General features: G+C 63.6%; 56 protein-coding genes and 1 tRNA gene (1 of these 57 running past the window's edge). 21 read left to right on the top strand and 36 right to left on the bottom strand.

Going from position 1 to position 56,388, the window contains the following annotated elements; genetic code table 11:
- The 7 genes from aceE to DK366_RS09255 all read right to left on the bottom strand — a co-directional run.
- On the bottom strand, positions 1-2,485 hold the 5' portion of the coding sequence (gene aceE, locus DK366_RS09285; protein WP_109125256.1) for a pyruvate dehydrogenase (acetyl-transferring), homodimeric type. Its footprint begins 209 nt before the window's first position; the window shows 2,485 of its 2,694 coding nt (coding positions 1-2,485); the start codon lies at positions 2,483-2,485; the stop codon falls past the left edge of the window.
- A gap of 13 nt (positions 2,486-2,498) precedes the next feature.
- Positions 2,499-2,927, bottom strand: a complete 429-nt coding sequence (locus DK366_RS09280; RefSeq protein ID WP_109125255.1) for a cupin domain-containing protein — start codon at positions 2,925-2,927, stop codon at positions 2,499-2,501.
- 222 nt (positions 2,928-3,149) lie between these two features.
- Positions 3,150-4,361 (bottom strand): FAD-dependent oxidoreductase, encoded by a 1,212-nt coding sequence (locus DK366_RS09275; RefSeq protein WP_109125254.1) that lies wholly within the window; start codon positions 4,359-4,361, stop codon positions 3,150-3,152.
- A gap of 102 nt (positions 4,362-4,463) precedes the next feature.
- Positions 4,464-5,027: an Rrf2 family transcriptional regulator gene (locus DK366_RS09270; protein ID WP_109125253.1), complete on the bottom strand. Its 564-nt coding sequence runs from the start codon at positions 5,025-5,027 to the stop codon at positions 4,464-4,466.
- A gap of 168 nt (positions 5,028-5,195) precedes the next feature.
- Positions 5,196-6,119 (bottom strand): AraC family transcriptional regulator, encoded by a 924-nt coding sequence (locus DK366_RS09265; protein WP_109125252.1) that lies wholly within the window; start codon positions 6,117-6,119, stop codon positions 5,196-5,198.
- A 193-nt stretch (positions 6,120-6,312) separates the two neighbouring features.
- A complete protein-coding gene (locus DK366_RS09260) occupies positions 6,313-7,092 on the bottom strand; it encodes a S1/P1 nuclease (protein WP_232820984.1) in 780 nt (259 codons plus the stop codon).
- Positions 7,093-7,182: 90 nt separating this feature from the next.
- On the bottom strand, positions 7,183-7,665 hold the full coding sequence (locus DK366_RS09255; protein WP_109125250.1) for an OsmC family protein: 483 nt from the start codon (positions 7,663-7,665) through the stop codon (positions 7,183-7,185).
- Positions 7,666-7,853: 188 nt separating this feature from the next.
- Here DK366_RS09255 and gap point away from each other — a divergent pair, with 188 nt between their 5' ends.
- Positions 7,854-8,867, top strand: a complete 1,014-nt coding sequence (gene gap, locus DK366_RS09250; protein ID WP_109125249.1) for a type I glyceraldehyde-3-phosphate dehydrogenase — start codon at positions 7,854-7,856, stop codon at positions 8,865-8,867.
- A gap of 175 nt (positions 8,868-9,042) precedes the next feature.
- Entirely contained in the window at positions 9,043-9,492 is a 450-nt protein-coding gene (azu, locus tag DK366_RS09245; protein WP_109125248.1) for an azurin, read from the top strand.
- 75 nt (positions 9,493-9,567) lie between these two features.
- On the opposite strand, the gene tpx is transcribed toward azu, so the two are convergent.
- The 5 genes from tpx to hmgA form a co-directional block, all read right to left on the bottom strand.
- The gene (tpx, locus tag DK366_RS09240) at positions 9,568-10,068 is read right to left on the bottom strand and encodes a thiol peroxidase (protein WP_109125247.1); all 501 of its coding nucleotides are present in this window, start codon (positions 10,066-10,068) and stop codon (positions 9,568-9,570) included.
- Between the two features lie 74 nt (positions 10,069-10,142).
- Positions 10,143-11,537, bottom strand: a complete 1,395-nt coding sequence (gene hemN, locus DK366_RS09235; protein ID WP_109125246.1) for an oxygen-independent coproporphyrinogen III oxidase — start codon at positions 11,535-11,537, stop codon at positions 10,143-10,145.
- A gap of 103 nt (positions 11,538-11,640) precedes the next feature.
- Positions 11,641-12,627, bottom strand: a complete 987-nt coding sequence (locus DK366_RS09230) for a fumarylacetoacetate hydrolase family protein (protein ID WP_109125245.1) — start codon at positions 12,625-12,627, stop codon at positions 11,641-11,643.
- A gap of 22 nt (positions 12,628-12,649) precedes the next feature.
- The gene (locus DK366_RS09225; RefSeq protein ID WP_232820983.1) at positions 12,650-13,237 is read right to left on the bottom strand and encodes a lectin; all 588 of its coding nucleotides are present in this window, start codon (positions 13,235-13,237) and stop codon (positions 12,650-12,652) included.
- 4 nt (positions 13,238-13,241) lie between these two features.
- Positions 13,242-14,540: a homogentisate 1,2-dioxygenase gene (hmgA, locus tag DK366_RS09220; RefSeq protein ID WP_109125244.1), complete on the bottom strand. Its 1,299-nt coding sequence runs from the start codon at positions 14,538-14,540 to the stop codon at positions 13,242-13,244.
- A 138-nt stretch (positions 14,541-14,678) separates the two neighbouring features.
- Between hmgA and DK366_RS09215 the strand changes: the two genes are divergently transcribed.
- Positions 14,679-15,074: a DUF5362 domain-containing protein gene (locus tag DK366_RS09215; RefSeq protein WP_109125243.1), complete on the top strand. Its 396-nt coding sequence runs from the start codon at positions 14,679-14,681 to the stop codon at positions 15,072-15,074.
- Between the two features lie 45 nt (positions 15,075-15,119).
- On the opposite strand, the gene hppD is transcribed toward DK366_RS09215, so the two are convergent.
- The gene (gene hppD, locus DK366_RS09210; RefSeq protein ID WP_109125242.1) at positions 15,120-16,217 is read right to left on the bottom strand and encodes a 4-hydroxyphenylpyruvate dioxygenase; all 1,098 of its coding nucleotides are present in this window, start codon (positions 16,215-16,217) and stop codon (positions 15,120-15,122) included.
- Between the two features lie 119 nt (positions 16,218-16,336).
- Here hppD and DK366_RS09205 point away from each other — a divergent pair, with 119 nt between their 5' ends.
- A complete protein-coding gene (locus DK366_RS09205) occupies positions 16,337-16,795 on the top strand; it encodes a MarR family transcriptional regulator (RefSeq protein WP_232820982.1) in 459 nt (152 codons plus the stop codon).
- A gap of 151 nt (positions 16,796-16,946) precedes the next feature.
- Here DK366_RS09205 and DK366_RS09200 read toward each other — a convergent pair whose 3' ends face one another.
- The 3 genes from DK366_RS09200 to DK366_RS09190 all read right to left on the bottom strand — a co-directional run bounded on the left by DK366_RS09200 (position 16,947) and on the right by DK366_RS09190 (position 21,394).
- Positions 16,947-18,548, bottom strand: a complete 1,602-nt coding sequence (locus DK366_RS09200; RefSeq protein ID WP_109125240.1) for an oligopeptide:H+ symporter — start codon at positions 18,546-18,548, stop codon at positions 16,947-16,949.
- A gap of 240 nt (positions 18,549-18,788) precedes the next feature.
- The gene (locus DK366_RS09195; protein ID WP_109125239.1) at positions 18,789-20,297 is read right to left on the bottom strand and encodes an oligopeptide:H+ symporter; all 1,509 of its coding nucleotides are present in this window, start codon (positions 20,295-20,297) and stop codon (positions 18,789-18,791) included.
- A gap of 248 nt (positions 20,298-20,545) precedes the next feature.
- The gene (locus DK366_RS09190; protein WP_109125238.1) at positions 20,546-21,394 is read right to left on the bottom strand and encodes a tryptophan 2,3-dioxygenase family protein; all 849 of its coding nucleotides are present in this window, start codon (positions 21,392-21,394) and stop codon (positions 20,546-20,548) included.
- A 213-nt stretch (positions 21,395-21,607) separates the two neighbouring features.
- On the opposite strand from DK366_RS09190, the gene pdhA reads away from it, so the two are divergent.
- The 3 genes from pdhA (at position 21,608) to DK366_RS09175 (ending at position 25,253) form a co-directional block, all read left to right on the top strand.
- Positions 21,608-22,693, top strand: a complete 1,086-nt coding sequence (gene pdhA, locus DK366_RS09185; protein ID WP_109125237.1) for a pyruvate dehydrogenase (acetyl-transferring) E1 component subunit alpha — start codon at positions 21,608-21,610, stop codon at positions 22,691-22,693.
- 3 nt (positions 22,694-22,696) lie between these two features.
- On the top strand, positions 22,697-23,677 hold the full coding sequence (locus tag DK366_RS09180) for an alpha-ketoacid dehydrogenase subunit beta (protein WP_109125236.1): 981 nt from the start codon (positions 22,697-22,699) through the stop codon (positions 23,675-23,677).
- Positions 23,678-23,864: 187 nt separating this feature from the next.
- Positions 23,865-25,253 carry a dihydrolipoamide acetyltransferase family protein gene (locus tag DK366_RS09175; RefSeq protein ID WP_109125235.1) on the top strand — a complete coding sequence of 463 codons (1,389 nt, stop codon included), beginning with the start codon at positions 23,865-23,867 and terminating at the stop codon, positions 25,251-25,253.
- 517 nt (positions 25,254-25,770) lie between these two features.
- On the opposite strand, the gene DK366_RS09170 is transcribed toward DK366_RS09175, so the two are convergent.
- Positions 25,771-26,175 carry a globin gene (locus tag DK366_RS09170; RefSeq protein WP_109125234.1) on the bottom strand — a complete coding sequence of 135 codons (405 nt, stop codon included), beginning with the start codon at positions 26,173-26,175 and terminating at the stop codon, positions 25,771-25,773.
- A gap of 331 nt (positions 26,176-26,506) precedes the next feature.
- Here DK366_RS09170 and DK366_RS09165 point away from each other — a divergent pair, with 331 nt between their 5' ends.
- The 3 genes from DK366_RS09165 (at position 26,507) to DK366_RS09155 (ending at position 30,401) form a co-directional block, all read left to right on the top strand.
- Positions 26,507-28,210 carry a putative 2OG-Fe(II) oxygenase gene (locus tag DK366_RS09165; RefSeq protein WP_109125233.1) on the top strand — a complete coding sequence of 568 codons (1,704 nt, stop codon included), beginning with the start codon at positions 26,507-26,509 and terminating at the stop codon, positions 28,208-28,210.
- 90 nt (positions 28,211-28,300) lie between these two features.
- On the top strand, positions 28,301-28,684 hold the full coding sequence (locus tag DK366_RS09160; RefSeq protein ID WP_109125232.1) for a VOC family protein: 384 nt from the start codon (positions 28,301-28,303) through the stop codon (positions 28,682-28,684).
- 10 nt (positions 28,685-28,694) lie between these two features.
- A complete protein-coding gene (locus DK366_RS09155) occupies positions 28,695-30,401 on the top strand; it encodes a SulP family inorganic anion transporter (protein WP_109125231.1) in 1,707 nt (568 codons plus the stop codon).
- An 83-nt stretch (positions 30,402-30,484) separates the two neighbouring features.
- Here DK366_RS09155 and DK366_RS09150 read toward each other — a convergent pair whose 3' ends face one another.
- The 6 genes from DK366_RS09150 to DK366_RS09125 all read right to left on the bottom strand — a co-directional run bounded on the left by DK366_RS09150 (position 30,485) and on the right by DK366_RS09125 (position 35,361).
- Positions 30,485-31,126 (bottom strand): DUF6348 family protein, encoded by a 642-nt coding sequence (locus tag DK366_RS09150; protein WP_109125230.1) that lies wholly within the window; start codon positions 31,124-31,126, stop codon positions 30,485-30,487.
- Positions 31,127-31,151: 25 nt separating this feature from the next.
- A complete protein-coding gene (locus DK366_RS09145) occupies positions 31,152-31,478 on the bottom strand; it encodes a hypothetical protein (RefSeq protein ID WP_109125229.1) in 327 nt (108 codons plus the stop codon).
- A 34-nt stretch (positions 31,479-31,512) separates the two neighbouring features.
- The gene (locus DK366_RS09140; protein WP_109125288.1) at positions 31,513-32,877 is read right to left on the bottom strand and encodes a tryptophan--tRNA ligase; all 1,365 of its coding nucleotides are present in this window, start codon (positions 32,875-32,877) and stop codon (positions 31,513-31,515) included.
- A 65-nt stretch (positions 32,878-32,942) separates the two neighbouring features.
- Complete coding sequence (gene rocF / locus DK366_RS09135) at positions 32,943-33,857, bottom strand: arginase (RefSeq protein WP_109125228.1); 915 nt, start codon at positions 33,855-33,857, stop codon at positions 32,943-32,945.
- Positions 33,858-33,895: 38 nt separating this feature from the next.
- Positions 33,896-34,276: a rhodanese-like domain-containing protein gene (locus DK366_RS09130; RefSeq protein WP_109125227.1), complete on the bottom strand. Its 381-nt coding sequence runs from the start codon at positions 34,274-34,276 to the stop codon at positions 33,896-33,898.
- Between the two features lie 185 nt (positions 34,277-34,461).
- On the bottom strand, positions 34,462-35,361 hold the full coding sequence (locus DK366_RS09125) for a LysR family transcriptional regulator (protein WP_109125226.1): 900 nt from the start codon (positions 35,359-35,361) through the stop codon (positions 34,462-34,464).
- A 168-nt stretch (positions 35,362-35,529) separates the two neighbouring features.
- On the opposite strand from DK366_RS09125, the gene DK366_RS09120 reads away from it, so the two are divergent.
- From DK366_RS09120 to DK366_RS09110, 3 genes are read left to right on the top strand one after another with little or no spacing between them, the layout of a single operon-like run.
- The gene (locus tag DK366_RS09120; RefSeq protein WP_109125225.1) at positions 35,530-36,378 is read left to right on the top strand and encodes an alpha/beta hydrolase; all 849 of its coding nucleotides are present in this window, start codon (positions 35,530-35,532) and stop codon (positions 36,376-36,378) included.
- Positions 36,379-36,410: 32 nt separating this feature from the next.
- Positions 36,411-36,806, top strand: a complete 396-nt coding sequence (locus tag DK366_RS09115) for a DUF427 domain-containing protein (protein WP_109125224.1) — start codon at positions 36,411-36,413, stop codon at positions 36,804-36,806.
- Positions 36,807-36,836: 30 nt separating this feature from the next.
- Positions 36,837-37,583, top strand: coding sequence for a glucose 1-dehydrogenase (locus tag DK366_RS09110; RefSeq protein ID WP_109125223.1), 747 nt, complete (start codon positions 36,837-36,839; stop codon positions 37,581-37,583).
- Positions 37,584-37,618: 35 nt separating this feature from the next.
- Here DK366_RS09110 and DK366_RS09105 read toward each other — a convergent pair whose 3' ends face one another.
- The 5 genes from DK366_RS09105 to DK366_RS09085 form a co-directional block, all read right to left on the bottom strand.
- Complete coding sequence (locus DK366_RS09105) at positions 37,619-39,193, bottom strand: MFS transporter (protein ID WP_109125222.1); 1,575 nt, start codon at positions 39,191-39,193, stop codon at positions 37,619-37,621.
- 133 nt (positions 39,194-39,326) lie between these two features.
- Positions 39,327-39,402 (bottom strand) — tRNA-Thr (locus DK366_RS09100).
- 50 nt (positions 39,403-39,452) lie between these two features.
- Complete coding sequence (locus DK366_RS09095) at positions 39,453-40,199, bottom strand: SPOR domain-containing protein (protein WP_109125221.1); 747 nt, start codon at positions 40,197-40,199, stop codon at positions 39,453-39,455.
- A gap of 38 nt (positions 40,200-40,237) precedes the next feature.
- The gene (locus DK366_RS09090) at positions 40,238-40,996 is read right to left on the bottom strand and encodes a type III pantothenate kinase (RefSeq protein ID WP_109125220.1); all 759 of its coding nucleotides are present in this window, start codon (positions 40,994-40,996) and stop codon (positions 40,238-40,240) included.
- Complete coding sequence (locus DK366_RS09085) at positions 40,993-41,961, bottom strand: biotin--[acetyl-CoA-carboxylase] ligase (RefSeq protein ID WP_109125219.1); 969 nt, start codon at positions 41,959-41,961, stop codon at positions 40,993-40,995. The genes DK366_RS09090 and DK366_RS09085 overlap by 4 nt, the downstream gene beginning before the upstream one ends.
- Before the next feature lie 295 nt (positions 41,962-42,256).
- On the opposite strand from DK366_RS09085, the gene DK366_RS09080 reads away from it, so the two are divergent.
- Positions 42,257-42,520, top strand: coding sequence for a hypothetical protein (locus tag DK366_RS09080; RefSeq protein WP_232820981.1), 264 nt, complete (start codon positions 42,257-42,259; stop codon positions 42,518-42,520).
- A gap of 9 nt (positions 42,521-42,529) precedes the next feature.
- Complete coding sequence (locus DK366_RS09075) at positions 42,530-43,297, top strand: M90 family metallopeptidase (protein ID WP_109125218.1); 768 nt, start codon at positions 42,530-42,532, stop codon at positions 43,295-43,297.
- Between the two features lie 96 nt (positions 43,298-43,393).
- Here DK366_RS09075 and DK366_RS09070 read toward each other — a convergent pair whose 3' ends face one another.
- The 4 genes from DK366_RS09070 to dusA form a co-directional block, all read right to left on the bottom strand.
- A complete protein-coding gene (locus DK366_RS09070) occupies positions 43,394-44,815 on the bottom strand; it encodes an ATP-binding protein (RefSeq protein ID WP_109125286.1) in 1,422 nt (473 codons plus the stop codon).
- Positions 44,781-45,473 carry a response regulator transcription factor gene (locus tag DK366_RS09065; protein WP_109125217.1) on the bottom strand — a complete coding sequence of 231 codons (693 nt, stop codon included), beginning with the start codon at positions 45,471-45,473 and terminating at the stop codon, positions 44,781-44,783. The genes DK366_RS09070 and DK366_RS09065 overlap by 35 nt, the downstream gene beginning before the upstream one ends.
- Positions 45,473-45,793 (bottom strand): hypothetical protein, encoded by a 321-nt coding sequence (locus DK366_RS09060; RefSeq protein WP_109125216.1) that lies wholly within the window; start codon positions 45,791-45,793, stop codon positions 45,473-45,475. Before DK366_RS09060 ends, DK366_RS09065 begins: the two co-directional genes overlap by 1 nt.
- A 95-nt stretch (positions 45,794-45,888) precedes the next feature.
- The gene (dusA, locus tag DK366_RS09055) at positions 45,889-46,893 is read right to left on the bottom strand and encodes a tRNA dihydrouridine(20/20a) synthase DusA (protein ID WP_109125215.1); all 1,005 of its coding nucleotides are present in this window, start codon (positions 46,891-46,893) and stop codon (positions 45,889-45,891) included.
- A gap of 300 nt (positions 46,894-47,193) precedes the next feature.
- Here dusA and DK366_RS09050 point away from each other — a divergent pair, with 300 nt between their 5' ends.
- Positions 47,194-47,970 (top strand): ferredoxin--NADP reductase, encoded by a 777-nt coding sequence (locus DK366_RS09050; protein ID WP_109125214.1) that lies wholly within the window; start codon positions 47,194-47,196, stop codon positions 47,968-47,970.
- 99 nt (positions 47,971-48,069) lie between these two features.
- On the opposite strand, the gene DK366_RS09045 is transcribed toward DK366_RS09050, so the two are convergent.
- Positions 48,070-48,672, bottom strand: coding sequence for a short chain dehydrogenase (locus DK366_RS09045; RefSeq protein WP_109125213.1), 603 nt, complete (start codon positions 48,670-48,672; stop codon positions 48,070-48,072).
- A 117-nt stretch (positions 48,673-48,789) separates the two neighbouring features.
- Between DK366_RS09045 and DK366_RS09040 the strand changes: the two genes are divergently transcribed.
- Complete coding sequence (locus tag DK366_RS09040; RefSeq protein ID WP_109125212.1) at positions 48,790-49,677, top strand: LysR substrate-binding domain-containing protein; 888 nt, start codon at positions 48,790-48,792, stop codon at positions 49,675-49,677.
- 109 nt (positions 49,678-49,786) lie between these two features.
- Here DK366_RS09040 and DK366_RS09035 read toward each other — a convergent pair whose 3' ends face one another.
- The gene (locus DK366_RS09035; protein ID WP_232820980.1) at positions 49,787-50,440 is read right to left on the bottom strand and encodes an RIO1 family regulatory kinase/ATPase; all 654 of its coding nucleotides are present in this window, start codon (positions 50,438-50,440) and stop codon (positions 49,787-49,789) included.
- A gap of 105 nt (positions 50,441-50,545) precedes the next feature.
- On the opposite strand from DK366_RS09035, the gene DK366_RS09030 reads away from it, so the two are divergent.
- Both DK366_RS09030 and DK366_RS09025 read left to right on the top strand, forming a co-directional pair.
- On the top strand, positions 50,546-51,028 hold the full coding sequence (locus DK366_RS09030; RefSeq protein ID WP_109125284.1) for a DUF456 domain-containing protein: 483 nt from the start codon (positions 50,546-50,548) through the stop codon (positions 51,026-51,028).
- An 85-nt stretch (positions 51,029-51,113) separates the two neighbouring features.
- Positions 51,114-52,883, top strand: coding sequence for a DUF885 domain-containing protein (locus DK366_RS09025; protein ID WP_109125211.1), 1,770 nt, complete (start codon positions 51,114-51,116; stop codon positions 52,881-52,883).
- Between the two features lie 236 nt (positions 52,884-53,119).
- Here the strand turns inward: DK366_RS09025 and DK366_RS09020 are convergent, their stop codons facing one another.
- Together DK366_RS09020 and DK366_RS09015 are read right to left on the bottom strand one after the other, a co-directional pair.
- Positions 53,120-53,788, bottom strand: a complete 669-nt coding sequence (locus tag DK366_RS09020; protein ID WP_109125210.1) for a hemolysin III family protein — start codon at positions 53,786-53,788, stop codon at positions 53,120-53,122.
- A gap of 110 nt (positions 53,789-53,898) precedes the next feature.
- Complete coding sequence (locus tag DK366_RS09015) at positions 53,899-54,327, bottom strand: hypothetical protein (protein WP_109125209.1); 429 nt, start codon at positions 54,325-54,327, stop codon at positions 53,899-53,901.
- Positions 54,328-54,634: 307 nt separating this feature from the next.
- Between DK366_RS09015 and DK366_RS09010 the strand changes: the two genes are divergently transcribed.
- Entirely contained in the window at positions 54,635-55,462 is an 828-nt protein-coding gene (locus tag DK366_RS09010) for a universal stress protein (RefSeq protein WP_198651490.1), read from the top strand.
- A gap of 185 nt (positions 55,463-55,647) precedes the next feature.
- Positions 55,648-56,307, top strand: a complete 660-nt coding sequence (locus DK366_RS09005; protein WP_109125207.1) for an energy transducer TonB — start codon at positions 55,648-55,650, stop codon at positions 56,305-56,307.
- Positions 56,308-56,388: the final 81 nt, after the last annotated feature.

Here is a 56,388-nt window from a genome sequence, read left to right as displayed (position 1 = left end):
GACCTGCAGGCAAGAATGGTCGAATCTGATCTGGTAGCGCGCGCACGTAGTCTGTCGCTGCGACAATGGGCCCGTCCCTGCCCTGCAGCAATCCAGCGACATATGAAACACGTGCTGACTGATCGCGGTGCAAGCGGTTCCATCGTTCGACGTCATAGCCGTCCCGTCGCACCTCGCTGAAACTGGGCACCGACCAGACATCCGCGCGCACACCGAAATCCTTTTCAAGCAGCTGCGCCGCAGCGATGACTTCGCGAAGAATCGCTCCCGCCCCAAGCAGCTGCACCCGCTTTTCTCCTGCAATGGGCTCGCCGGCATCCTTGAAGAGGTACATGCCCTTGAGAATGCCATCGGCGCTTCCTGCCGGCATATCGGGATGAGGGTAATTTTCATTGAGGACGGTGACGTAGTAGTACACGTCCTCCTGCTCCTGCATCATCCGGCGCACGCCATCCTGCAGGATCACGGCCACTTCATACGAGAACGTCGGGTCGTACGAGACGACATTAGGGATGGCCCCGGACATGAGATGCGAATGGCCATCTTCATGCTGAAGTCCTTCGCCATTGATAGTTGTTCGTCCGGATGTGCCGCCCACAAGAAAGCCGCGTGCACGCATGTCTGCCGCAGCCCAGCAAAGGTCACCCACACGCTGAAAGCCGAACATGGCGTAATAGAAGAAGAGTGGCAACATGGCCACGTTGCTGACGCTGTAGCTTGTGCCCGCGGCAATCCATGCGGACATACCACCGGCCTCGGAAATGCCTTCCTGCAGCACCTGGCCTTGCTTGTCTTCGCGGTAATACAGAAGTTGGTCTGCATCCTGCGGACGATACTTCTGCCCGAAAGGCGCATAGATACCAATCTGCCGGAATAGTCCTTCCATACCGAATGTACGCGCCTCGTCCGCAATCACGGGCACCAGGCGCGGGCCAAGCGCTTGATCACGCAACAGCAGGTTTACACCGCGGACAAACGCCATGGTGGTGGAGACTTCACGATCTCCCGTGCCTTGCGTTATCTGTTCGAATGCCGAAAGGTCCGGTGCCTTCAGGGTCTCGTCCGCCTTGCGTCGGCGCTGAGGGAGAAAACCACCAAGCTTCTGCCGGCGCTCCTTGATGTACCGCACCTCGGGCGAGTCCTCACCTGGGTGGTAATACGGAACGTCGGCCAGCTCACTGTCGGGAATGGGAATGCGCAAGCGATCACGCAGAAGGCGTATCGCGTCATCGTCCATCTTTTTCTTGTTGTGGGTGGGGTTTTGCGCCTGCAGCGCCTCACCCATGCCATAGCCCTTCACGGTCTTGGCCAGAATCACCGTAGGTTGCCCTTCGGTATGAACAGCTGCGTGGTAGGCCGCATAGACCTTTTGCGGATCGTGGCCGCCACGATTTAAGTGCTCGAGATCCTCATCGGACATGTCAGCGACCAGTGCTGCTGTCTCCGGATACCGACCAAAGAAATGTTCGCGCGTATAGGCGCCGCCCAATGCCTTGAACGCCTGATAGTCACCGTCCACGGTTTCCATCATCAGTTGCCTAAGCCGCCCGGACGTATCGCGTTCAAGTAGCGGATCCCATCGAGCGCCCCAGATCACCTTGATCGCGTTCCAGCCTGCGCCAACAAAGGCACCCTCAGCCTCCTGGATGATTTTGCCGTTGCCCCGCACCGGGCCATCCAACCGCTGGAGATTGCAGTTGACGACGAAAATGAGGTTGTCCAGGTTTTCGCGACCAGCGAGTGAAATCGCACCCAGAGATTCTGGCTCGTCCAGCTCGCCGTCACCCAGGAAGCACCAGACCTTCCTGTCGCTGGGGGCAATCAGCCCGCGGTGCTCCAGGTACTTCCAGAAATGCGCCTGGTAGATGGCTTGAATAGGCCCAAGCCCCATCGACACGGTGGCCACCTGCCAGTAATCAGGCATCAACCAGGGGTGTGGATACGAGGAGAGCCCTTTCCCGGCTCCGGCCACTTCCATGCGGAACAGGTCAAGCTGTTCGGCACTGATTCGCCCCTCAAGGAAGGACCTGGCATAGATGCCTGGGCTTGAGTGTCCCTGAGTAAAAATCAGGTCGCCAGGATGTCCTTGGCTCGGCGCACGAAAGAAGTGGTTGAAGCCCACGTCGTACAGGGTGGCGGACGAAGCAAAGCTGGAGATATGGCCGCCCAGATCACCGGGCTTCCTGTTGGCTCGCACGACCATGGCCATGGCGTTCCATCGAATGATGGACCGTATGCGCCACTCCATCGCGGCATCACCAGGACTAGGCACTTCACTGCCCGCAGGAATGGTGTTCACATAGTCGCTGGCCGTTTGCAACGGCAGCAACGTGCCCACGCGACGTGCTGAATTGATCATTCGATCCAGCAGATAACGAGCCCGATCAGGCCCATCGTGATGGATCACCGCACCTAACGATTCAACCCATTCACTGGTCTCGGAAGGATCGATATCACTGGGGCTGGGCGCACTTTCTTTTTCCATGGCCTATACCGACTCAAGGTGTGTCGTAGGTCACCAGATCCTTCTGGTTCGCATCGACCACAAAAATGGCCAGCAAGCTTGCTGGCTCGGTCTTGCTCGCGTTCTCGCTGACTACGTGGTGCGCGCCAGGGCTTTCGCTCCAGCTCTCACCGGCGTGATAAACCCGTGAGCTGCCGTCCGCTAGCTGGCTACGTATCTCGCCACTGAGTACGTAACCCACCACGAATGCGTCTCCGTGCCGGTGCGGTTTGGACGTTCCGCCAGGCGTGTAGGTCACCAGTACACCAACAAGCTTTTTCCCAGGGGCGTTAGGAAGCGCGTGCGCGAACGCGGGCTGCACGGTTTCCTGGCTTGCATGCCCCGTGGTCGCCGGAACGGTATCGGCAAGGCAAGCGAGGGAGATGGCAAATAGGGCAGCCAGCAAACAAAGCTGTTTCTTCATGGGACACTCCGTAGCAAGTCGACATGGCCCCGAGGCGACAGCCAACGCCAGCACAGGGCGTCGAAACGCGCTCCACATGGAGCGCGCATCTGGGTCGCCATCAAGGCAACACAAACATAGGGAACCGGCCGCTGAATTCATTGAACATTCGGCGGCCGCCTTGATGGAAATTCACTCAGCCTGCGCTACGCGCGCCCGCGATCCGTCGGAGCCATAACTTCCTCAGGCCACCACGATACGAGCGGGATCCGCAGCAGCCAGGGCCTCTTCGCGGTCGTCGCTCGGCGGATAGATCCACTCGGTGTTGATCTTCTGCTTCAGCGCCTTGGCCTCAGCGCCAACCAATTTCACTTCGCGATCCCACCCCTCGGTATAGACGGCGCCCCAGGGGCCAAGATCCAGGCAGGTCACGTATTTGGGCTGGCTATACGGCAGCATCGGGAGGCCCAGCAGTTCGGCGGCAACGTTATGACCCGCAGAGCGGCCCATGTTCATCGCGTGCTGGCATGACATCATCGTCACATTACCCGCATCGTCGGTGGCAGCCATCGCCACGTCGCCAGTGGCGTACACCGTTTGTGAACCCTGCACGCGCATCTCCGGCGTGACATGCAGGCGACCGAAACGATCGCGATCAGCCGCAATGTGATCCGTGAGGCCGTTGGCGCGCACGCCAGCCGTCCAGATGACGGTTTCGCTTGGTATGCGCTCGCCAGCGGATGTCACAACGCCCTGCGCATCAATGGAAGCCACTGAGGTGCCCAGGCGCATGGAAACCCCCATCTCACGGAAGGCCTGTTCAATCACGGGGCGCGGCCCTGCACCGAGGTCCGGCCCGATGGCATCGGCCTGTTCGATGACGATTACATTGACGGCAGCATGTGCACCAAGGATGGAGCGCATGCGCGCCGGCATTTCGGCTGCCGTCTCGATACCCGTAAATCCACCGCCCACCACGATCAGCGTATTGCGCGCGAGGGTAGTAGGACGACTGGCGAGTGCCAGCATGTGCGCCTCGAGTTTCACCGCATCGGCGAGCTGGTCGACGTTGAAGGCGTGCTCGCGCAAACCGGGCACGGAAGGCATATGCAGCTTGCTTCCGGTGGCCAATACGAGCCGGTCAAACGCCATGGTGGCGGACGCACCGCTTTCATCGATGTAATCCACGGCCTGATCGACGTCCCGGATGCGCTGAACATAGCCGGTGATGAAACGAACGCCCACGAGTTTGAACAGCTTGTCCAGCGACGGAGCGACACCCGAAAGGTCGTGCTCGTAAAGACGCGGACGAACATGCAAGCGAGGCTCCGGTGCGAGCACCATCACCTCCAGCGCATCGCCTGCGCTACCTGCCAGGCTCGAAGCCCGGGCTGCCGCAAGGGCGCTCCACATGCCGGCAAAACCAGCTCCGATGATCAAAATGCGCTTTTTCATGACGTGACTACTCTTCAATGCAGAACCGATTTTGGGGCGCAAGGGGCCGCATAGGCGTACTTGCGTAAGCCCTATCGTGTTTGGGGTTGGGGGGATTCGGATTTACGTCTTGTGTCGGCGGCGCTTTGCCGACCCTTCCTGTGTATCTGACGCCCGCGTGTCCGTGCGCGCCGCCCAACGATCGTTGAGCCACGACCTGATGTCCTGCGTAAAACCTTCGGGCGCCTTCTTGCCCGCCACTGCCGCCAGTTCAGCCAGCGTGGTTCGCGCCAGTTCGCGGCGCATGGCTTGTTCCGCACGAAGCATGACTGCATGCACGCTGCAGACGCCGTCGGTCGACCACGACGGTGGCTTGCCACCGAATACGGCGCATCGACCGCGAATTTCCTGACACTCGAACAAAGGCTTCGGGCCCTCAATGGCATCGACAACGTCGAGCACTGAAATCCGTTGAGCCGGGCGGGCCAGTCGGTATCCGCCACGCACGCCCTCGCCAGCCTCGACAATTCCCGCCTTCTCCAATCGCGGAAACAGCTTCGCAACGAAAGAAGGAGAAATTCCCTGCAGGTCCGCAAGGTCGCGACTACTCGCCCGCTCGTCCGGACTACCGGTTAGCCAGAGCAGGCAATGCAAGCCGTATTCAACGCCATTTCCGAGGTGTGCCATAAACACGGACTTTATTTGTCCGCGTTGTGGATGACAAGTGCCACCGTCTTAAATTGCGGCACTTATACCCATGGCGAGAAATACAAGTAATTGATATACTTACAATTTAGGACCGAATGGCCTGATTGGCGCGTTTGGGGAAACGGTATGTAGCTTGCGCGCGCATCGTTACGGCGATCCGAGCTGATGCCTATCGATATTCCGGCGCCACGTGCCAGGGGTGACTCCCATCCGTGCGGCAAACGCGCGCGTAAAGTGGCTCTGATCGGCGAAACCCGCCTCCAAGGCAATGTCCGACAGCGGATGACTCGTTTGCCGCATTAGCGCCACGGCGTGCTCGATCCTGCGCTCGATGAGCCACTGATGCGGAGACATGCCCGTGCTGCGCTTGAACGCATTGATGAAAGCGCATGCGGATAGTCCGCAAGCTGTAGCGACGGTAGCCAAAGCAATGCCATCGACCAGGTGCTCCCGTATCATTTCCTTTGCCACTCGCTCCTGCCAGGGGGCGAGTCCTTTGTCATGGGCCGGGCATCGAGCGCGAACGCCCGTGTAGTTCTGGACCAGGTGACTACGCAGTGCCAGGAGGGCATGGTCGACAAACAATTGATTGCCGAGCGGCGTTGCATGCAAAGCCGGCAACAATGCACGCCCCAGCGACTCGATGATCGGATCATCGACAAGTTGGCCATGACGACAAATGAGCGTGGCGGGCTTCATACCTAGCTCGCGCGCAACCTCATCAATGGCAGCCTGCGGCATATAGAAAAACAACGGATGGAAGGGCTCGGCAATGTATGCAATAGGGTCACGAGTCAAATCGAAAAAGCTGGACTGACCCGCAAGGATCGGCTGGACAGGCACAGATTTTCCATCCAACCACAGCTCGTGCCTGTTGAGAGCCTGCAGCTGCAGGCCAATGAGAAAGGCCTCCTCTCGTGCAATCGGTGCCGTAAAGCCGTAGTCCGATGCATCGTGCCGCAGTTCCGTTACTGCGAGACGGTATTGATCAGTGGTGTGCGACACCAGTGTCGGAGGGTCGCTCAGCTGGAACGAGCTAGCGAGTCGATTGCCATACGCTTCGCGCACCATGATCGCCTCCCCCGCGCACCGACCTGACTGCCTCTGGGCGCGGCTGATTCCGATATTCGGACATCGCGCGTGACGATGCTATACATCTTTGTGTTGACCAGCTTATTGCCATGACAGGTTTTGGCGATGTCGCTCCCCCCCCCCACCGTTCGCGGGGGGGGGGCGATGCCCTCCGGCCCGCCACGCCATCCGGTCATCCGTTGGCCAGCGTGAGGTTCAACACCTCGGCAAGGCGACGACCCGCTTCGCGCAGGCGCAGTTCGGCGACCGGCAGTTCCTTGTCCACATACGCCTGATCGAGCTTGTGGCCGTCGGGGTAGATGTCGCGCGAGATCGTGCACGACTCTTCCGCCCACTGCGCGTAGGCGTTGTCGAACGGCGGGATCGGCTTGGGCAGCGTGACGGTGCCTTCGGCCTCCAGCTTGTCGGCGTAGGCCTTGTAGTCCAGGCCGCGCGTCTTCAGCAGGCCCGAATCCCACACGCTGTGCAGGTTGGTGCCCTTGTCCTGGAACTGCACCTGGTAGGCGTTGCCGCCCTTGTCGTCGCGCGAGCCGCCATGCAGCGGCTGGTGTTCGTCGCCGATGAAATGCACCACGAATTTCAGCGCCTCAAGGCGCGCGGCATCCGGCTGGCTCTTGTCGCCGAGGATCTTCACGTAGTGGTCGATGCCTTCCACCACGCACTGGCCGTCCTTGCAGTCGCGCGGGGGCGTGTAGCTGCAGTCGCCCGAGGTGAAGTCGACGTAGTGCAGCGCGCGCGTCTGCTTCCACAGCGCATCCTTGGTGGGATCGTTGCGGATCTCGTCCGGCCAGCTGGCGATGTCGGCCAGCGACTTGGTGTTTTCCGGCGCCAGCAGGCGTTCCACGGCCGCCTCGGCAGCCGGGCTCAGGTGGCGCTGGGCAAGGTCGGCCACCACGCTGTGGCCAAGCTGGCCCCACGCATGGACGGCGGGAGCCAGGGCGAAACAGAGCATTGCAGCAACAACAGCAGTTCGGCGCGGGAATGGCATGGTTCGTCGATGTCTGTCAGGGAAACGTCGAAGTCTGCCACAGCCCCGTGACAGCTACGCGCCAGCTGGGCCCTTGCCGGAGGCGTGCAGTGCGTTGCCCTCCCCGTCATGCACGGTCACATCCACCTTGATGCCCTGGCGCACGCTCTGGGTAACGATGCAGAAATCCTCGAACTGGGCCAGCACGCGATCCAGGTGCGCCATGGCTTCCCCCTTCTCCGACAGCTGCAGGTCCACGCCCACATGGCTGATGCGCAGGCGACCCTGTTCGTTGCGTTCCATCGCCAGCCGCGCCGTGGCCCGCATTTTTTCCGGGGCATTCTTGTACTTGCGCAGGGCAAACAGCAGGCTCGCGGCCTGGCAGTTGGCGATGGCGGCGGCGAGCATCCGCGACGGGTTGGGCCCCGCGTCATGGCCGAGCGGCGAGGTTTCGTCCGTGATGAGGTCGGGAATGCCGGTTTCGTCGAACCGGATCCGGAACTCGAAATCCGATACCTGCTCCAGGGTGATCCCGAAGGAGTGTTCTGCCTCGCTCATGCCTGTCTCCTGGCCCGGGCCAACGCCCGAAATAAATGCCGATTCAAGCGCTTCCGGGCGCCGCTGAACAGCCCCTTCCGGGTGTTGCGGTGCATGGGTGAGCCTCCGGGCGGCTTCAGGCTAAAATGACGGTTTTACGGCGGACCCACAGCCGCCACTCTCGCCATCCCATCGGAGGACGCTGTCCCATGGCAATCAAGGTCGCCATCAACGGTTACGGTCGCATTGGCCGCAACATTCTGCGCGCGCTGTACGAAGCCGGTCGCACCAACGAGATCCAGATCGTTGCGATCAACGACCTCGGCAATGCCGAGACCAATGCGCACCTGACCCAGTACGACACCGCGCACGGCAAGTTCCCGGGCACCGTGTCCGTGGACGGCGGCGACCTGATCGTCAACGGCGACCGCATCAAGGTCTGCGCCGAGCGCGACCCCTCCAAGCTGCCGTGGGGCGCCATGGGTGTCGACGTGGTGCTGGAGTGCACGGGCCTGTTCACCTCCAAGGCCAAGGCCAGCGCGCACATCGCCGCCGGCGCCAAGAAGGTGATCATCTCCGCCCCGGGCGACAAGGACGTGGACGGCACCTTCGTCATCGGCGTGAACGACGACAAGCTCACCTCCAAGCTGGAAGTGATCTCGAACGCGTCCTGCACCACCAACTGCCTTGCTCCGCTGGCCAAGGTGCTGCATGAGAAGATCGGCATCCAGCGCGGCCTGATGACGACCATCCACGCCTACACCAACGACCAGGTGCTGACGGACGTCTATCACTCCGACCTGCGCCGCGCCCGTTCGGCCACGCACTCGCAGATCCCGACCAAGACCGGCGCCGCCGCCGCGGTGGGCCTGGTGCTGCCGGAACTCAACGGCAAGCTGGACGGTTTCGCCATGCGCGTGCCGACCATCAACGTGTCGGTGGTTGACCTGGTGTTCGACGCCGCGCGTCCGACCACCAAGGAAGAAATCGACCAGATCATCAGCGAAGCCTCCAAGGGCAAGCTGAAGGGCATCCTGGACGTGAACACGCAGCCGCTGGTGTCCATCGACTTCAACCACAACCCGGCTTCGTCCACCTATGACGCCACGCAGACGCGCGTCATGGACGGCACGCTGGTGAAGGTGCTGTCGTGGTACGACAACGAGTGGGGCTTCTCCAACCGCATGCTCGACATGACGGTCGCGCTGATGGCCGCCAAGTAAGCGACATCGCTGAAAGGGAACACGCAAAAGCCGGGCATTGCCCGGCTTTTGTTTTTTGGCGTGCCACCGCGACATGCCGTCGCACGAGTCACGTGGTTTATGGCGAACTGATCCAGATCAAGGCCGCAGGAATGAACAGGCGCAATCGTTCGCGCCTACTTCCTGGAGACACCCGATGCTTCGCCAAACCCTCGCCCTCGCCCTGCTCTGCCTGTGCACCACGCCGCTCTGGGCAGCCGACTGTTCGACCACCATCGAAGCCAGCGACGCCATGCAGTTCAACCAGAAGACCATCACGGTGGCCAAGACCTGCAAGCAGTTCACCATGACGCTGAAGCACGTCGGCAAACTGCCCAAGGCTTCGATGGGACACAACTGGGTGCTGGGCACCGCGGCCGACGAGCAGGCCATCATCACTGACGGCATGAAGGCCGGCGCCGAGCAGAACTACATCAAACCCGGCGACCCGCGCGTGATCGCACACACCAAATTGATCGGTGGTGGCGAGTCGGACAGCGTCACCGTTCCCGTGTCCAAGCTCAAGGCTGGGGAAACCTACGCTTACTTCTGCACTTTCCCGGGGCACGCCGCGTTGATGGAGGGCACGCTGACGCTGGAGAAGTAACGCATCGGTTGCGCCAATATTCAAAGAAAAAAGGCCGGAGAAGCTCCGGCCTTTTTCATTCGTCCAAAGGGTCGATCAGCGCAGCGCAGCAAGTGCGGCGTCGTAGTTCGGCTCGTGGGCGATCTCGCCCACCATTTCGCTGTGCACCACCTTGTTCTGGCCATCCAGCACCACCACGGCGCGTGCGGCCAGGCCGGAGAGCGGACCGGAGGCAATCGACACGCCATAGTTCTTCAGGAAGTCGTAGCCTCGCATGGTGGAAAGCATCACCACGTTGTCCAGACCTTCGGCACCGCAGAAGCGCGCCTGCGCAAACGGCAGGTCGGCCGAGATGCACAGCACCACGGCGTTGTCGAGCTGGCTTGCGTCCTGGTTGAAGTGACGCACCGACATGGCGCACGTCGGCGTATCGACGCTGGGGAAAATATTCAGCACCTTGCGCTTGCCTTCGAAGTTGGCAAGCGTGACGTCGGCCAGGTCCTTGCCGACCAGCGAGAACGCAGGCGCCGCCTGACCGGTGGCCGGGAATTGACCATCGACCTGCACCGGATTGCCTTTCAGCGTGACTTGGGACATGGGACACCTCGTTGGATGGGGCCCTTAAGTAGAACACGCCAGCCGTCGCAGCACGACTGCCCTCGCCCCGGCCGTCAAATGGTGCGCGAATACCGCGGCGCACCGGTGCTCTTGCGGAGATAGGCGTCGAAGCACATGGCGATATTGCGCAACAACGGCCGGCCACGGGGCGTCACGTTGATCGCCGCACCCCGCAGTTCGACAAGGCCATCATCGACCAGCCACGCAAGGCGCTCCATGTCATCGGCAAAGTGGTCGGCGAATACCAGGTCATGCCTTGCGCCAAAGCGTCGCGTGTCGAGCGTCCCGTGACACATCAGCTCGCCGATCAACTCGCGTCGAACAATGTCGTCCGTGCTCAGCTCCATGCCTTTCATCACGGGAAGACGCCCCGCGTCCAGCGCCGCGTAATAACCCACCAGATCGCGCGCATTCTGGTTGTAGGTGTTGGCGATACGGCCAATGGCGCTGACACCCAGCCCGACGATGTCGCAGTCGCCGTGCGTGGAATAACCCTGGAAGTTGCGCTGCAATGTTCCCGCTTGCTGTGCCTGTACGAGTTCATCGCTCGCTCGTGCGAAGTGATCCATGCCGACGTAGACATAACCCGCCGTGGTCAACTTTTCCCAGGCGAGACCGAGCAAGGCAAGGCGGCTCGCGGCATCGGGAAGGTGGGCTTCGTCGATCTGCTGTTGCGCCTTGAAAAGGTGCGGCAGGTGCGCGTAGCCATAGATCGCCACGCGATCGGGGCCGAGTGCGATGACCTGGTCGAGTGTCCGGGCGAATCCCGCGGCGTGTTGGTGCGGCAAGCCGTAGATCAGGTCAACGCTTGCCGAGGTGAAACCATGCCCGCGCGCTGCACGCAACACGTCGCGCGTCTGTTCCACGCTTTGTACACGATTGACTGCCTCCTGCACTGCGGCGTCAAAATCCTGGATACCGACGGACAAGCGGTTGAAACCGAGACGCCCCAGCTCGCTCATGTACGCAGCGTCGATGCCGCGCGGATCGATCTCGATGCCCCACTCCCTGCCCGCGGCGCGATCCATGTCGAAATGGCGTGCCAGCATCGCGAACAGGCGTTGCATGTGATCGATGTCGAGAAAGCTCGGCGTACCGCCGCCCAGGTGCAATTGATGCACGGGACGCCCGCGAGCGAACAACGGGCCCAGCAGCGCGAGTTCCTTCTCAAGGTAATCGAGGTATTCCGTCGCCTTGCGCGCGTCGCGTGTAATGACGCGATGGCAACCGCAGTAGAAGCACGGGCTGAAACAGAACGGCACGTGCACGTAGAGCGACAGCGGCGCGGCGCCTGCGTTCGACGCATCCACGGCGCGTCGTAGCGCAGCTTCGTCGAAACCCGCATGGAACTGCGGCGCGGTGGGATAGCTCGTGTAGCGTGGGCCGGCTACGTCATAGCGGGCAACAAGCTTGGGATCGAACTCGGGAGCAGTCGTAGGCTGGCGCATGGGCGCGAGTATCGCGGCCAGCGCACGCGTCGCGCCTGATGGAGATCACCCGGGCGCGACGATTTGACGCCCGCCGCCAGCCAGCTGGCGACGGGGTTCCTGCTCAGCGCTTGAGCGGCGCGATGGTCTGCTCGATGGCGCCGAAAATGGACTCGCCAGCGGCATCCGTCACGTCGATGCGCAGGCTGTTGCCGAAGCTGAGGAATGGCGTGCTGGGCTTGCCGTCACGCAGCGTTTCCACCGTGCGCTGTTCGGCCAGGCACGACGCGCCCTTGCCGGTATCTTCGTTGGCGATGGTGCCGGAGCCCACGATGGTGCCAGCCGTCAGCGGGCGCGTCTTGGCCGCGTGCGCCACCAGCTGGGCGAAGTTGAACTGCATGTCCACGCCGCATTCGGCTTCGCCGAACCACTCGCCGTTGAGCCAGGTGCGCATGGGCAGGTGCAGCTTCTCGTTCTTCCATGCATCGCCCAGTTCATCCGGCGTCACGAACACCGGCGACAGCGCGGAGCGCGGCTTGGACTGCAGGAAGCCGAAACCCTTGGCCAGTTCGTTGGGAATCAGGCCACGCAACGACACATCGTTGACGAGGCCGACAAGCTGGATATGAGCGGCGGCCTGTTCCGCCGACACGGCCATCGGCACGTCCTCGGTGATCACGACCACTTCGGCTTCCAGATCGATGCCGTAATCCTCGCTCGGCACCACCACCGGATCGCGGGGACCAAGGAAACCGGCGCTGGTCGCCTGGTACATCAGCGGGTCCACGTAGAACGATTCGGGCACCTCGGCACCACGCGCGCGACGCACGCGTTCCACGTGCGGCAGGTAGGCGCTGCCGTCGACGAATTCGTAGGCACGCGGCAGCGGCGCAGCCAGCGCTTGCATGTCGAGTGCAAACGCCTCTTTCGCGTTGCCGGCGTTCAAGTCTTCGTACAGCGCATTGAGGCGCGGGGCCGTGCTCGACCAGTCATCCAGCGCTGCCTGCAGCGTCGCCGCGATGCCGGTGGCCTTGACCGCCTGCGTCAGCGCGCGGTTGACGACGATGAGGGTGCCGTCCCGGCCGCCTTCCTTCAGTGAACCCAATTTCATGCTATCGCTCCAAAGGCAGCACTCAGCTGCAACCTTCCACGTAATCGATTTGTGGCATGACGCCTACGCGCCACGCCGTGACCTTGCCGTCGGCGCCGATATCGAAGATCAGCACGCCGCCATCCGAACCTTCCAGCCGCAGCGTGCTCGCGCCCGCTTCGTATTTGGCCGGCGATTCCAGCACTTTGTCGCCATACAGCGCCAGCACCTGTGCCTTGTCCATGCCGACCTTGCCACCACCCGGCGCCGTTTCCTTGTCATTTCGCACGTCGTAACGCACGAAGTGGCCGTGCTCGAGCATGAACGCCAGCTCGGGCGGCGTACGCGCCCACTTGGGTGCATACATGGCGCAGTCCGAACCCGGCGCGGCACCACCCACCAGGTCTCCGCCCCACGCCTTGCGAAACGCCGCCTCGTCCATGCCGAAACGCATGTCGCCGAAACCTTGGTAACTCGCCTGGCTCAGGGCGCCGGTGTTGTTTGCCACTGCACTCGTTGCAGCCGGCACGGGCGCCGTCCTTGCCGGCGCAGGCACCGATGCTTCGTCATGCGACTGACACGCCACGAGCATCAGGCACAGCGACAAGCCGCCAAGTCGACGCAACACCATGACATCAGCCTCCCGGGAAATGCTTGTGGATGCCCTGCCAGCACTGGAAGTAATTGCCCTGCAGTTCCGGCAACGCCAAGGCCTGCTTCGTCGGATGGATCACCCGACGCGTCTCGAACATGAAGGCCATGGTGCCGGTGATGACATCCGGCTGCGACAGGTCGCGCGTGGATGCCTTCTCGTACGTGGCCGCATCGGGGCCGTGGCCGCTCATGGAATTGTGCAGCGATGCGCCGCCCGGCGCGAAGCCTTCGGCCTTGGCGTCGTACACACCCGTGATGAGTCCCATGAACTCGCTGGCGATATTGCGATGGAACCACGGCGGACGGAACGTGTGCTGCGCCACCAGCCAGCGCGGCGGGAAGATCACGAAATCCATGTTGCTCACGCCTTCGGAATCGCTCGGCGAGTGCAGCACGAGGAAAATGCTCGGGTCCGGATGGTCGAAGCTGATCGAGCCGATGGTGTTGAACTTGCGCAGGTCATATTTGTACGGCGCGTAGTTGCCGTGCCAACCCACCACGTCCAGCGGCGAGTGGTCGATGGCGGCGCGCCACAGGTTGCCCTGGAATTTCGCGATCAGTTCGAACTTGCCTTCCACGTCTTCGTACGCCGCGACCGGCGTGAGGAAGTCGCGCGGATTGGCCAGGCCGTTGCTGCCGATGGGGCCCAGGTCGGGCAGGCGCAGCATGGCACCGAAGTTTTCCGCGATGTAACCGCGCGCCACGTCGTCCAGCAACTCCACGCGAAAGCGTACGCCACGCGGAATCACCGCGATTTCCAGCGGCTCCAGCTCGATGTTGCCCATCTCGGTGGCCAGCTTCAGGCGGCCTTCCTGCGGCACGATCAGCATCTCGCCGTCGGCGTTGTAGAAGAACCGGCCCTGCATCGAGCGATTGGCGGCGTACACGTGAATACCCACGCCCGTCTGGTCGGCCGGGCCGCCATTGCCCGCCACGGTGAACAAGCCGTCGATGAAGTCGGTGGGCGCGGTCGGCAGCGCAAACGGGCTCCAGCGCAGCTGGTTCGGGCTGGCCGGCACGTCGTTGAAACGGTTGTGGAAGCGGCCATCCGGCATCGCCTCGAACGGGTGATGCATGGCCGCCGGGCGAATGCGGTACAGCCAGCTGCGGCGGTTGCTGTGGCGCGGCGCGGTAAACGCCGTGCCGGAAATCTGCTCGGCGTATAGGCCGTGGGGCGCGCTCTGCGGCGAGTTCTGCCCTTCAGGCAGCGCGCCAGGCAGCGCCTCGGTGGCGAATTCGTTGGCGAAACCGGACTGGTACTGCTGCTTGCTGGCTGACATGGAAACTCCGCAATCTGCCCAGGGGCGGGCCACGATGGCACCCGCTCGATACTATGACGCTTGCCGTACGACCGCTGGCCGCCTCACACGATGGACGAGGCGTTGTTCTCTCTTGAAACGACATCACAAGGAAACCGCATGTCCGACTCGTTCTCCTCGCTGGGCCAGGCCACCGCGAATCACTCCATCCAGGATCTCAGCCAACCGCTTGCGTCGGGCAAGGGATGGATGAAGTTCGTCGGCATCGTGTTCATCATCCAGGGTGCCCTCACCGCCATCACCATCGTCGGCATCCTCATCGCCTGGCTGCCGATCTGGATCGGCGTGCTGGTGATGCAGTCGGCCGGTGCCATCGAACGAGCCCAACTGAGCGGCGATGCCGTCGCCCTGAAGGAAGCGCTCGCCAAGCTGCGCACTTACTTCGTGATCCAGGGCGTGCTGATTCTGGTCGGCATCGTCCTGTGGGTACTCGCCATCGTGTTCTACGGCGCGGTATTCGCGGCCTATATGCACAACGGCGGTTCCTGGCACTGACTCCCACACCATGGCCGCCCATCAAGGGCGGCCATGTCGTTGCGATTACAGGAAGCCGCGCTTCATCTGGTCGCGTTCGATGGATTCGAACAGCGCCTGGAAGTTGCCTTCGCCGAAACCCTCGTTGCCCTTGCGCTGGATGATCTCGAAGAAGATCGGGCCGATGTTGTTCTGCGTGAAGATCTGCAGCAGCTTGCGCTGCTTGGTCTCCGGGTCGGCGTCGATCAGGATCTTGTTCTTGGCCAGGCGCGGCACGTCTTCGCCATGGTCGGGAATGCGCATGTCGATCACGTCGAAATACGTGTCCGGCGTGTCGAGGAACTCCACGCCTTTCTCGCGCATCGCTTCCACGGTGTCGTAGATGTTGTCGGTGAAGCAGGCGATGTGCTGGATGCCTTCGCCGTGGTACGCGTCGAGGTATTCGTTGATCTGCGACTTCGGATCGCTCGATTCGTTGAGCGGAATGCGCACGATGCCGTCCGGCGCGGTCATCGCCTTGGACACCAGGCCCGTCTTGGCGCCCTTGATGTCGAAGTAGCGGATCTCGCGGAAGTTGAACAGGCGCTCGTAGTAGTCCGACCACTTCTGCATGTTGCCGAAGTAGAGGTTGTGCGTGAGGTGGTCGATGAAGGTGAGACCGAAACCCTTCGGATGCTGATCCACACCGGCAATGGCTTCGTAGTCGCCCGCGTAGATGCTGCCCTTGTCGCCGTAGCTGTCGACCAGGTAGAGCACGCAGTCGCCGATACCCTTCACGGCCGGTGCCTTCACCGCCTTGGTGGCTTCGGCCTTGTCGCTCACCGCCTCGCCGCCGTTGCCGAGCACGACCTTGCGCACTTCATCGGCCGGCTTCTGGAAGCGGATGGCGAAACCCGCCGCGCACGGACCGTGGGCCTCAGCGAATTCGGCGGCGTAGGAATCGGGATCTTCGTTCACCAGCAGGTTCACGTCGCCCTGGCGATAGACCGTGATGGCACGCGACTTGTGCTTGAGCACGGCGGTGAAACCCATGTTCTTGAACAGGGTATGCAGCTCGTGGCCGCGGCCCGCCGGGGCGGCGAATTCGACGAATTCGAATCCGTTGATGCCCATGGGGTTTTCGAAGGTGGTGACCTGCATGCCAAGATTGGGCTGCGCGCTCATGGGGCTCTCCTGTGGATCGGTGCTCGACGGCCTACGCCCGGGGTACCTAGCGTGCGACCATCCTCATAATCCTCGCGTTATAGTTACATATGAAACCATTTGCAAGGAGCGCCGCAGCAGTGGCTGAAGAACACCATCCCGACCATGCCCCGCTGGAGCTGGAAAACTTCCTGCCCTACCGCCTTTCGATCCTGTCGAACGCGGTCAGCCAGGCCATTGCCGACGATTATCAACGCCGGTTTGACCTGAGCATGACGGAATGGCGCGTGATGGCCGTGCTGGCCCGCTTTGACGGCCTGTCGGCCCGTGAAGTGGCCGAGCGCACCCTGATGGACAAGGTGGCCGTGAGCCGCGCCCTGGCCAAGCTGGTGGAAACCGGCTGGGTGACCCGCGCCACCCACGACGGCGACAAGCGCCGCTCCGTGCTGGGCCTGAGCGAGGCCGGCTGGGCCATCCACGAGGTGGTGGCGCCCATGGCACGCGAGCATGAGCGCAATCTGCTGTCGAAGCTGGACGACGAGGAACGCACCTGGCTGGTGCGGATCCTGGACAAGCTGCAGGCGATTGAGCCGAAGTAAGTAGTACTCGACACCCTTCCTATCCGTCATTCCCGCGAAAGCGGGAATCCAGTGCCTTAGCTCTTTCGCGAGTCGAAAGTCGCTGGATTCCCGCTTTCGCGGGAATGACGATGTAGGTAAGCGCGCGTTTCAGTGCGCGCCCATACCACGCTCACTTCACCCCGTGCATCAGCCGGTTGATCAGCGGCGCGATGACGAACAGCAGCACGCCCGCACCGGCCAGCAGCCAGAAGCTGAAGGTGAAGCCGCTGAGTGCGGAAGCCACCGTCATGCCGGTTTCACCGCTGACATGGCCGGCGAAAATGCCCGACAGGTTGTTGCCGATGCCGGTAGAGAGAAACCAGCCCCCCATCGCGAAACCAACCAGGCGTACCGGTGCCAGCTTGGTCACCATCGAGAGACCAATCGGCGAAAGGCACAACTCGCCCAGCGTCTGCAGCACGTACACCATGACCAGTGGCCAGAACGGGATCAGGTGTCGGCTGTCCACAAGCTCGGACAGTGCGTACATCAACACCACAAAGGCCAGCGCGTTGCCGATAAGCCCCAACCCGAACTTGCGCGGGATGGACGGCTCCATGCGGCGCTTGTCGAGCCACCCCCATGCCAGCGACACGAACGGCGCCAGCAGTACCAGTGAAAGCGGCGCCACCGACTGGAACCAGCCCACCGGGAACACCCAGCCGCCGAACATCTCGCGGTCCACGATGTTCTGCGCCAGGAAGTTGAACGAGCTGCCGGCCTGTTCGTAGAACATCCAGAACAGCACGTTGAACACGAAGATGATCAGCATGGCGAACACGCGGTCACGCTGCACCTTGCCCTCGCGAAAACCCTCGACCAGCAGCAGCGCGGACAGGCCGACGAACAGCACGCCCAGCACCCAGGCGCGCACAGTCGCGGCAGGCAGCGTCTTTTCATAGTTGATGGCGCCATCGATCACCGTCGGCTTGATCGCGCCCATGTCCAGCAGCGCCCTGGCAACCAGTTCGGAAAAACCGCCGCCCAGCATGAAAAACACCAGCGGAATGGCGAGCACGCAACCGAGGAACACATAGACCACCCGCAGCCGTCCCGCCTGCTCCGGCGCCGGCCTGCCCACGGGGCCGAGCTGCCGACGGCCGATCCAGAACCACACCAGGCTCACCAGCATGCCGACGCCCGAGGCAAGGAACACCGCCTTGTAGTTCTGCTGCATCGGCATGTCGGTAAAGTGGCTTGCCAACCAGCCGGTGACCAGCGGCGACACCAGCGCACCGGCGTTGATGCCCATGTAGAACAGCGTGAAACCACGGTCGCGGCGTGCGTCGCCCACGCTGTAGAGCCGCCCCACCATCGATGAAATGTTCGGCTTGAACAGGCCGTTGCCCACGATGACGGTCGACAGGCCCAGCAGGAAGATCCTTTCATCGGGCAGCATGATCATGAAGAGGCCCGCCGCCATCACCACGGCGCCCACCAGGATCGAACGCTGGTAGCCGATGATGCGGTCCGCCACGTAGCCGCCGAACACCGCCGCGGCATACACCAGCGCCAGATACGCGCCGTACGTGCGGCTGGCGAAGCCCTGCCCCGCCGGATCGCCGTGGAAGAACTCCGCCACGATGTAGAGCGCGAGCGCCCAGCGCATGCCGTAGAACGCGAAGCGCTCCCAGAACTCCGTCATGAAAAGCATCCACAGCGGGCGTGGATGCCCCAATGTCTGGGGGTAGTCGGGCACCGTGGGTGCGGTGGCTTTCTCGGTCGTGCTCATGTCGTGCTCGTCATCCGTCGAAATTTCTTGCGAAGTCGACTTCTAACCGGCGTGCGCCGTGCCCGTCAAATGCGCCGCAGCATCATGATGCCTCACTCTCTCACTCGTCATTCCCGCGAAGGCGGGAATCCAGTGCCTTTTAGCTCTTCCGTGAGGTGATAAAAGTCGCTGGATTCCCGCCTTCGCGGGAATGACGGTGAGGGTACCCAAGCATCGAGGCAAGCGTTGCGCAGCGAGGCCTTACTTCACCCCATGCATCAACCGGTTGATCAACGGCGAGATCAACAGCAACAACACGCCCGCGCCCGCCAGCAGATAGAAACTGAAGGTGAACCCCGAAAGCGCCGAAGCCGCCGTCATGCCGCTTTCGCCACTGATCTGCCCCGCGAGCAGCCCGGAAAGGTTGCCGCCCACCGCCAGCGACAGGAACCACCCACCCATCGCGACGCCCACCAGGCGCGGCGGCGCCAGCTTGGTCACCATCGACAGGCCAATCGGCGACAGGCACAGCTCGCCCACCGTCTGCAGCACGTAACACGCCGTCAGCGGCCAGAACGGGATCAGCCCACGGCTATCCACCGAATGGCTCAGCGCATACATCAGCGCAGTGAAGCCCAGGCCATTGAACAGCAGGCCCAGGCCGAACTTGCGCGGAATCGACGGCTCGCTGTTCCGGCGCGCAAGGAAGGACCACACCTGCGTCACCAGCGGCGCCAGCACGATGATCGCCAGCGGGCTCACCGACTGGAACCAGCCCACGGGGAACATCCAGCCGCCGAACATCTCGCGGTCCACCATGTTTGCCGCAAGGAAATTGAACGACGTGCCCAGCTGGAAATAGAACATCCAGAACAGGATGTTGAACGCGAAGATGATCAGCATCGCAATCACGCGATGCAATTGCACGCGATCGTGGCGCATGGCCTCGATGATGAGCATCGCCGCCACACCGACAAACAGCAGGCCCAGCAGCCACTGCAAGCCACTGGCGCCGATGAAGGCCAGCAGCAGGTACACCAGCGGCACGGCGACGATCACACCCAGCAGCACCCACACCACGCGCATGCGGCTGGCCGCTTCCGGCGCCGGACGTCCCACGCCATGCAGGCCACGACGGCCAAACCAGAACCAGAACAGGCTCAGCACCATGCCCACGCCTGCCGCGCCGAACACGATGCGGTAGTTCTCCTGCGTCGGCGTGTCGGTGAAATAGCTGGCGAGCCAGCCGGTGAGCAGCGGCGCGAGCAACGCACCGCCGTTGATGCCCATGTAGAACAGGATGAAACCACGGTCGCGGCGATCATCCTTCGGGCCGTAAAGCTGCCCCACCATCGAGGAAATGTTCGGCTTGAACAGGCCGTTGCCCACCACGACCATCGCCAGGCCAAGCAGGAACAATTCCTTGCTCGGCAACATCACCACGAACAGGCCGGCCGCCATCACCAGTGCGCCGATCAAAATCGAGCGCTGATAACCGATGACCTTGTCGGCCACGTAGCCGCCGAAAATGCTGGTCGCGTAGATCAGCGCGGTATAGGCGCCATAGATCTTGCTGGCCCACGCCTCGCCCGACGGATCGCCGTGGAAGAAGTGCGCCACGATGTACAACGCCAGCGCCCAGCTCACGCTGTAGAACGCAAAGCGCTCCCAGAATTCGGTCATGAACAGCATCCACAGCGGACGCGGGTGGCCGAGCATCTGCGGAAAGTCGGGCACCGGCGTGGGTGCGGTGTCGGTGGTGGTGCTCATGCATGCCCCCTGGGTTTGATGTCGTGGCGCTACGCGCCTTCTGGTTATTCGTAAGACGTCGCCTTCACGACATCAGCAACGCAATTTGTTCCTCACCGTCATTCCCGCGAAAGCGGGAATCCAGTGACTTTGCTCTTAGTTCGTGCGCTAAAAGCTTCAAAGTCACTGGATTCCCGCTTTCGCGGGAATGACGGTGAGGGGTAGGCACTTTGAGGAAAGTTTGGAGCCTCCCTTCGCCTGTAGCCCCCTCACACCCCCAGCTCCGTCCTCACATCCAGCAACTCCGGAAAAAACTCCAGCTCCAGCGCCTTCTTCAGGAACGCCACGCCCGAGGAACCACCGGTGCCTCGACGGTGTCCGATGATCCGCTCCACCGTTTTCATATGGCGGAAACGCCAAAGCTGGAAACTTTCCTCCATGTCCACCAGCTGTTCGCACATGTGGTACTCGGGCCAGAACATCGAACGGTTTTCGTAAATGCGCTTGAGCACCGGCAGCAGATCATCGTGACGGCGATACGGCTGGGACCAGTCGCGCTGCGTCAGTTCGGCAGGCACGGCGTGCCCGCGGCGCGCCAGGTAGCACAGGAATTCGTCGTAGAGGCTGGGCGCTTCCAGCACCTCGCGCAGCGTGGCCTGCGCCGCAGGATCGTACGCAAACACCTGCAGCATCTGCGCGTTCTTGTTCCCCAGCAGGAACTCGATCTGCCGGTACTGCAGCGACTGGAACCCCGACGAGGCGCCCAGCACGCCACGGAATTCCAGGTATTCGGACGGCGTAAGCGTTTCCAGCACCGCCCATTGCTCGAACAGCTGGCGCTGCACCTGCTTCACGCGCGCCAGGATCTTCAGGCATGGATCGATCTCATCGCGGCGCAGGTGCGCCAGCGCGGCCTTCAGCTCGTGGATGATCAGCTTCATCCACAGCTCCGCCACCTGGTGCTGGGTGATGAACAGCATTTCATCGTGATGCGGCGGGTTGCTCAGCGGCTGCTGGGCGGTGAGCAACTGGTCCAGGCGCAGGTAGCCGCCATAGGTCAGCCGCCCGTTCAGGTCGAGTTCGATGCCGGCCTCAAGGTCGCGCTGGTTCTCGGTCATGTCCGTCCGGGAAGCGGAAAAACCCGCATGTTACCCGGTGTGAAGGCCATCCCCGTACGAAGGCGCATGCTGCGCTGTGCCTTGCGGCGCAACATGGCCCCCTGTAACAATTTCTGTCTTGCTCAGGGCTTTACGTCCGCCGCTGGCCCCACTGGATGGGCCGCCGACGCCCCGGCACCCCCTATCCCTTAGTACTCACTCCAGGAGCGAGTCGTGTCTATCGCCGCCAAGTTTGAAATCGAATACCTCCAGTATCTCGATGCTGAAGGTAAGCAGGTTCGTGATGACCTGCCCGAATTCGCCAAGGATCTCAACCACATGGTTGAGCTCTACAAGCTGATGCTGTCGACCCGCGTGTTCGACGCCAAGTCGGTCGCCCTGCAGCGCACCGGCAAGCTCGGCACCTACGCCAGCTGCCTCGGGCACGAAGCCGCGCATGTCGGCATCGGCAGCGCCATGAAGCCCGAGGACGTGCTCGCTCCGAGCTACCGCGAATACGGTGCGCAGCTGTACCGCGGCGTGCAGCCGCGCGAGGTGTACATGTACTGGGGCGGCGACGAGCGCGGCAACGACTACCAGAAGGAACCGGCGCGCCACGACTTCGCCTGGTCGGTGCCGATCGCCACGCAGTGCCTGCACGCTGCCGGCTCGGCGCTGGCGTTCAAGATCCGCAACGAGAAGCGCGTGGCCGTGTGCACCATCGGTGACGGTGGTTCGTCCAAGGGCGACTTCTACGGCGCCATCAACATCACCGGCGCGCAGAACCTGCCGATGGTGGCGGTGATCGTGAACAACCAGTGGGCCATCTCGGTGCCGCGCAAGATCCAGTCCGGTGCGCCGACGCTGGCGCAGAAGGGCATCGCCGCGGGCCTGTTCTCCATCCAGGTGGACGGCAACGACATCATCGCCGTGCGCAAGGCGATGGAAGACGCGCTGGAGCGCGCGCGCAACGGCCAGGGTGGTTCGGTGATCGAAGCGGTGACCTATCGCCTCTCCGACCACACCACCGCCGACGATGCGCGTCGCTACCGCGGCGAGCAGGAAGTGAAGGACGCCTGGGCGAAGGAGCCGATGAAGCGCCTGCGCAACTGGCTGGTGGCCAAGGGCGTGTGGGACGACGCCAAGGAAGAGGCCTGGAAGGCCGAGTGCGACGACTGGATGGACAACGAGGTGAACGCATACCTCGAGACCAAGACGCAGCCCGTCACGGCGATGTTCGACTACACCTTCGCCGAAGTCCCCGCCGATCTCGCCAAGCAGCGCGATCTCGCCATCCAGCTCGACAAGAAGGCGCACTAAGTCATGGCACAGATCACCCTTATCGAAGCCGTCACCCAGGCTCTCGCGTATGAAATGGCCCACGACGACAGCGTCGTGGTGCTGGGCGAAGACGTGGGCGTCAACGGCGGCGTGTTCCGCGCCACCCAGGGCCTGCAGGAAAAGTTCGGCGAGCTGCGCGTGCTGGACACCCCGCTCGACGAAACCACCATTGCCGGCGTCACCGTGGGCCTCGCCGCCCAGGGCATGAAGCCGGTGGCCGAAGCGCAGTTCGAAGGCTTCATCTACCCGATGATGGAGCAGATCGCCTGCCACGCCGCCCGCATGCGCAACCGCACGCGCGGCCGCATCACCGTGCCGGCCGTGTGGCGCGCACCGTGGGGCGGCGGCATTCGCGCGCCGGAGCATCACTCGGAAGCGAACGAACACCTGTTCACCAACATCCCGGGCCTGCGCGTGGTGATGCCGTCGTCGCCGGCGCGCGCCTACGGCCTGCTGCTCGCCGCCATCCGCGATCCGGATCCGGTGATGTTCTTCGAGCCCAAGCGCATCTACCGCCAGTACAAGGAAGAAGTGCCCGATGACGGCGAAGCACTGCCGCTGGACGTGTGCTTCGTGCTGCGCGACGGCACCGACGTCACCCTCGTCTCGTGGGGCGCGCAGGTGAAGGAAGCGCTGGAAGCGGCTGACGCACTGGCCGAAGAAGGTATCAGCGCCGAAGTCATCGACGTGGCCACGCTGACCCCGCTGGACTTCGACACCATCGCCGAATCGGTGCAGAAGACCGGCCGTTGCGTGATCGTGCACGAAGCTCCCAAGACGGCTGGCTTCGGCGCCGAAATCGCCGCGCGCCTGGCCGAGGAATGCATGTACGACCTGCTGGCGCCGGTGGAACGCGTCAGTGGCTACGACACGCACATCCCGCTGTTCCGCCTGGAAATGAAGTACATGCCGAGTGCAGAACGCGTGGTGGAAGCTGCCAAGCGCGCGCTGGCTGCGTCGTAAACGAATCGTTGAACGAAGCGTCATTCCGGCGTAGGCCGGAATCCAGTGAAGGATGCGTGCGAAGCACACAAAACCTTCGCGACAATCCAGCGACAACGCCACTGGATCCCGGCCCTTGCCCCCTTTTGTGGGGTGCGGCCGGGATGACGCACAATGAAATTCTCCGCCTGACCACGGAATAAAACTCATGGCCGACATCAAGACTTTCTACCTGCCCGACCTCGGCGAAGGCCTGCCCGACGCCACCATCGTCGAGTGGCACGTGAAGGAAGGCGACACCATCAAGCTCGACGCACCGCTGTGCTCGATGGAAACGGCCAAGGCCGTCGTCGACGTGCCTTCCCCGTACACCGGCAAGGTGACCAAGCTGCACGGCGCCGCCGGCGACATCATCGAGACCGGCGCCGCACTGGCCGAGTTCGAGCCGGACCCGAACGCCAAGCAGCGTGCCGAGGCCGAATCCACCGGCCACCACCACGGCCCGAAAAAGGGCACCGGCAGCGCCGCTGCCGAGCCGAAGAAGGTCGTTGCCTCCGATGAAGGCGGCGAGATCGACGAAGGCAACGGCAAGAGCGATCGCGAAGACGAAGGCACCGTGGTCGGCGCCATGGTCTCCGGCAGCCACGTGCACGTGGAACAGGCTTCCAGCGTCGGCGGCGTAAAGGCCGTGCCGGCCGTGCGCGCACTGGCCAAGAAGCTCAAGGTCGACCTGACCCGCGTGAAGCCGACCGGCGCCGATGGCGTGGTCACCATGGCCGACGTGAAGAACGCCGCTGCCAACGGCAGTGCACAGCTTGGTGCTGCGCCCGCCCGTGCCGTACACGAAGATGCTGGTCGCCACCTTGCTCCGCGCCTGCCCGAGCCCGAGCCGGCCCGTACGGCCACCTCGCTCGCCGGCAAGCCGGTACGCACGGCACCGCCGAGCCAGCAGCAGGCCAGCGGCCAGCCGGAACAGCTCAAGGGCGTTCGCCGCAACATGGCGCGCGTGATGGCCGAAGCCCACGCCAATGTGGTTCCGACCACGCTGGTGGACGACGCCGACCTGCACGCCTGGATCGGCAAGCAGGACATCACGGCCCGCCTGATCCGCGCCATCGTCACCGCGTGCAAGGCCGTGCCGGCCCTCAACGCCTGGTTCGACGGCAAGAACCTCACCCGCACGCTGCATCCGCACGTGGACATTGGCATTGCTGTCGACACGGAAGAAGGCCTGTTCGTGCCGGCGCTGCGCAACGCCGACGTGCTCGACGGTGCCGGCATCCGCGCCGCCATCAAGCGCCTGCGTTCGTCGGTGGAAGACCGCACGATTCCGGCCTCGGAACTGTCGGGCTACACCATCAGCCTGTCCAACTTCGGCATGTTCGCCGGTCGCTATGCCACGCCGGTCGTGGTGCCGCCGTGCGTCGCCATCATCGGTGCCGGCAAGCTGAGCCACGACGTGGTGGCCGTGATGGGTGGCATCGAAGTGCACCGCCGCATGCCGATCTCGCTGACCTTCGATCACCGCGCCGCGACGGGTGGTGAAGCGGCTCGCTTCCTCAAGGCTCTGCTGGACGATTTGTCCGCGCCGAACTGAGTGCTGACGTGTTGAATGAAAAGCCCCGGTTATACCGGGGTTTTTTTTTGCCTCATCGGGAACTCGCGCTACATCACGCACAAGACCGCTACGCCCTCTCACGTCCCTGCGAAGGCAGGAGGCGCTTTTCAGCGGTCGAAAGGCCGGTCATCCAGTGGGTTGGCTATCGCTCCATTGAGGCGAGAGCTGCATAAAACACAAAAGCCTTTGCAGCCCCTCACCGTCATCCCTCCAAAGGCAGGAGGCGCTTCTCAACGGTCGAAGGGCGGTCATCCAATGACTTTGCTCTCGCTCCATTGAGGCGAGAGCTGCATGAAACACAAAAGCCTTTGCAGCCCCTCACCGTCATCCCTGCGAAAGCAGGGATCCAGTGACTGTGCTCTCGCTTTAAAGCGCAAAATCCAAAGTCGCTGGATCCCTGCCTTCGCAGGGATGACGGTGAGGGTGGATAAAGGTTGAAGTTGCGTGACGACTTTGCCGAGTCACACCGCCGATAGTCTCAGCGCACAAGGCAACTTCAATACCGCTCCACGAAATGCCTCATCGTATACGCCAGCGCCTTGCGCCAACGCTGTTCGAGTGCAAGGTCATATTCGGGATCATGCTCGCGTATCGCCACCATCAGTGCCTCTGTCCAATACGGATACAGGGACGGCGGCACCGGTGCGTGTCCGCCGCGACTGTGCGCACATGCCATCTGCTCCATCGTGCGTTTGGTCAGCGTGCTGCCACCCGCATGCGCGATGGCGGCCGTGATGCCGCGGCGCAGCGCGATGTACTGCTTGCTGAAATCCGTGTCCTTGAACAACGCGGGAACATCCGCGTGGCTGGCCATGAAGATCTCGTAGAACCGGGCAATGAATTTCCCATGCTGCAGGCAGCGGCCATAGCTGGTCTGCAAATCGTCGAAGGTGTCGCTCATGCGCGTTCCACGTGCCTTGATCCACGCGAAAACTAGCACCCGTGGCCTGCGGATCGATTGAGGCACAAGGTCGCCATGCGGCGATCCAGAACATGATGTGCAGTGCCCGTTCGTGCAGTAACGACGCACGTCCATGTCTTCGCGAAGACCATGTTGTTTCGATCGGCAAGCGAAAACGAATCTTCTTGCGCCAATCTTTTACGACCGATGCGACGTACGACTCAGAACATCACAGATACATCGTTCGACAGATGTACGTAAGCATGCACCTTCTTCACGCTGCGTGATCACGACAACTTGCTATGTGTAGCTGTCGCCCGTCGCAACCTGGATGAATTTGCTCATGGAAGAACAACGCCCAGGTCGGGGCATTCTCAACTCGCCGCTCCATGCCACATCGGGACACTCGATACCGGCAAGCAACGTTTCCGGCGTGCTCGCCCAAGCGGAAACGCTTCTTCAGCAGAGAAGGTGGCAAGAAGCCGAACAGCTTCTAAGGGAGTCGCTTGCGAAAGGCGCGCCGGCGCCGACTTTCCTGGGTTTGCTCGTTCGAACACTGCAGGCGCAGGGAAAGTCAAAGGAAGCGCGCGACACCATCGATGCCCACACCATTGCCATGCCCGGCGCTTCGCCGGCGCTTCTGCTCATGCGTGCGCAGATGCTCCTGGAAATGGGCGAACTCAAGGACGCCATCGGCGCATTCGAACAAGCCATTGCTGCTGCACCCGATCAGGGCGCCGGATACCTGGGACTTGCGGTGGCGCAAGGACAGGACGGTCAGAACCAGGCGGCCAATCGTTCCGCTGCAATCGCCATCAGCAAAGGCGTGGACAACGTGGGGAGTCGTTCCGTCCTGGCACATTCGTTCTACGAACTGCACCGCTACGACGAAGCGGAGTCCGAATATCGCCGCGCGCTGAAACACAATCCGGGGAACGTGCGCACTCACACGTCGCTGGCCGAATTGGTCTGGCTGCGTACGCGCGACGCCGCTGCAGCGCTGGTCGATATCGATCACGCGATCACTCAATGCCGCGATGCACGCAGCCTGGAGCTGCAACTGGTGCGCGTGCGCGTGTTGTCCGCGGCAGGTTTTCATCAGCGCGCCATGGAGCAACTGGAAACGCTGCTGGCTGCAAACCCGAATCATCTGTCGCTGCGGATTCTCGCCATCAAGACGTCCATGTCGGTGGACGCTTCCAAAGCTGTTCAGCACGCCGCTTATGCGATGCGCATGGCGCCCGGGCATACAGGCATTCTGGGACTCTACGGCGACGCCATGCTTGCTTCCGGCAACCCGAGCGCCGCGGCCGAGATCGCCCAGCGACTGTTGACCGGGAATCCCCACGACAACCACGCCATTGCGCTGCAGACGGCGGCATGGCGTCAGCTCGACGACGCGCGCCATTTGCCCTTCCACGACTACGCGTCACTCGTGCAAACCAGCCTGCTCGATGTTCCTGACGGCTGGAGCAGCCTGCAGCACTACCTGGATGAGCTGACCAACGAGCTCCACGGTGCACATGGGTTGCTCGCGGAACCGTTGGACCAAAGCGTTCGCGGCGGCACCCAGGTTGAACTTCGCGCCGACGAAACCCACGGCCGTGCCGTCCGCGCCTTTCCCCAGGCCATCCACGGGCCCATACAACGCTACATGCGCAACCTTGCTGCAGGCCTTACGCCCTGGCATCGCCGCGTCACGGAACGCTATCGATTGAATGGCTGGTGGTCGGTTCGCCTGCCATCGGAGGGGCATCATGTCAGTCACTATCACGGCAAAGGCTGGGTATCGTCCGCGTGCTACGTGCAGGTGCCGCAAGCGATGAACAAGAACGGCGGGGAGGGATGGCTGAAGTTCGGCGAGCCCGGGGTGAAGACCCAACCTGCCATGGGCGCCGATTACTTCGTGCGCCCGCAACCCGGGATGCTCGTGTTGTTTCCGTCGTGGATGTGGCACGGCACCGCACCCTTCACCACTGAAACGGGCGAGCATCGCCTCAGCATGGCCTTCGACGTGGTGCCAATGGCTGGCTAACAGGCCGTAAACACGCAAATCATCCGGATTGACGAGGTGTCCACCAGGCAGCCGTTATACGACAGCCCAGGGCCTCTTCCGGAGTCAATCATGCATCACAGCCGGCTGTGCACCGTCGTCATCGACTGCAAGACCGACAACCTCGCCGATGCGGCCATGTTCTGGAGCCATGCGCTGGGCAAGTCCATCGTCACGGTGGATCAGGACGGCGACGGCAAATACGCCGAGCTCGCCACCGAGGACGACGAGCCCATCATCCTGTTGCAGCGCGTTGAGCATGAGAGCCGCGTGCACCTGGATATCGAGACCGACAACCTGGAAGCCGAAGCGGAGCGTCTGGAAAAACTGGGCGCCACGCGCGTGGCTTTCGTGCGCGAACGCTGGTGGGTGATGCGGGCACCGAGCGGACACCACTTCTGCGTGGTGCGCCCGCAGCGCGAGCGTTTCGGTCCCCACCTCAATCGTTGGGAATGACGCATTGGCCATGCGTCACTTCCTGCGTCGTCATGCACCCGGGCTGGACCAATTGCTGGGCTACCGTCGCGAGTGGTTGAACGCCGACGTGCAGGCCGGTTTGTCGGTGGCCGCCGTCGCACTGCCCATCAGCATTGCGTACGCGCAACTGGCGGGTTTCAGCCCCATCATTGGCTTGTACAGCACCGTACTGCCAATGATCGTGTACGCGTTGTTCGGCTCGTCGCGGCAATTGATCGTGGGCCCGGATGCCGCCACCTGCGCCATGCTGGGCGCCACGCTGATGCCGCTGGCGACGCCGGGCAGCGAAACCTACCAGGCCTACGCCATGTCGCTCACGCTGATCACGGGCGTGCTGTGCGTGATCGCCGGCCGTTTTCGTTTCGGCTTTCTCGCCGACTTTCTCTCGCGTCCCATTTTGATCGGGCTGCTCAACGGCGTGGCCATCACCATTCTTGTCGGGCAGTCAGGCAAGGTGCTGGGCATCGGCCTGCAAGGCAGCGACACCATCAGTCAGGTGCTTTCACTGGTCAAACAGCTGCCGCGCACGCACTGGCCCACGGCCTTGTTGTCAGCAGGCACCTTCGTGCTGTTCTTCGCCATCAAGGCCGCGTGGCCGCGTGGACCGGCGGCGCTGCTCGCGCTGGCCGTTGCCGTCATCGCCACATGGCTGCTGAAACTGACGGCACAGGGCGTGGCCGTAGTCGGCGCCCTGCCCTCCGGCCTGCCACCGCTGGTGGCCCCGGCGCTGCCGCACGAATTGTTCGGCACGCTGTTTCCTGCCGCGGGCGCACTGGTGCTGGTGACCTTCAGCAGCGGCATGCTAACGGCGCGCAGCTTTGCGTCGAAGAACGGCTATCGCGTCGACGGCAACCAGGAGTTTTTCGCGCTGGGTCTCTCGCACCTTGCCAGCGCCGCGTGCCAGGGCTTTGCGGTGAGCGGTTCCAGCTCGCGCACGGCAGTGAATGATGCGATGGGCGGCAAGAGCCCGCTGGTGTCGATCATCGGCGCGCTGGCGATACTGCTGGTGATGACGCTGTTCAACACTGTGCTTGCCATGCTGCCCATCGCGGCACTCAGCGCCATCCTTGTCGCGGCGGCCATCAGCCTGATCGACCTTGGCGGTCTGCGCGAATTGCGGCACTTCAGTCGCAGCGAACACCTGATCGCACTGGCCACGGTGGTGGGCGTGGTGTTGTTCGGCGTGATGTCCGGCATCCTGCTCGCGGTGTCGATGGCACTGCTGTATTTCCTTTCGCAAGTGGCGCGCCCTGCGGAGCAACAGTTCGGACGCATCGAGGGACAGGAAGGTTTCTATGAGCTCGCGCACTATCCGGAAGCACGCGCCATTCCGGGATTGCTGATCTACCGGTTCGAGTCGCCGCTGACGTTCTTCAACGCGGATTATTTCCGCCGACGCGTCGAAGAACTGGCCCTTTCGACGCATCCGCATTGGGTCGTCATCGACGCGATCTCGATGACGAAGAACGACATCACCGGCTTTCACGTGATCGATGAACTGCGTCAGTCGCTGGACAAGCAAGGCATCCAGTTGGTGATTGCCGGGCGCACGGCACAGTTGATCAAGCGCATGACGCGTGCGGGCCTGCCGCCAGAACGCACGGGTATCCTGTATTTCCCGTCACGACAGGCGGCAGTGGCTGCGTATCGGCAGCGCTATGTCGAAACGCCCACGCAGGGTGATCTGCCGTTGTAGGAGCACGTTTCATGCGGGATGCATGCGGCTTCGCAGGTTTGTCGCCCACAGGGTGGGCTCCCACAAGGAACCACGCGCGATGCTTAGTAGTCGCGAATATCCAGCGCAACAAAGCCGCGCACGCTGTAGCCCTGTTCGCTCGCCGGCCACGGCAGCGAGGACAGCACGCGGTCACCGGCAGGCCACGGCGCGTTGTCGAGCAATGCCTCGGCGGTGACCGAGCCATCGTCGCCACGACGGTAGAACAGGCGCACCCAGTGCAACTCGGGTGTCAGCGATTCGTTCTGCAACGCCGTACGCAGCGACGGCACCAGTTCGGATGGCCGTTCGACATCGTCGCGGCTGGACAACCACGGTCCCACGAACACGTCCCAGGTGCGTACGCCGATGTCCCAGCCATGCAGCTCCATGCGGCGGTCATCGGTGACGTACCAACACGCCGCCAGCAGCACGTGGAATACGCCGTGCTCGAAGGCCTTCAGCGCGTCCAGGCAACCGGCCTGGCCACCGCCAACACCGGCAAAGCTTTCCTCGATGTGGCGTTCCTCGCTGATCACCACATCGACGTCCAGGCGCCCCGGTTCACCCGCCGCGCCCTCGAACCAGCTGGCGCGCACGGCGGGGAAATCGCCATCAGTCATCAGCCACTCTTCATCCGGTTCCAGTTCGACGTCGTGACGCTCGAACAGGCGAAGGAGGTAACGCTGGAGTTCCGTGTCTTGCATGGTCGTTCCCGATTCAGGGCTTGTATCAATGAGCGTGCGGACGCCATACCAGCTGGCGCACGATCAGCGCCAGCACCAGCACCACGACGCACGCGCCATAGCCATAGAGCGCAGGCAACACCTGCTGCCAGATCGCACCGCTGGCGTGCCCGTACTGTCCCGCGGCTGGCACCGTGGCGGTGTCGAATGCCGTGTTGGCGCACTCCACCGCGGCAAAGGCCGCCAGCAATAGGGCCGCAACATCGAACCAGCGGCGCAGGCGTGTGTGCGCCAGGTTCTTTGGATACGACCAGTACGCCCAACCCAGTATCAACAACCAGGGTGCAAGCATCAGGATGGCCAGATAACGCATGCGTCAGTTCACTCCATGAAATACGTAAGCCGCCTTATTCCTGCGCGGCAAGCTGATCCAGCGCGCCACGCAGGCGCAGCAGCGCCTCGTCGCGTGCCTGTTCGCTCTCGAAGTCCGGCGTGGCACCCCCGGCCTCCCCGTCGAGCTCCAGCCCCAACGATTGCGGTTGTACCTGCACCACCGCCGCAACACTGCCGAGTTCCTTGATGCGCTTCTGCATCACGCCGGCCGCCTTGGGGTCGGCAAACGAACGCGACAACAGCAACTCTTCGCCTTCCGAGGAGAACAGGCGGAAACGGAAGCTGCCATCGGCATCTCGGAAGCTGGCAAAGCGCGCCGCCTTGCCACCCTTGGCTGCTGCCTTGGGCGCGTTCGCCTGCGGTGCCACCGACACGCCGCTGCGCAGGCCAATCGCGTCACGCAGCTCGGCCACCTTGGGCGCGGCGATGGCACGGGCCTTCTTGGCACCTTCCTGCAGGATCTCTTCGATCACGGCCGGACGCGCGATCAGCGCGTCATAGCTTTCGCGCATCGGAGCCACTTCCACTTCCAGGCGTTCGAACAGCACCTGCTTGGCTTCGCCCCAACCCAGGCCATCGATGAGTGCCTGGCGGAACGCGGTGGACTCGTTCTCGCTGGCGAACGCGCGGAAAATGGTGAACAGCGATGAGCTGTCCGGGTCCTTCGCCTCGCCCGGCAAGCGCGAGTCGGTGACGATGCGCATGATCGATTCGCGCAGATGCTTCTGGCCGCCGGAGAACAGCGGAATGGTGTGGTCGTAGCTCTTGGACATCTTGCGGCCATCGAGGCCCGGCAGCGTGGCCACCTGTTCCTCTATCACCACTTCCGGCAGCGCGAAGAATTCACGACCGTAGATGTGGTTGAAACGCTGCGCGATGTCGCGTGCCATTTCGATGTGCTGGATCTGATCGCGACCCACCGGCACCTTGTTCGCATTGAACGCGAGAATATCGGCCGCCATCAGCACCGGATACATGTACAGGCCAGCCGGGATGCCGGCATCGGCGTCCTCGCCCGCATCCGTGTTCTTGTCCACGGATGCCTTGTACGCATGCGCGCGATTGAGCAGGCCCTTGGCGGTGACGCAGGTGAGGAACCAGGTGAGCTCCGGAATTTCGGGAATGTCCGACTGGCGATAGAACGTGACCTTCTGCGGATCGAGTCCCGCGGCCAGCCACGTGGCGGCAATTTCCAGACGCGAACGCTCGATGCGCGCCGGATCGTCGCTCTTGATCAGCGCGTGGTAGTCGGCCATGAAGTAGAACGCGTCCACGTCATCGCGCTTGCTTGCAGCAACAGCGGGGCGGATCGCGCCAACGTAGTTGCCAAGGTGCGGCGTGCCGGTGGTGGTGATGCCGGTGAGTACGCGGGTCTTCATGGTCTCTCGTGTCTTCTTGTCGTTATGGTTGTTGATTCGATCGAGCGTGCTGCGATTGGCCGTGTTCAACGGATCAGCGTCGACTTGCCGAACAGCGACTCGACCAGATCCACTGCAAGGCGTGCCGTCTGGTTTTTCTTGTCGAAGGCCGGGTTGAGTTCCACGATGTCCAGCGAGCCGATGCGGCCCGTGTCCGCAATCATCTCCATGCACAGCTGCGCTTCGCGGTAGTTCGGGCCGCCGCGCACCGTGGTGCCCACGCCCGGCGCGATGGTCGGGTCGAGGAAATCCACGTCGAAACTGATGTGCAGGTGCGTGTTTTCATCCACGCCGGCAAGCGCTTCTTCCATCGTGCGCTTCATGCCCACTTCGTCGATGTGGCGCATGTCGAAAATGCTCACCTGCGATTCGCGCACGAGGCGCTTCTCGCCTTCGTCGACGGAGCGGATGCCGATCTGGCGAAACACGGCCGCCGTGGTCGCCGGCACATGGCCGCCCATCTCCACCAGCTCCTTCGGACCGTTGCCGCACAGGCACGCCACCGGCATGCCGTGGATGTTGCCCGACGGCGTGGCTTCGGCCGTGTTGAAATCGGCGTGCGCATCCAGCCACAGCACGCGCAGCGTCTTGCCGGTTTCGCGGCAATGACGCGCCACGGCGCTGATGGAACCGATGGCCAGGCAGTGATCGCCACCCAGCATGATCGGCAGGCGACCGTCGGCAAGCTCGGCGTAGATCGCTTCGTGCACGGCCTGGTTCCACGCCACCACTTCAGGCAGATGGCGATAGCCGTTCACCGGCGGCTGCCACGGGTTCAGCGGACCCTGCAGATTGCCGCGATCCACCACATCCAGCCCGCGCCGGGTGAGCCTTGCGAGAAGGTTGGCGACGCGCAATGCCTCCGGACCCATCGAAGCGCCACGGTGTCCCGCACCGATGTCGGTGGGAACGCCGACCAGGGAAAGTGCCTTGTTGACCATGAAAACCTGCAATGTGAAGAACTGGAAATACGACTTGCCTAGTGTGCCAGAGGCAGATGACGCTGCCGCCATTCGTTCAGGCTGCCATCCAGCAATCGCACGTGGGTGTAGCCCAGCGATGTAAGCGTTTCCTGCGCCCGGGCAGCCCGTTTGCCGGAGACGCAATACACCACGATGTCGCTGTCCCGCGGCACGCCCAGCACACCGGCGCGGCTGGCCAGCTGATCCACCGGAATATTGAGCGCGCCGGCGATATGGCCGTCGCGGTATTCCTCGGTGCGGCGCACATCAAGCAGCAAGGGCGCGCGCCCTGCCTGTTGGCGCTCCAGCAACTGGGCAGCATCGACAGGCGCTTCCGCTGCATGGGCGACAGACAGGCCCACCAGCATCAGCCATGCGGCCAAAAGGCCCTTGAACATGCAGGGAATCCTCTTTCGGCGCGGCAGGCGTCCTGAAACACTGCCAACACCTTGAATCGTATGAATTATTTAGCAGGCCGCCGATCAGCCGCCGTCCATCTCGGCTTTCGGGCAAACCCTCGCTCCGAATGGGTGTGCCTTGACTTGCGCATTCTACTCCGCGAGTACGCGTGGCCCACGGAGCGTCAGCGGCTCGCGCCCTGCATCTTCGACACCATCTCGTCGAGATGGCCAAGAAAGCTTTGCAGCAGGGGCGACGCGTTGGCACGGCTGTAGCCAACCACGAGATCGATCATCGGCACCTCGCCAGCCAGGGGGCGGCTCGTGACCGACCAGGGCATGAGGTTTTTCACGTAATCGGGAATCAACGTGACGCCCCGCGTGGAGGCGACCAGCGACATCACCATGGCAGGATTGTCCACCGTCTGCGCCGGCTCGATGGTGATGCCCGACTGCGCGAGATACGCATCGATGGTGGCGCGCAGCACCTTCGCCTTGCTGGCCATCGCGATGAACGGCCTGCCCACGAGATCCTCCGGGTTGATGGCCTCTTTCACCGCCAGCGGGTGATCGCTGGGCATCAGCACGACGAGTGGCTCGCGCGCCACGCGCCGGTAGAGAAGATCGACATCCGGCTCGGCACGCATGAAGGCGATATCCAGGCGCCCTCGTGCAACGGCTTCTGCCAGATCGGGCGAGTAATCGCTGGAGACGGTGACATCGATGTTCGGCAAGTCCGCATGCAGCACGCGCATGGATTCGGGCAGCCAGGTCATTTCCTGCCCGGTGAGAAAACCCATCGCAAAACGCGGTTTGGACGGCAGCGCCGCACGGCGCGCGGCTTCCACGGCGGCATCGACCTGATGGAGTGCCAGCCGGGCATGGTCGAGGAACGCCTTGCCGGCATCGGTGAGCTCAACGCCTCGCGCACTTCGGCTGAACAGCGAGGCGCCCACCTGATCCTCCAGGTCCTTGATCTGGCGACTGAGCGATGGCTGCGAGGTATACAGCCGCCGCTCGGCGGCCTCGGTCAGGCTGCCCGTCTCGGCAACGGCCACGAAATAGCGAAGGTGACGAAGCTCCATGGGGATCTCCAGAAAGCCATGCCTCACAGGCATGGGGAGGAGCTTACAAAGTCTTTTTCACGGGCGCCACGGAAGCCTAGATTTGCCGGCAACGCTTCAGCAAGCCAGGCCCTGGCAATGCTTCAAAGGACTGGCAACGCCTATCCCCTTCCCTTCGAGGCTCTGATCATGACCACCCACACCCACCAGACCGCCCCCACCCAATTCGTCGAAGCCAATGGCATCCGCTTCGCCTACCGCCGCTTTGGCCACCCCAATGGCGTGCCCTTGCTGTTCAACATGCACTTCACCGGCACCATGGACCACTGGGACCCCGCCATCACGGACGGCATCGCCCGCGACCGGGAAGTGATCCTGTTCGACAACGCCGGCATCGCCGGCAGCTCGGGCCAGGTGCCCACCACCGTGGAAGGCATGGCTGCCAACGCCGCAGCCTTCGTCGAGGCGCTGGGGCTCACGCAGGTAGACGTGCTGGGCTTTTCGTTGGGCGGCTTCGTCGCCCAGGCACTCAGCCAGGCCGAGCCCCAACTGGTCCGCAAGCTCGTCCTGGTCGGCACCGGGCCGCGCAGCGGCGAAGGCATGGGCGGCCTGACGCCCGAGGCGCAGCAGATCTTCAGCGCCACCTATGACGAACCGGACCATCTCTGGCTGAAGGTGCTCTTCACCGACAGCCCGGCCAGCCAGGCCGCCGGCCACGCCTATCTGCAGCGCTTTCGCTCTCGCACCTTAGACCGCGATCCCGAGGCCAACGAAAACGTGGCACCGGCTCAGCTGGAAGCCCTGGCGAAGTGGGGTGCACCCCGCGAACAACCGTACGACTACCTCAAGACGATCACGCAGCCGACGCTGGTGCTCAATGGCAGCAACGACGTGATCATCTACACGATCAATTCGTACCTGCTCCAGCAACATCTGCCGAACGCGCAACTCATCCTGTATCCGGATGGCAACCACGGCGCGCAGTACCAGTATCCCGAGCGCTTCGTGAAGCACGTTGACACCTTTCTGTCCGAGTGATTCCGCTCACCCCACCTGACGGACGAAAAACCATGAACCCGAAACAAAGCACCGCCGTTCGGACGGCCAAACGGCCGGGACCGGATCACCCGATCACCATCGAAGCAAGCTCTCGCCGCGTCGTGGTGAAGAGCAACGGCAAGGTCATCGCGGATTCGCGACGCGCACTGGTATTGAAGGAAGCGCACTACCCCGCCGTGCATTACATCCCGCGCGAGGATGTGGACCAGTCATTGCTCGCACGCAGCGAACACACCACGTATTGCCCGTACAAGGGCGAGTGCAACTACTACAGCATCCCTTCCGGCGGCGAACGCGCCATCAACGCCGTGTGGACCTATGAAGCGCCTTACGACGCAGTGGCGACGATCCGGAATCACCTCGCGTTCTATCCGGATCGCGTCGACAGCATTGAAGTGCTCGATTGAATCCAACCTTACTTTCCAGGACACGCCATCATGTCAACACTCACGGGTAAAACCGCACTCGTCACCGGCGCCTCTCGCGGCATTGGTCGCGCCGCCGCCCTTGCCTTGGCCAAGGCAGGCGCACAGGTCCTCGTCCACTACGGCAACGCGCAGAAGGAGGCCGATGCCGTGGTGAAGGAAATCACCGATGCCGGTGGTCGCGCGCAGACGATTGCTGCCGATCTCGGCAAGCCGAACGGTCCGCACGACCTCGCCAGACAGGTGCGTGACATCGTCGGCGGCCGCTTGGACATACTGGTCGCCAACGCCGGCATTTCCCGCTCCGGGCCAATCGAAGAGATGACCATCGAGGACTTCGATCAGCTTTTCGCGGTGAACGTGCGCGCACCGTATTTCCTGGTGCAGCAGTTGCTGCCCAACCTGTGCGAAGGAAGCAGCATCATCTTCACTTCGTCGCTTGCTGCCCGTGCCTCGGTCGGCTCGCTCGCCGCCTACGCCGCCACCAAAGGCGCCATCGACACGCTGGTCACCCATTTTGCGGCCGCACTGGGCGAGCGCGGCATTCGCGTCAACGCCGTGGCGCCGGGCGTGGTGGAAACGGACATGTCCAGCTTCGCCAAGTCGGAAGCTGGGCGCGATTACACCTTGGGCATGCAGGCGCTGAAGCGCATCGCACAGCCCGACGACATTGCCGGGCCGATCGTCTTTCTCGCTTCGGACGATGCACGCTGGATCACCGGCGACACGGTGAGCGTGGATGGTGGTTCCAAGCTGTAATCATGGGGCGCCCGCTTCCCGAAGCGGGTGCCCCGTCATGTCGTTTTTCCCCGGATGAAGACCTGCGCGCACACCGCGCTCAACAGCGCCAGCAGGGCCGAGATCAGCATTACCCACCGAAAGCCGGCAACGAAGGACGCCTTGATTGCGTGACTCATCGCTTCAACAGCCGCTTGCGCGTAGCCAGCGGGAAGCACGATGCCCGCAAGCTTCTGGCGTTGCGCCACCACCGCAGACACCAACTCCTGCGGCGCCTGCACGCCAGCCAGTTCTCGCGCCAGAGTGGCGTTGAAAACCATCGTCAAGACGAAACCGAAGAGAGCCACCGCCAGCAGGGCGGCAGCACGCGACACCGCGTTGTTGATACCCGATGCCGTGCCCGCCAGCGTGGCGTCCACGCTGTTCATCACCGTCGTCGTCAACGGCGCCACCGTGATGCTCATGCCGAAGCCGAGGACACAGATGGCCGGCAAGAAAGCCGCCCAGTAACTGCCACCGATGGAAGGCAGCGCAAACATCGCGAATCCAGCTGCGGCGATCACGGGCCCCACCACCAACGGCAGACGAGGCCCGAACCGATCCACCAGGCTTCCCGCCCAGCGCGACAGGAGAAACATGATGGCGATGAACGGCAACAACGCGGCACCCGCGCCCGTGGCGCCGTAACCCTGCACCTGGATCAGGTTCAGCGGCAGAAAGAACAGGCTGCCGCCCAGCGATGCGTAGAGCAACAACGTCAGCAGATTGGCGCCGGTGAAATCCCGCTCGCGAAACAGCCCCAGCGGCAGCATGGGCGATGCGACGCGTTGTTCCACTCGCACGAAGAACACCAGCGCAAGTACGCCCACCAGCAGGGCAAGCCATACCGGCATCGCACCCCAGCCACGCGATGGCGCTTCGATGAAGGCAAACACCAATCCAGCCAGGCCGATGGTCACCAGCGTGGCGCCGAGCATGTCGATGGAACCCGCCTCCGCACCGCCCCGGCTTTCGGGCACCTTCAAAGCACCTATCGCCAATACCGCAACGCCAACGGGTGCATTGACCAGAAAGGCCCACGCCCACGAATAGTGATCGACGAGAAACCCGCCAATGACCGGCCCGATTGCCGCCGTAATGCCACTGAACGCCGACCACGTACCGATGGCGGCACCTCGTTCCGACTGCGGAAACGTGGCACTGATCAACGCCAGGCTGCCCGGCACCAGCAATGCCGCGCCAATGCCCTGAATGGCGCGAGCCGCAATCAACGGCGCCACCGCCGTGGACATAGCGCAACCGATTGATGCCGCCGTGAACATGACCGTGCCGATCAGGAAAACACGCTTGCGCCCGAAGCGATCTCCCAGCACGCCACCCACCAGCAACAGCGACGCCAGGAACAGCGCGTAAGACTCCATCACCCATTGCGCATCGGAAGTGGTCGCGCCGAGTTCGCGCTGGATGGCAGGAAGCGCCACGTTCACCACCGTGCCGTCGATGAACGCGAGGCTCGATCCCAGTATCGCCACCACCAGCGTCCAATGGCGCGCTGGCGATGAACAAGGCTCTGCCGGCGCTCCCTTCAGGATGACGCCGTCTTCGCAAGGAGGCTTTCCAATCTGACTCATGCTAGCCACCGGAATCACGACCCGACGCAGCTTACTCCGCTGCCATCGAGCCGCGCGCTTCGAATGCGTGCCGTTGCGGCCGATCCCATAAAAAGGCCCGCGCGGAATGATCCACGCAGGCCTTTCGTTTCACTGGTGCCGGCAGCAGGAGTCGAACCCGCGACCTACTGATTACAAATCAGTTGCTCTACCAACTGAGCTATACCGGCGAAGGACGGCAAGTCTAGCAGGCCCGTGTGGCCCGACGCCAAAAAACCGGTCAGAAGCAGCCGGTGCTGTGGGAACCGACGCCGCGCACGCGGTTGCGCCAGTCGGCGTGGCCGTTGTCGGCGATGACCACATCCAGCCAATACTCCGGCACGCTCTCGGTGCGCTCGCTCATCTGTGCGGGAAAGCCCGCTGCAGCCACCTGCTCCCGACGGCGACGGGCGTTGGCCGGGTCTTTGAACAAGCCCAGCGAGATGGTGTTGGACTGGTCGCCCGAGCTGACGATGAAGTATTCGCCCACGTTGGCAGCGGCCAGGCGCCGACCCAGTTCCAGCGCCTTGTCGCGGGTTCCGCCACCGGGCAGGTAAACCCACCAGCCGGTGGTCTGGGTGGTCTGTTCCTGGCGCGATCGCATGCGCGCCGCCTGGTTGGTGAGCGCGGCGCGTGCGTTGCGCATGTCGGTCTGCGTGGCAAACGGGCCCAAGGCCATGCAGGTGTAGGTGTTGGGGCGCGACGGCAGCGCGGGCTGGGCGGGCGCGGGTGCCGGTGCAACAGCCGCGGGGGTGGAAGCGGGGCTCGGTGGCGTGACATCACCCTGCCCGGCGACCGAGGACACCGCAGACGATGCAGGCGCCGGTGCGCTGGACGGCGTGGCTGGGCGCTCGCTCAACAGGTGCAGTTCGGGCACGCCCGCGTCGGTGGCGCTGCGCCCGTGCACGTCGTCCTGGCCAAGCAGCAGCCACGCGCCCACCGCAATGTTGAGCGCAATCAGCAGGACAAAGAGCAGGCGCAGGAACATCGTCGATCCGTCAGGCAACGTGCAGGGGAGCGAGCATTCTAGGGAGATCGCGCGACAGGTGTATGTGCGTCCGACCACACGGCCAGACCGCGCAGCACGCCGTCCTCGCTGAGCCGCGAATGGATGTCGACCAGCGGCGCCAGCGATTCCGCATCGCCGCCGCCGAAAATGAGTTGCGGCGAGCCACCCAGGGGGGCGGACATGTGCGCGACAAAACGCTCGACCAGCGCCGCAGCGGCCTGCCAGCATCCGGAGGCGACGGCATCGGGTGTGTTGTCGGCGACTTCCAGCACGCGGCCCGGACGATCAACCACTACCCGCGACGTGGCGCCAAGTAGGGATTGCTGCATCCGCTGCGGCCCCGGGGCGATCAGGCCACCCAGGTGCTGGCCGTCCGCATCGCGCGCGTCGAGCGTCAGCGCGGTCCCCACGCTGGCAAGAATGCAGGGCGCCAGACCTTCCGCACGCGCCGCCACCATGCCGAGAAAACGATCCACACCCAGCCGGCCGGGTTCGGGGTAAGCGTTACGCACACCGCAGGCCTCCGCCGGCGTGCGCAGCCAGGTGGGCTCGCGCTCGAAGCAGGTGAACACCACCGCGGAGATTTGCATTTCGCGACCGCCGTCCACCCCCGACGCACCGAACACGTGATCGGGACGTGGCACCAGTCGCCAGGCTTCGTGCAGCGCGAGCACGACGTCGTCGTTCCACGCCACCGCACCCTGCCCCACCCAGCGCGAACCTTCGCGCAGGGCCCATTTCAGGCGTGTATTTCCGAGGTCGAGCAGCAGTCTCATGTGCGTCGCACCGTGACGTCGGCGCTGTCGATGCGATGCACGCCGTCGGCTGTCTGCAACAGCAGCGCACCGCGCGCATCCACACCCGCGCCCGTACCTTCGGTCACGTGGGCAGCACCCTGTACGCGCAGCGGCTTGCCACTCAGCAAGTCATGGCGTGCGTATTCATCGACGAAGGCGCTGAAGCCTTCCCGTTCGAATTGATCCAGCCCTTCAGCCAGCGCGGCAACGAGTGCGGCGGCCACGCGATTGCGATCCGGCGCGTGCCCCGCGAGCGTGGCCAGATCGTTCACCGGCTGGCCCGCCTGCTGGTGCAGCGCTTCGGTAAGCCGCACGTTCAACCCCACTCCGATGATGGCCGAACAAGGCCCTTGGTATTCCCCGCCAAGCTCCACCAGGATGCCGGCGAGCTTGCCGCCGTCGCTCAACACGTCGTTGGGCCACTTCAGGCCCGCGCCGCGGATGCCCAACGCATCGAGTGTGCGCATCACGATCACGCCAACCGCGAGCGACAAGCCGGAGAGTGCCGCGAACCCCGCTTCGAAACGCTTCAGGCACGACAGATAGATATTCAGGCCCGGTGGCGACAACCACTGCCGTCCGCGCCGTCCGCGCCCGGCGGTCTGCGTTTCCGCCAGCACCATGCTCAGGTCAGCCAGATCGGCCTGGCGGCGCTGGATCTCGCTGGACGTCGAGTCGATTTCCCAGTGCAGCTCCAGCGCGCCGACCCGCTCGCGCGCGCCAGCCGGCAGCGCATGGCGAATGGCTTCCACATCGAGCAGCTGGACCGGCCAGGGAAGGCAGTAACCGGCCGTACCGCGGGATTCCACCGGCACGCCACGCGCGCGAAGCGCTTCGATCTGCTTCCAGATCGCGGCACGCGTAACGCCGGCGCGTTCGGCCAGCTGGGAACCGGACACCATGCCGCCATCCGACAGCGCCACCAGGAGTTCCTGCGCCTGCATTACGCCAGGCCCCACACCGACAAACCGCGTACGCGGCAGTCGCTGGCATAAGAAGGCGAAGTCGGGAGGCGAGGCATCGGGCGATTCTAGCCTGCCGTCACGGCGCGCCGGAGGTTGCCCTTGCCTCGTCGCCCCATGACTTCTGGGACTCGCGAGCCTTGCGCGAGGGTTGCGCAGGCACTGGTATCGCCTTCTTTTTTCTGCCAGCATCCGGACCTTGGTTTGCGGATCAAGGGGTTGAGCCGCCATGGGCGTCAGGAAGTTCTTGATTGGATGTGTTTTATGCGTCGGCAGCGTGGGTGCTGCATCGGCCATGGACGCGGACGGCCAGGATCTGAACTCCATGCAGCGCACGGTGGACAGCAGCTCGGCAAGCCATGAAGGTGCCGGCGGCAGCGGTGGCGACGCCCTCGGGCTGTCCCGCGAAGCCAATACGTCTCCCGGCCCCGCCTCGTCGTCGTCCAGCGACAACTGCCCGCCCACGCCCCCGGCCCGATCGCCGCGCGCCCGCCAGAACCGCATCGGCTGGCAGTCGTTGTTGCCGGGCTCCATCCAGTAACCACCGCTTGTGTCGGCTGACTGGTGGCGGCGCCTCCGCGCCTACGTAAGCCCTCCCCCGCTCGCTGACAAACCCTGGCGCCTTGCGCTGGCCGCCAGTCCCATTGCCCAACGCCTGGATACCGCCCGCCAGCATGAGCTCCGTCGCCTGGTGGGTGTATTCCTCGCCCGCAAACGCCTGCACGCCCTGGCCGGTGCCGAGCTGACCGAGGGCACCTGCGCCGCCATTGCCATCCAGGCCTGCCTGCCCGTGCTCCGCCCGGGTCCGGGCGCATTGCGCGGTTGGCGCGACATCCTGATTTATCCGGGCGAGTTCAAGGTGAAACGCAGTCATCACGACGATCGCAACGGCGTGGTGACCGAAAGCGACGACGTGCTTATCGGCGAGGCCTGGGAACACGGCCCGCTCGTACTGTCGCTTGCCGACGTGCAGCTCGACCTGGCTCAACCGTGGGACGGCTACAACGTGGTCGTGCACGAAATCGCGCACAAGCTCGACATGCTCGACGGGCCGCCGGATGGCGTGCCGCCGCTCCCACCATCCATTTCGCGCCGCCAATGGATCGTGGCATTCCAGCGCGCGTTCGACCTGCTGTCCAATGACGTCGCCCGCGGGCGGGATACGCTGATCGATCCGTACGCTGCCGAAAGCCCGGACGAGTTCTTTGCCGTGGTGAGCGAGCTGCATTGGTCGCAGCCGGGCGTGCTGCAGCGTGCGGATGCGACGGTGGCTCGATTGCTTGAGGCGTATTACGGGGTTTCGCCGGCGCCGGGGTGAGTGTGATTTTTTGTTTGGATGGCCACACGATGGTTGTCGCCAGGTTGGCCCCTCACCCCGACCCTCTCCCCGAAGGGGAGAGGGAGGAAGCGCGCATCAACCGGGCGGGAACTTCACGCTGAAGCGCGCGCCGTTGAATTCCGGTGATCGATCGACCCCCAGCTCGCCGCCGTAAGCGCGAATGATGTCCTGCACGATCGACAACCCGATGCCGTGCCCCTGCACGCGCTCGTCGCCACGCACGCCACGCTGCAGCACGCTTTCGATCTTGTCGTCGTCGATGCCGGGGCCGTCGTCTTCCACGCTCAGCCACAAGCCGGGGCGCTGACGTCCTGCCACCGGACGCATCTTCACCACCAGCAGCACGCGATGGCGCGCCCACTTGAAGGCGTTTTCCAGCAAGTTGCCCATCAGTTCGAGCAGGTCGCCCTGTTCACCGTAGAACGCGGCGTTGTCGTCGATATCAAATTCGCACAGCACGTTCTTCGCGGCGTACACCTTCTCCAGGCTTTGCACCAGGTCTTCCGCGTGGCTGGCGATGGGAATGGCCGTGGTGGCGAAGGTCTGTCGACCGGACGTGGCCGCGCGCGCAAGCTGGTAAGCCACCAGCTCGTCCATCTTGCGCACCTGCTCCAGCACCTGATCGCGCAAGCCGGATTCGCCGCTGACGCTTTCAAGACTCGAACGTATCACCGCCAGCGGCGTCTTCAGGCTGTGCGCCAGATCCGCCAGCGTGTTGCGCGTGCGTACGCGCTGTTCGCGCTCGCTGTCGATGAAGGCGTTGATGCGTTCGGTCAGGCCCGTGAGTTCCTGGGGATATTGATCGCCAAGGTGTTCGCGGTCGCCGCGCTCCACGCGCGACATCTCATTGGCCACCTTGCGCAACGGCGTAAGACTCCAGCGCAGCAGCAGCAGCTGCAGCAGGATCAGCATCACACCGAGTGAGGCGAGCCAGAAGATCAGGCTTCGTCGGAAGACGGCGTTGGGACCTTCGTACTGGTCCTCGGTCTGCGCCACCATGAAGGTGAGCGGCACGGATTTCTTTTCGGCGTTGTCCAGCGCCACGCCGCGAATGTAGTAATACAGCCGCCCCATGCGCGTATCGACCGGACCGATGAATTGGGATTGGCCCGGTTCCAACGGATGCAGGAAACCGAAATCGCGACCGATGGCCGAAGGCGATTCCCACTTGAAGTTGTTGTCACCCACGACGACGGCATAAAGCCCCGAGCCCGGTCGCGAGAACATCGAATCGGGCAGCGTATCGGGCATCAATACCTTGCCCGACCGGCTCACTTCCGTGCCGGCCAGGTAGGCCATGAAGAAATTTTCCAGACGATCGTGCAGGCCCTGCAGGGCGCGATCGTTGTTGGTGCGCGTGAGCGTAAGGCCGACTACGCCAAGAAACGCAGCCAGCACGAAACCTGTCGCCAGCGCCGCGCGCGCCGCCAGTGAGAACGGGCGGCGCGGCGGGGGCGTTGCATTATTCGTCGTCGCTTTCGCTGCGAGGGATGGCAAAGCGGTATCCGCGTCCACGTACCGTCTCGATGGGCTTGAGGTTGCCTTCCGGGTCCAGCTTCCTGCGCAGGCGACCGATGAAGACCTCCAGCACGTTGGAATCGCGATCGAAATCCTGCTGGTAGATGTGTTCGGTGAGATCGGCCTTGGAGACCAGCTCACCCGCATGCAGCATCAGGTATTCGAGCACCTTGTATTCGTAGCTGGTCAGGTCGACCGCCTTGCCTTCCACCGTCACCGTCTGCGCGGTGGTGTCCAGCTTGATCGGGCCGCAGGCCAGCACCGGCTTGGACCAGCCACTGGCGCGACGCACCAGCGCGTTGATGCGAGCCAGCAGTTCTTCGACATGGAACGGCTTGACGAGGTAATCGTCGGCGCCGTGCTTGAGGCCTTCCACCTTGTCCTGCCAGCCTCCACGGGCGGTGAGGATAAGGATGGGATAGCGCTGGCCGGCCTCGCGCAGCGACTTGATCAGGTCCATGCCCGACATCTTGGGCAAGCCGAGGTCGATGATGGCCAGGTCGAAGGGCACTTCGCGCCCCATGTACAAGCCTTCTTCACCGTCCTGGGCTGCATCGACGGCAAAACCATCGCGCTTCAGGCGGGCGGCGAGGGTCTCGCGCAGCGGAGCCTCGTCCTCAACCAAAAGAATGCGCATCAGTGTTTCTCCTTGTTGCTTCCACCGTCACTGGACGGGTTCTTGGTCGAATCGCCAGAGGCCGGCCCCTTGGCCGCCTCCGTCGTCACGGTCACCACGCGCACGTGCCCGGTAGGCGTGAGCACCTTTACGCGATGTTCGAACGAGCTGCGGCCCCGCCGTACCGTCTGGGCCGACAACACCTTGCCACCGGTCTCGTGCTGCACCTGATTCACAGCCTGCTCCAGCGACATGGCTGGCTCGTTCGACTGCGCAGCCCAGGCACTCGAGCCTGCCGACAACGCCAGTAGCCATATCAGTGGACGCAGGATTGTTTTCATTTTGTTAAACAAGCCCGGATTACCTGCGGGGACACGGTCCATCGTGTTCAGACTATGGAATCGCGGCTGAATAGTGACCGGACGAACCTGAACGGTCACGCGGCAACGCGGGGTTGTGCGATGGCTTGCTCGATCAGACGCCAGTCGGCGTCCGGCAAATGGGCGCCTTCGCTCAGCCGGCGGCGGAAGCCGCGGGCGCCCGGCTCGCCCTGGTACAGCCCCAGCAGGTGGCGACTGATGTGCTTGAGCGACGTGCCCCGAGCCAGTTCGGCCTCGATATACGGGCGCATGCGGAGCAGCACGTCGTCGCGAGCCGGCATCGGCTCACCGTAAAGCGCGGCCTCGACCTGGGCGAGGATGTAGGGGTCGTGGTAGGCCGCCCGGCCGAGCATGACGCCGTCCACCCGTTCCAGATGCGCCTGCACCTGTTCCACCGTGGTGATGCCGCCATTGATGACGACCACCAGTTCGGGGAACTCGCGCTTGAGGCGATACACGCGCTCGTAGTCGAGCGGCGGAATTTCGCGGTTTTCCTTGGGGCTCAGGCCCTGCAGCCACGCCTTGCGGGCGTGTACCACCAGCACTTCCACGCCCGCGTCGATCATGGTTTCGGTGAAGTGCTGCAGATCGGCGTAGTCGTCCTGGTCGTCAACGCCGATGCGGCATTTCACCGTCACGGGCACGTCCACCGCGTCGCGCATGGCCTTCACGCAATCACCCACCAGCGCCGGCTCGCGCATCAGGCAGGCACCGAAGCGGCCGGACTGCACGCGATCGGAAGGGCAACCCACGTTGAGGTTGATTTCGTCGTAGCCCGCATCGGCGCCGTAGCGGGCCGCGATGGCGAGCTCCTCCGGCTCGCTGCCGCCCAGCTGCAGCGCCACCGGATGCTCCTGCTGGCTGTGTTCGAGCAGGCGCAGCTGCTTGCCGCGCACCAGCGCGGCGCTGGTCACCATTTCGGTGTAAAGCCGGGCATGCGGGGACAACAGACGGTGGAAGTACCGGCAGTGGCGGTCCGTCCAGTCCATCATGGGCGCAACGGTGAGACGCCAGTCGTCCTTCTGGAGCAGCTGGCCCGGGGAGGAAATCGGGGATGACATGCGCCCATTGTACTGCGTTGCCTTCAGCGGACTGCGGAGGCAGCGGCTACAGCCTCCTGGCCGCCCCGAGAGGCGGCCGAGGCCCTGGCCGATTCCCCTTTGCGGCATGATGCCGCGCCCGCCCGTGCCGGAGCGCCTGACCAGGCGGATCCCCGTGGCATAATGGCCGCTTCGCTGCACCCCCAGGGCAGCACTCGTCAGGCGCAGCGGATTCCGCCCTCCCCACACGAGTCCGGCGCAGGCCACCGGCCAGCGCTCTGCCCGCAGCTTCCCCAGCACTCTTCAGGACGGTAACCGGCAATGGTGGCATTGGCGACGGAGCACGTGATCGACGTGCACCACTGGAACGACAGTCTCTTCAGCTTCCGCACGACGCGCGATCCGGGCTTCCGCTTCGAGAGCGGACAGTTCGTGATGATCGGCCTGGAAGTGGATGGCCGCCCGTTGATGCGCGCGTATTCCATCGCCAGCGCCAATTACGAGGAGCATCTGGAGTTCTTCAGCATCAAGGTGCAGAACGGCCCGCTCACCTCGCGTCTGCAGCATCTGAAGCCGGGTGATCCGCTCATCGTAAGCCGCAAGCCCACGGGCACGCTGGTGCTGAACGACCTGAAGCCCGGCAGGCATCTTTACCTGCTCGGTACGGGTACGGGCCTGGCGCCCTTCATGAGCCTGGTGCGCGACCCGGAAACCTACGAGCGCTACGAGAAGATCGTGATCGCGCACGGCGTGCGCAACGTCAACGACCTTGCGTACAAGGACTACCTGGAAACCGAGCTGCCGCAGCACGAATACCTGGGCGAGCTGGTGCGCGAGAAGCTGATCTACTACCCGACGGTGACGCGCGAGACGTTCCGCCATCAGGGCCGCATCACCGACAACATCGTCGACGGCGCCATGAGCCAGGCGATTGGCCTGCCGCCGCTCGATCCGGCCGTTGACCGCGTGATGCTGTGCGGCAGCCCATCGATGCTGGACGACACCTGCGCCCTGCTCGATGCGCGCGGTTTCCAGGTATCGCCGCGCACGCGCGAACCGGGTGACTACGTGATCGAGCGGGCGTTCGTCGAGAAGTAAAAAGCTTCGCTGCTTTTGTGGGAGCGCACCCTGTGCGCGACTGAGGCAATGCCAGTCGCGCACAGGGTGCGCTCCCACATTCATTTCAGCCGTCCGTCGTTATTCCCAGATCTTGTACACGCGCCCGGTCAGCACACCTTCCACGCTACGCCGATACACTTGGCCCACGCGCTCGCCGGGCACGGCCGGAAAGCCGGGGAAATACGGGCCAAAGGCTTCCAACGCTTCAGTCAACAACGTGGCGCTCACTGCATTGATGCGCAGACCGCGCGGCAATTCCGTGCATGCCGAACGCACGAAGCCTTCGATCGCGGCGTTCACCGTGGTGGCATTCGTACCCAGCCTGATGGGTTCCTCCGCCGTGATGCCACTGGTGAGCGTGAACGAGCCGCCGTCGCGCAGATACGGAATGCCCGCGATCACCGCATTCACCTGGCCCATCAACTTGTCCTGAAGACCGGACATGAATTGCGTGGACGTGGTGTCCACCAGTGGGCCGAAATGCACGTGACCCGCCGTGGTCACCACGGCATCCAGCTCGCCCGCGTCCCGGTACATGCGCTCGATGCTGGCCATGTCGGTCAGGTCGACACGCAGGTCGCCCGAGTTGCGCGCGGCGCGAATGAGTTCGTGGTGGGGAGCCAGCGCCCCGGCGACCGCCTGGCCGACGGTGCCGCTGGCGCCGATAAGCAGAATGCGCATGGACATACCTCGATACGTGCGCCCCGTGATGGGTCGCCAAGGGTCCAGTTTCCGCCGGATGCATCGCGGAATAAACGTGCCATCATTCGACCCATTCAACACCATGGGTTTTCAATCATGGACACATTGGCGAGCATGGCGATGTTCGTGCGCGTGGTGGATGCCGGCAGCTTTGCCGCCGCAGCCGAGGCCAGTGGCGTGTCGCCCACCATGGCGGGCAAGCACATCCGTGCGATCGAGCAACGCCTGGGTGCACGCCTGCTTCATCGGACCACGCGCCGGCAACAACTCACCGAAGTGGGTCGCCTGTACTACGAACGCTGCAAACTCGTGCTCGCCGATGTGGAACTCGCCGAGCGCAGCGCGCACGAACTGCAAGCAACGCCGCGCGGACGCCTGCGCATCACCGCACCCATGAGTTTCGGCAGCCGTCGCCTTACACCTGCACTCACCGATTACTTGCAGCGCTACCCGGACGTCAGCGTCGAACTCTCGCTCGACAATCGCGTGTACGACCTGGTCGGTGAAGGCTATGAACTGGGCATCCGCATCGGCGCCGTCGACGACCCGCAACTGGTGGCGAGGACCTTGCAGCCGTATCGCATGCTGCTCGCGGCATCGCCACAGTATCTGGCAAGGCACGGCACACCTGCGCGGCCGGAAGAACTGGCGAAGCATGTCTGTCTGGGCTTGACCAACTGGCGCCGTCGGGATCAGTGGCGACTGCTCGGCCCGCAGGGCGAAACATGCGATGTGCCGGTGCAGGGCCGGCTATCCGTGGATCATGGCGATGCACTGCGCGTGGCCGCGCTGCACGGCGCCGGCATCGTGCTTCAGCCCGAGGTACTGCTGTCGGATGACCTGGCCGAAGGAAGGCTGATGCCGGTGTTGCCAGAATGGGCGCCCCCTTCGACGCCGATGCATTTGCTCTATGCGCAGGATCGAAGGCCCACCGCAAAACTGCGGAGCATGATCGACTTTCTGCTGGAGCGCTTCGGCGTCTAGTGCACTACCTGTAGGAGCGCACTTGTGCGCGACGGCAGCGCTGACATGCACGAAGACACCAGAGGCTGCGGTCGCGCACAAAGTGCGCTCCTACAGAAAAGCGGCATCTTTACTGCCGCACGCGTCCCTTTCCCTCGTTGTCCCAATAACCGAACACGCGCCGAGCAATGAGCTTGTAAAGGCGCTTGCCGGTGGCACGCCACAACCGTGCATGGGGCGCTGGCGTGTCGAGAATGGCGCGTTGCCGGGCCGTCAACGCTTGCGGGCAATACGTGCGCTTGTGCTTGAGCAGGTGACGCACGTCCTCACGCGCAAGCACGCGAAACAGCGCGTTGCGGCGCGTTTGCGTCCATGCGACCTGGAAGTCGACCACGGCAGGGCGACCGTCCGTTCGCACCAGCCAGTTGGGTTCCTTGGCAAGGTCGTTGTGCACGATGCCGCGGCGATGCAGGCGCGCCAGCAGGCGCAGCGCCTCCCGGTAATAGGCGGGGTCGCGCGGTTGCGCCTGTTGCATGGGCGCGCCGCAGATGTAACCACGCAGCAACTCGCGGCCGTCCCAGCTCAGCAGCGTGGGAACACCATCGATACCATCGAGTGCCGCCAATGCGCGCGCTTCGCGTGCGGCCGCGTTGCGCGCCAAGGCGCGAGCCCACCAGCGAGCGGCATCGACATCGCGACGGATCACCCGCACGCCGTCGCGCTCGGTCGTTTCGATACGACCCAGTTCATCGGCCTTGAGGAGCATGTCGCGCGAACTTTCCATGGAAGCGCCTGCCGTCGTGACTGCCGCCTTATTGTCGCCCAAGCCTTCGCTGCACGCTGCAACGGCCTCCCGATATGCTGGCTGCCGCACACGGAGAAAACCATGCTGGAAATCGCACTGTACGTGCTTGCCGCGTTACTGATGATCGGCGGCCTTGCCGGCAACATCCTGCCCGCGCTGCCGGGCATTCCGATGATCTTCGGCGGCATCTGGCTGGCCGCGGCGGTGGACCAGTACCGGCACCTGGGCCTGTGGTGGCTGGTCGTCATCGGCTTTCTCGGCGCCATTGGCGTGCTGCTGGATTTTGTCGCCGCCTCGCTAGGCGCCAAACGGGTCGGGGCCAGCCGGCGGGCCATCTGGGGCGCGGGCGTCGGTACGGTGGTGGGCATGTTCTTCGGCCTGGCCGGACTCATCGCCGGCCCGTTCCTTGGCGCGCTGCTGGGCGAGCTGGCGTCGGGAAAGAGCGTGCTGCGCTCGGCGCATGTGGGCGTTGCCACGTGGCTCGGCCTGCTGTTCGGTACCTTCGTGAAGCTGGTGCTCTCGTTCGTGATGATCGGCCTGTTTGGCTTTGCCATGCTGGTCGGCTGACCGCTTCCGGGGCGACCTTCGGCACATGGCGCGCTCCGCGCGTTGCCTTATAGGCTCGGGGTACCTCACCTTCAGGGATGTGCCCATGTCCAAACGTCTTGCCCTTGCGCTGGCGGTGTCGCTGGCTGCCATCGGCTCCGCCCAGGCGGAAGCCGCCAAGTCGCCCGCCTGGATCGAACGCAGCAACACTGATGCCAAGGTGCTGCTGGACGTGATGGCGAAGTTCAACCCCGAGTTCGCCTCGCAGATCGGCGTACCCGGTTTCGACGACAAGGTGGTCGACTTGAAGCCGGACGTGGACGCGCGTTCGCGCGCCGCACTGGTCGACGCCAAGACGAAGCTCGAGAAGATGCTGGCCGACGAGAAGGACCCGAACGTCCGCCAGGATCTGCAGATCATGATCAAGGCGGCGGACCAGCAGATCGAAGGCATCGATCTCACGCACAAGTACATGCTGCCGTACCAGGATGTCGGCCAGCTGATCTTCCAGGGTGAGTTCGCCCTGCTGAAGGACGATGTGGACGCCAAGCGTCGCCCGTCAGCCGCCAAGCGCCTGGAATGCTACGTGGGCAAGGCACCGGGCTGTACGCCGCTGGTGGATCTGGCCAAGGCGCAGACCAATGCGCGCATCGGTGAAAAGGATCTGATCGGTCCGTACAAGAACGAAGTCGAGCAGAAGCTCAGCAATTCGCAGCGTTATGCGCAGGGCATTCGCCAGCTGTTCGCCAAGTACAAGCTGGACGACGCCGAGAGCAAGGCCGCGCTGGATGCGATGGACAGCCAGCTCAAGGAGTACGACGCGTGGGTGCGCTCCACCATCGTGCCGCGCGCCCGTGCGGACTTCCGCCTGCCCGAGCCGCTGTACGCCTATAACCTCAAGCAGGTCGGCATCGACATCCCGCCGGAGCAGCTGATCAAGGAAGCGCAGTTCGAATTCACCGAGCTGCGTTCGATGATGCAGATGATGGCGCCGGTGGTGGCGAAGGCCGAGAACATCCAGGCCACCGATTACCGCGATGTGCTCAAGGCGCTGAAGAAGGAACAGCTGGGCAAGGACGACGTGGTGCCGTATTACCACCAGGTGATCGGCCAGATCGAAGACACCATCCGTCGCGAGCACATCATCACCCTGCCCCAGCGCAAGATGCAGATGCGCCTGGCATCGGAAGCCGAGACCGCTGCCGTGCCGGCACCGCACATGGACCCGCCGCCCTTCATCAACAACCACGGCGAGCAAGGCACTTTCGTGCTGACCATGGGGAACCCCAGCGGCAGCAAGTCCGATTCCTATGACGACTTCACCTACAAGGCTGCCGCCTGGACGTTGACCTCGCACGAAGGCCGCCCCGGCCACGAGCTGCAGTTCGCGGCGATGGTGGAACGCGGCGTGTCGCTGGCCCGCAGCCTGTTCGCCTTCAACAGCGTGAACGTGGAAGGCTGGGCACTGTACGCCGAGTCGGAAATGCTGCCGTACGAGCCGCCGGCTGGCCAGTTCGTGGCCCTGCAGGCTCGTCTGCAGCGTGCTGCCCGCGCCTACCTTGATCCAATGCTCAACCTCGGCCTGATCACCAAGGAACGCGCGCACGACGTGCTGCGTTACGACGTGGGCCTGTCCGAAGCCATGACGCAGCAGGAACTGGACCGCTACACGTTCAACAGCCCCGGTCAGGCCACTGCGTATTTCTACGGATACATGCGCCTGCAGCAGACGCGCCTGAACACCGAACTCGCGCTGGGCAAGGACTTCAATCGCCAGGCCTTCAACGACTTCGTGATCGGCCAGGGCCTGCTGCCGCCGGAACAGCTGGCGGAAGCGGTGCGCACGCAGTTCATTCCGTCGCAGCAGAAGAAGTAAGCCGTCCATCGCATGAAGCAAAAAGGCCGCGCATCAAGCGCGGCCTTTTTGTTTGCAAACGCATCAGATCGTCCGAGCATCCACCGCGGCGAAACCTTCCTACCCGTCATTCTCGCGAAGGCGGGAATCCAGTGCCTTTGTCTCGACGAAGCGAAGAAGCCAAGACACTGAATTCCCGCCTTCGCGACAATGACGAGCAGGGAAACCGCGACGCAATGTAGCGACGCGCGCGACGCTCAACCCCGCGCGTCGGGCAGCACGTAAAGCAGCACGGCCAGGTAATGCAGCACGCTGCCGGCCAGCACGAAGAAGTGCCACACCGAGTGGTGATACGGCAGCTTGCGCGCCATGTAGAACGGCACGCCCAGCGTATAGGCCACGCCACCGGCCAGCAGCAACACCATGCCGCCGGTCTGCAGATGCTGGAGCAGCGGCTTGAATGCGATCACGCCCACCCAGCCCATGCCCACGTACATCAGCACCGCCAGCTTGCGGTACTTCTTCAGAAGGCCAAGCTCCAGCGCGATGCCCATGACGGCCAGCGCCCACACCGTGCCGAACAGGCTCCAGCCCCAGGTACCCGGCAACGCAATCAGCGTGAACGGCGTGTACGTGCCGGCGATGAGCAGGAAGATGGCGATGTGGTCCAGCGTGCGCAGCACGCCACGCGCGGCATCGCCACGAATGGAGTGGTACAGCGTGGAGGCGGTGTAGCAAAGGATCAGCGTGGTGCCGAACACGGCACTCGCCACGATGGCGCGAGCGTCGCCGTACAGCGATGCATAAGCCACCAGCGTGGCGAGACCGGCGATGCTCAGCAGGATGCCGATACCGTGGATGATGCTGCTGGCGAGCTCGTCGCCGAAGGCGTAACGGGGAAGAGCCGTGCCGGGGATGGCAGACATGGGGCATTCCTCAAACGGAACGTACTGGAGCGTACGGCCCCGTCACCTTAGCCTGCCTGAGCCTGATTGCAAGGCCGGGCAGCGTATGAAACGCCGCCCGGCCCGCGCCGTCATTCGATGATGAAGGCCCCAAAGGCCACGCCCAGGTCCCAACCCTTGCCCGTGCCACTGAGCGCCAGCGACACATTGCCCTTGGTCATCACCCGTGCGCCGGCCGAGGATGACGCGCCGGCGTGCACGCCCGCATCGGCGTAATGGCCCTTGATCTCGCTGATGCTGCCGATGCCGGAGAACTTGCCCACGCCATCGGTGATCTGGCTTTTGCCGAACGTCAGGCCGCCGCCCTTGACGCGGATGTGCACCGACATGCTCTGTCCATTGCTGCAATGAACGGTGCCGCTGCCCGTGGCCGTCTGATAGAAGATCGACCAGCCCGAGAGATTGAAATTCATCTTGCACTCGAGATCGCCCGCATGCGCCGGCACCGATGCCATGCACCCGGCAAAGGCCAGCATCGCTGCGCCCATCCACTTCGACATACTCATGTTTCGTCTCCCTTGAATGCCCCAAACGCCGTGCGCGGCAAGCGCGCAATTCTGGCAACCGATGGGCCGCTGTGGCGTGAATACATCTTTCACCCGGGATGTACGCCAAAACAAGCCGAAAAAGAAAAAAATTCGACACCCGGATGTCCCCTCTCTCTCCCCCGACGTCCGGCCTTACCGCCCCGCCATCCTGTGCGGGGCTTTTTTTTGGGCGTGTGTGCGAACACGCGACAACGTGCGCTACACGCCCATCGATGGCAGGCTCTATGCTGGAGACGCACCGGGAATCGGGAGAGCCACCATGTCAGCGATCGACGTGCTGTTGCATCTGGACCATCTGGACCTTGGCGTTGCCGCGCCCCGCGCCGCCATCGCCCTTGCACATCGGCTGGGCGCGCGACTCGATGCGCTCTATGTCGCCGACCTGCCCGCAACGGCCTTCAGCCTTCCCGAAGCCGTTCCCGTGCAATTGGAGGAGACCCAGCGGCGCGTGGCCGAAGCACAAGCCCATGACGCCGCGTGGCAGCAGGCGCTCGCCGCCCGTTCCATCACGGGCCGCTGGCGCGTGACCCAAGGGGATACGGTGCAAGCCGTGAGCCAGGCGGTGTCCGGTTATGACATGCTGATCATGGAGCGCAGCCAGAAGCGCAGCGATGCGCCGGTGGGCTTTGGTTCGGTGTCGCGCTGCGTGTTTGCCAGCGGCCGGCCTGTGCTGGTGGTGCCCGATACCTCACCCGTCCCGTCCATCGGCGCCAAAGTGCTGGTGGCCTGGAATGGCAGCCGGGAATCGGCGCTCGCGCTCGCCGCCGCCGTTCCTCTGTTGCAGAAGGCCGATGACGTGTACGTGCTCGACGGCAGCGTGATGAACGAGGACATGTTGCCCGTGCTGCCTCCACCCGGACTTGCCGACTGGCTGCAACGCCGCGGCATCAACGCCCGCGTCGACACACTGGATACCGGTCCCAGCCACGCCGCCGGACCGGCCGTGCTCGACGCCGCCCATGCCATGCAGGCCGATTTGATCGTGATGGGGGCATGGAGCCGTTCGCGGCTCGCGCAGATGGTGCTGGGCGGCACCACGCGCCACCTGTTCATGCACGGCGACGTGCCGATGCTGGTGGCGCACTAAGACCGATCCAAATATCCCACCGGAATGACGGCGGGAAAGCTTTCAGAGAATAGCCTTCCATACGGCTACTTGCGCAAGTCTTTTTTCCAGGCATAGGCTGGAATCGCACCGGCACGAATCCCTCCGCTTTCCCCGGCGGCGTGCGCGGGCAATACAACTCACATCGATACGTCAGGAGGTCGCCTATGTCGTCCGCAAGCCTGGCTGTACCCCGTCACGCCCATCCCGACGGCGCCCGCATCGCGGCGCTGAGCGCCGCGATGGCCCTGAACCTTGCCGCCCTGCTCGTCGTCATGCGCCCGATGGCTCCGGAATTCGCACAACAGGTGAAGCGCATCGCGGAAACGCCGATCAGCTGGATCACGCCCACCAAGGAGCCGCCACCACCGCCGCCCATCGAGTTGAAGAAGCCTGAGTTACCCAAATCCATTCCGCACACTCAGGCCGTGCCACAACCGCAACCGGTGTCGCCACCGATCACCATGACGGACGAAGGCAGCGCGCCTGCCGTACCAACACCGCCCACCGTGGCGCCCCCTGCATCGCTACCTTCCACCGGCGAACTCGTGGAAGCCACCCTCGCCTATCGCGCCACACCACTGAAATACCCGCCGCAAGCCTTGCGTTCGCGCATGCAGGGCAAGGTCGTGCTCAAGGTGCTGGTGGATGAAAACGGCGTGCCACAGAACGTGGCCATCGAAGAGAGCAGCGGCTACACGATGCTCGACAAGAGCGCCATGGAGCAGGTGTTGAAAGGCTGGCGCTTCGAGCCGGCCAAGGTGGATGGGCACGCCGTGCGTGCCTGGGCTCGCGTGCCGGTGACGTTCAACTTGAACGAGCTGTAGCCGCGATCACGTTGCCGCATGCACATAAAGGAAGGCCCGGCCTGCATCCAGTGGCAGGTCGGGCCGTTCCACGGCAAAGCG

Origin of the sequence: Dyella sp. C11 (assembly GCF_003121485.1) — a bacterium.
In the GTDB taxonomy this organism is placed as follows: domain Bacteria; phylum Pseudomonadota; class Gammaproteobacteria; order Xanthomonadales; family Rhodanobacteraceae; genus Dyella.
Note: the sequence above shows the minus strand (reverse complement) of the source record. Positions and strands in the feature narration are given on the sequence as shown.

Coding starts and splice junctions, on each gene's coding strand:
- DK366_RS09265 (WP_109125252.1), bottom strand. CDS start 6,119: ATGGTGCGCGAAGCGTATGGCAATCGACTCGCTAGCTCGTTCCAGCTG.
- DK366_RS09275 (WP_109125254.1), bottom strand. CDS start 4,361: ATGAAAAAGCGCATTTTGATCATCGGAGCTGGTTTTGCCGGCATGTGG.
- DK366_RS09105 (WP_109125222.1), bottom strand. CDS start 39,193: ATGAGTCAGATTGGAAAGCCTCCTTGCGAAGACGGCGTCATCCTGAAG.
- hmgA (WP_109125244.1), bottom strand. CDS start 14,540: ATGTCAGCCAGCAAGCAGCAGTACCAGTCCGGTTTCGCCAACGAATTC.
- DK366_RS09120 (WP_109125225.1), top strand. CDS start 35,530: ATGACCACCCACACCCACCAGACCGCCCCCACCCAATTCGTCGAAGCC.
- DK366_RS09050 (WP_109125214.1), top strand. CDS start 47,194: ATGGTGGCATTGGCGACGGAGCACGTGATCGACGTGCACCACTGGAAC.
- DK366_RS09270 (WP_109125253.1), bottom strand. CDS start 5,027: ATGGCACACCTCGGAAATGGCGTTGAATACGGCTTGCATTGCCTGCTC.
- hppD (WP_109125242.1), bottom strand. CDS start 16,217: ATGAGCGCGCAGCCCAATCTTGGCATGCAGGTCACCACCTTCGAAAAC.
- azu (WP_109125248.1), top strand. CDS start 9,043: ATGCTTCGCCAAACCCTCGCCCTCGCCCTGCTCTGCCTGTGCACCACG.
- DK366_RS09180 (WP_109125236.1), top strand. CDS start 22,697: ATGGCACAGATCACCCTTATCGAAGCCGTCACCCAGGCTCTCGCGTAT.
- DK366_RS09110 (WP_109125223.1), top strand. CDS start 36,837: ATGTCAACACTCACGGGTAAAACCGCACTCGTCACCGGCGCCTCTCGC.
- DK366_RS09260 (WP_232820984.1), bottom strand. CDS start 7,092: ATGCTCTGTTTCGCCCTGGCTCCCGCCGTCCATGCGTGGGGCCAGCTT.
- DK366_RS09020 (WP_109125210.1), bottom strand. CDS start 53,788: ATGTCTGCCATCCCCGGCACGGCTCTTCCCCGTTACGCCTTCGGCGAC.
- DK366_RS09175 (WP_109125235.1), top strand. CDS start 23,865: ATGGCCGACATCAAGACTTTCTACCTGCCCGACCTCGGCGAAGGCCTG.
- DK366_RS09165 (WP_109125233.1), top strand. CDS start 26,507: ATGAATTTGCTCATGGAAGAACAACGCCCAGGTCGGGGCATTCTCAAC.
- DK366_RS09115 (WP_109125224.1), top strand. CDS start 36,411: ATGAACCCGAAACAAAGCACCGCCGTTCGGACGGCCAAACGGCCGGGA.
- DK366_RS09090 (WP_109125220.1), bottom strand. CDS start 40,996: ATGAGACTGCTGCTCGACCTCGGAAATACACGCCTGAAATGGGCCCTG.
- DK366_RS09060 (WP_109125216.1), bottom strand. CDS start 45,793: ATGAAAACAATCCTGCGTCCACTGATATGGCTACTGGCGTTGTCGGCA.
- DK366_RS09200 (WP_109125240.1), bottom strand. CDS start 18,548: ATGAGCACGACCGAGAAAGCCACCGCACCCACGGTGCCCGACTACCCC.
- DK366_RS09125 (WP_109125226.1), bottom strand. CDS start 35,361: ATGGAGCTTCGTCACCTTCGCTATTTCGTGGCCGTTGCCGAGACGGGC.
- DK366_RS09230 (WP_109125245.1), bottom strand. CDS start 12,627: ATGAAATTGGGTTCACTGAAGGAAGGCGGCCGGGACGGCACCCTCATC.
- DK366_RS09095 (WP_109125221.1), bottom strand. CDS start 40,199: ATGTTCCTGCGCCTGCTCTTTGTCCTGCTGATTGCGCTCAACATTGCG.
- dusA (WP_109125215.1), bottom strand. CDS start 46,893: ATGTCATCCCCGATTTCCTCCCCGGGCCAGCTGCTCCAGAAGGACGAC.
- DK366_RS09085 (WP_109125219.1), bottom strand. CDS start 41,961: ATGCAGGCGCAGGAACTCCTGGTGGCGCTGTCGGATGGCGGCATGGTG.
- DK366_RS09215 (WP_109125243.1), top strand. CDS start 14,679: ATGTCCGACTCGTTCTCCTCGCTGGGCCAGGCCACCGCGAATCACTCC.
- DK366_RS09015 (WP_109125209.1), bottom strand. CDS start 54,327: ATGTCGAAGTGGATGGGCGCAGCGATGCTGGCCTTTGCCGGGTGCATG.
- DK366_RS09255 (WP_109125250.1), bottom strand. CDS start 7,665: ATGAGCGAGGCAGAACACTCCTTCGGGATCACCCTGGAGCAGGTATCG.
- DK366_RS09145 (WP_109125229.1), bottom strand. CDS start 31,478: ATGCGTTATCTGGCCATCCTGATGCTTGCACCCTGGTTGTTGATACTG.
- DK366_RS09005 (WP_109125207.1), top strand. CDS start 55,648: ATGTCGTCCGCAAGCCTGGCTGTACCCCGTCACGCCCATCCCGACGGC.
- DK366_RS09280 (WP_109125255.1), bottom strand. CDS start 2,927: ATGAAGAAACAGCTTTGTTTGCTGGCTGCCCTATTTGCCATCTCCCTC.
- DK366_RS09225 (WP_232820983.1), bottom strand. CDS start 13,237: ATGGTGTTGCGTCGACTTGGCGGCTTGTCGCTGTGCCTGATGCTCGTG.
- gap (WP_109125249.1), top strand. CDS start 7,854: ATGGCAATCAAGGTCGCCATCAACGGTTACGGTCGCATTGGCCGCAAC.
- DK366_RS09065 (WP_109125217.1), bottom strand. CDS start 45,473: ATGCGCATTCTTTTGGTTGAGGACGAGGCTCCGCTGCGCGAGACCCTC.
- DK366_RS09170 (WP_109125234.1), bottom strand. CDS start 26,175: ATGAGCGACACCTTCGACGATTTGCAGACCAGCTATGGCCGCTGCCTG.
- DK366_RS09155 (WP_109125231.1), top strand. CDS start 28,695: ATGCGTCACTTCCTGCGTCGTCATGCACCCGGGCTGGACCAATTGCTG.
- DK366_RS09025 (WP_109125211.1), top strand. CDS start 51,114: ATGTCCAAACGTCTTGCCCTTGCGCTGGCGGTGTCGCTGGCTGCCATC.
- DK366_RS09160 (WP_109125232.1), top strand. CDS start 28,301: ATGCATCACAGCCGGCTGTGCACCGTCGTCATCGACTGCAAGACCGAC.
- rocF (WP_109125228.1), bottom strand. CDS start 33,857: ATGGTCAACAAGGCACTTTCCCTGGTCGGCGTTCCCACCGACATCGGT.
- DK366_RS09130 (WP_109125227.1), bottom strand. CDS start 34,276: ATGTTCAAGGGCCTTTTGGCCGCATGGCTGATGCTGGTGGGCCTGTCT.
- DK366_RS09195 (WP_109125239.1), bottom strand. CDS start 20,297: ATGAGCACCACCACCGACACCGCACCCACGCCGGTGCCCGACTTTCCG.
- DK366_RS09040 (WP_109125212.1), top strand. CDS start 48,790: ATGGACACATTGGCGAGCATGGCGATGTTCGTGCGCGTGGTGGATGCC.
- tpx (WP_109125247.1), bottom strand. CDS start 10,068: ATGTCCCAAGTCACGCTGAAAGGCAATCCGGTGCAGGTCGATGGTCAA.
- DK366_RS09190 (WP_109125238.1), bottom strand. CDS start 21,394: ATGACCGAGAACCAGCGCGACCTTGAGGCCGGCATCGAACTCGACCTG.
- DK366_RS09045 (WP_109125213.1), bottom strand. CDS start 48,672: ATGCGCATTCTGCTTATCGGCGCCAGCGGCACCGTCGGCCAGGCGGTC.
- DK366_RS09035 (WP_232820980.1), bottom strand. CDS start 50,440: ATGGAAAGTTCGCGCGACATGCTCCTCAAGGCCGATGAACTGGGTCGT.
- DK366_RS09140 (WP_109125288.1), bottom strand. CDS start 32,877: ATGAAGACCCGCGTACTCACCGGCATCACCACCACCGGCACGCCGCAC.
- DK366_RS09010 (WP_198651490.1), top strand. CDS start 54,635: ATGTCAGCGATCGACGTGCTGTTGCATCTGGACCATCTGGACCTTGGC.
- DK366_RS09150 (WP_109125230.1), bottom strand. CDS start 31,126: ATGCAAGACACGGAACTCCAGCGTTACCTCCTTCGCCTGTTCGAGCGT.
- hemN (WP_109125246.1), bottom strand. CDS start 11,537: ATGCGCCAGCCTACGACTGCTCCCGAGTTCGATCCCAAGCTTGTTGCC.